Source organism: Billgrantia antri, from assembly GCF_017868935.1.
In the GTDB taxonomy this organism is placed as follows: Bacteria; Pseudomonadota; Gammaproteobacteria; order Pseudomonadales; family Halomonadaceae; genus Halomonas; species Halomonas antri.
On sequence record NZ_CP053383.1, the window covers coordinates 4,036,446 to 4,092,370 of the forward strand.

The 55,925-nt window shown below is 65.5% G+C and carries 51 protein-coding genes, 2 tRNA genes and 2 rRNA genes (2 of these 55 cut by a window edge); 23 read left to right on the forward strand and 32 right to left on the reverse strand.

Going from position 1 to position 55,925, the window contains the following annotated elements; all coding sequences use genetic code 11:
* From HNO53_RS18755 to ilvC, 6 genes are all read right to left on the reverse strand, one after another.
* A 23S ribosomal RNA gene (locus HNO53_RS18755) occupies nt 1-629 on the reverse strand; it reaches 2,261 nt to the left of the window's first position.
* 316 nt (nt 630-945) lie between these two features.
* Nucleotides 946-1,021, reverse strand: a tRNA-Ala gene (locus HNO53_RS18760).
* Between the two features lie 109 nt (nt 1,022-1,130).
* Nucleotides 1,131-1,207: transfer RNA gene (locus HNO53_RS18765), tRNA-Ile, on the reverse strand.
* A gap of 108 nt (nt 1,208-1,315) precedes the next feature.
* A 16S ribosomal RNA gene (locus HNO53_RS18770) occupies nt 1,316-2,855 on the reverse strand.
* The 16S and 23S rRNA genes sit together here with 2 tRNA genes alongside, the layout of an rRNA operon.
* Nucleotides 2,856-3,573: 718 nt before the next feature.
* Nucleotides 3,574-4,452, reverse strand: a complete 879-nt coding sequence (pssA, locus tag HNO53_RS18775) for a CDP-diacylglycerol--serine O-phosphatidyltransferase (protein WP_209474221.1) — start codon at nt 4,450-4,452, stop codon at nt 3,574-3,576.
* Between the two features lie 152 nt (nt 4,453-4,604).
* The gene (gene ilvC / locus HNO53_RS18780) at nt 4,605-5,621 is read right to left on the reverse strand and encodes a ketol-acid reductoisomerase (RefSeq protein WP_209474223.1); all 1,017 of its coding nucleotides are present in this window, start codon (nt 5,619-5,621) and stop codon (nt 4,605-4,607) included.
* 179 nt (nt 5,622-5,800) lie between these two features.
* Here ilvC and ilvY point away from each other — a divergent pair, with 179 nt between their 5' ends.
* A complete protein-coding gene (gene ilvY, locus HNO53_RS18785; protein WP_209474225.1) occupies nt 5,801-6,688 on the forward strand; it encodes an HTH-type transcriptional activator IlvY in 888 nt (295 codons plus the stop codon).
* A 61-nt stretch (nt 6,689-6,749) separates the two neighbouring features.
* On the opposite strand, the gene ilvN is transcribed toward ilvY, so the two are convergent.
* The 5 genes from ilvN to rluD all read right to left on the reverse strand — a co-directional run bounded on the left by ilvN (nt 6,750) and on the right by rluD (nt 13,896).
* Entirely contained in the window at nt 6,750-7,241 is a 492-nt protein-coding gene (ilvN, locus tag HNO53_RS18790; RefSeq protein ID WP_111415356.1) for an acetolactate synthase small subunit, read from the reverse strand.
* Nucleotides 7,241-8,965 (reverse strand): acetolactate synthase 3 large subunit, encoded by a 1,725-nt coding sequence (locus HNO53_RS18795; protein WP_209474227.1) that lies wholly within the window; start codon nt 8,963-8,965, stop codon nt 7,241-7,243. Before HNO53_RS18795 ends, ilvN begins: the two co-directional genes overlap by 1 nt.
* A gap of 468 nt (nt 8,966-9,433) precedes the next feature.
* Entirely contained in the window at nt 9,434-12,016 is a 2,583-nt protein-coding gene (clpB, locus tag HNO53_RS18800) for an ATP-dependent chaperone ClpB (protein WP_209474228.1), read from the reverse strand.
* A 155-nt stretch (nt 12,017-12,171) separates the two neighbouring features.
* On the reverse strand, nt 12,172-12,927 hold the full coding sequence (gene pgeF, locus HNO53_RS18805; RefSeq protein WP_209474230.1) for a peptidoglycan editing factor PgeF: 756 nt from the start codon (nt 12,925-12,927) through the stop codon (nt 12,172-12,174).
* A 9-nt stretch (nt 12,928-12,936) separates the two neighbouring features.
* Nucleotides 12,937-13,896 (reverse strand): 23S rRNA pseudouridine(1911/1915/1917) synthase RluD, encoded by a 960-nt coding sequence (gene rluD / locus HNO53_RS18810; protein ID WP_209474232.1) that lies wholly within the window; start codon nt 13,894-13,896, stop codon nt 12,937-12,939.
* 117 nt (nt 13,897-14,013) lie between these two features.
* Here rluD and HNO53_RS18815 point away from each other — a divergent pair, with 117 nt between their 5' ends.
* Entirely contained in the window at nt 14,014-14,838 is an 825-nt protein-coding gene (locus tag HNO53_RS18815; RefSeq protein WP_209474234.1) for an outer membrane protein assembly factor BamD, read from the forward strand.
* A 96-nt stretch (nt 14,839-14,934) separates the two neighbouring features.
* Here the strand turns inward: HNO53_RS18815 and HNO53_RS18820 are convergent, their stop codons facing one another.
* Complete coding sequence (locus tag HNO53_RS18820) at nt 14,935-16,566, reverse strand: NAD+ synthase (protein ID WP_209474236.1); 1,632 nt, start codon at nt 16,564-16,566, stop codon at nt 14,935-14,937.
* A 98-nt stretch (nt 16,567-16,664) separates the two neighbouring features.
* On the opposite strand from HNO53_RS18820, the gene HNO53_RS18825 reads away from it, so the two are divergent.
* The 3 genes from HNO53_RS18825 (at nt 16,665) to HNO53_RS18835 (ending at nt 17,804) form a co-directional block, all read left to right on the forward strand.
* A complete protein-coding gene (locus HNO53_RS18825; RefSeq protein WP_209474238.1) occupies nt 16,665-16,928 on the forward strand; it encodes a PP0621 family protein in 264 nt (87 codons plus the stop codon).
* Nucleotides 16,929-17,042: 114 nt separating this feature from the next.
* Nucleotides 17,043-17,570 carry a GspH/FimT family pseudopilin gene (locus HNO53_RS18830; protein ID WP_209474240.1) on the forward strand — a complete coding sequence of 176 codons (528 nt, stop codon included), beginning with the start codon at nt 17,043-17,045 and terminating at the stop codon, nt 17,568-17,570.
* A gap of 27 nt (nt 17,571-17,597) precedes the next feature.
* Nucleotides 17,598-17,804 carry a DUF3565 domain-containing protein gene (locus HNO53_RS18835; protein ID WP_209474242.1) on the forward strand — a complete coding sequence of 69 codons (207 nt, stop codon included), beginning with the start codon at nt 17,598-17,600 and terminating at the stop codon, nt 17,802-17,804.
* 19 nt (nt 17,805-17,823) lie between these two features.
* Here the strand turns inward: HNO53_RS18835 and HNO53_RS18840 are convergent, their stop codons facing one another.
* The 6 genes from HNO53_RS18840 to HNO53_RS18865 form a co-directional block, all read right to left on the reverse strand.
* Complete coding sequence (locus HNO53_RS18840) at nt 17,824-18,003, reverse strand: PLDc N-terminal domain-containing protein (protein ID WP_209474243.1); 180 nt, start codon at nt 18,001-18,003, stop codon at nt 17,824-17,826.
* Nucleotides 18,004-18,093: 90 nt separating this feature from the next.
* The gene (locus tag HNO53_RS18845) at nt 18,094-20,418 is read right to left on the reverse strand and encodes an ATP-dependent DNA helicase (RefSeq protein ID WP_209474245.1); all 2,325 of its coding nucleotides are present in this window, start codon (nt 20,416-20,418) and stop codon (nt 18,094-18,096) included.
* Nucleotides 20,415-22,145 (reverse strand): VRR-NUC domain-containing protein, encoded by a 1,731-nt coding sequence (locus HNO53_RS18850; protein ID WP_209474247.1) that lies wholly within the window; start codon nt 22,143-22,145, stop codon nt 20,415-20,417. Before HNO53_RS18850 ends, HNO53_RS18845 begins: the two co-directional genes overlap by 4 nt.
* A gap of 43 nt (nt 22,146-22,188) precedes the next feature.
* Entirely contained in the window at nt 22,189-23,229 is a 1,041-nt protein-coding gene (locus HNO53_RS18855) for an NAD(P)H-dependent flavin oxidoreductase (protein WP_209474249.1), read from the reverse strand.
* Entirely contained in the window at nt 23,226-24,209 is a 984-nt protein-coding gene (locus HNO53_RS18860) for a YihY/virulence factor BrkB family protein (RefSeq protein WP_209474251.1), read from the reverse strand. Before HNO53_RS18860 ends, HNO53_RS18855 begins: the two co-directional genes overlap by 4 nt.
* Complete coding sequence (locus HNO53_RS18865) at nt 24,206-24,745, reverse strand: retropepsin-like aspartic protease family protein (RefSeq protein ID WP_209474253.1); 540 nt, start codon at nt 24,743-24,745, stop codon at nt 24,206-24,208. The genes HNO53_RS18860 and HNO53_RS18865 overlap by 4 nt, the downstream gene beginning before the upstream one ends.
* A 153-nt stretch (nt 24,746-24,898) precedes the next feature.
* Between HNO53_RS18865 and HNO53_RS18870 the strand changes: the two genes are divergently transcribed.
* On the forward strand, nt 24,899-26,134 hold the full coding sequence (locus tag HNO53_RS18870) for an E22 family MetX-like putative esterase (RefSeq protein WP_209474254.1): 1,236 nt from the start codon (nt 24,899-24,901) through the stop codon (nt 26,132-26,134).
* 46 nt (nt 26,135-26,180) lie between these two features.
* Here the strand turns inward: HNO53_RS18870 and HNO53_RS18875 are convergent, their stop codons facing one another.
* Nucleotides 26,181-27,566: an MFS transporter gene (locus tag HNO53_RS18875; RefSeq protein ID WP_209474256.1), complete on the reverse strand. Its 1,386-nt coding sequence runs from the start codon at nt 27,564-27,566 to the stop codon at nt 26,181-26,183.
* Nucleotides 27,567-27,690: 124 nt separating this feature from the next.
* Between HNO53_RS18875 and HNO53_RS18880 the strand changes: the two genes are divergently transcribed.
* The 4 genes from HNO53_RS18880 (at nt 27,691) to HNO53_RS18895 (ending at nt 32,107) form a co-directional block, all read left to right on the forward strand.
* A complete protein-coding gene (locus HNO53_RS18880; RefSeq protein ID WP_209474258.1) occupies nt 27,691-28,824 on the forward strand; it encodes a PQQ-dependent sugar dehydrogenase in 1,134 nt (377 codons plus the stop codon).
* Nucleotides 28,825-29,060: 236 nt separating this feature from the next.
* A complete protein-coding gene (locus HNO53_RS21525; RefSeq protein ID WP_242597471.1) occupies nt 29,061-30,422 on the forward strand; it encodes a substrate-binding periplasmic protein in 1,362 nt (453 codons plus the stop codon).
* Nucleotides 30,419-31,687: a GGDEF domain-containing protein gene (locus HNO53_RS18890; RefSeq protein ID WP_242597472.1), complete on the forward strand. Its 1,269-nt coding sequence runs from the start codon at nt 30,419-30,421 to the stop codon at nt 31,685-31,687. Before HNO53_RS21525 ends, HNO53_RS18890 begins: the two co-directional genes overlap by 4 nt.
* Before the next feature lie 72 nt (nt 31,688-31,759).
* Nucleotides 31,760-32,107 (forward strand): sll1863 family stress response protein, encoded by a 348-nt coding sequence (locus HNO53_RS18895; protein ID WP_209474260.1) that lies wholly within the window; start codon nt 31,760-31,762, stop codon nt 32,105-32,107.
* Here the strand turns inward: HNO53_RS18895 and HNO53_RS18900 are convergent.
* The 5 genes from HNO53_RS18900 to HNO53_RS18920 form a co-directional block, all read right to left on the reverse strand.
* Complete coding sequence (locus HNO53_RS18900; RefSeq protein ID WP_209474262.1) at nt 32,104-33,339, reverse strand: toxic anion resistance protein; 1,236 nt, start codon at nt 33,337-33,339, stop codon at nt 32,104-32,106. The genes HNO53_RS18895 and HNO53_RS18900 overlap by 4 nt on opposite strands.
* Before the next feature lie 80 nt (nt 33,340-33,419).
* Nucleotides 33,420-34,367 carry a cobyrinic acid a,c-diamide synthase gene (locus HNO53_RS18905; protein WP_209474264.1) on the reverse strand — a complete coding sequence of 316 codons (948 nt, stop codon included), beginning with the start codon at nt 34,365-34,367 and terminating at the stop codon, nt 33,420-33,422.
* Nucleotides 34,368-34,439: 72 nt separating this feature from the next.
* On the reverse strand, nt 34,440-35,138 hold the full coding sequence (locus tag HNO53_RS18910) for an extensin-like domain-containing protein (protein WP_209474266.1): 699 nt from the start codon (nt 35,136-35,138) through the stop codon (nt 34,440-34,442).
* Between the two features lie 12 nt (nt 35,139-35,150).
* Nucleotides 35,151-35,327, reverse strand: coding sequence for a hypothetical protein (locus HNO53_RS18915; RefSeq protein ID WP_209474268.1), 177 nt, complete (start codon nt 35,325-35,327; stop codon nt 35,151-35,153).
* Between the two features lie 123 nt (nt 35,328-35,450).
* Nucleotides 35,451-37,085, reverse strand: coding sequence for a BCCT family transporter (locus HNO53_RS18920; protein ID WP_209474270.1), 1,635 nt, complete (start codon nt 37,083-37,085; stop codon nt 35,451-35,453).
* 171 nt (nt 37,086-37,256) lie between these two features.
* Between HNO53_RS18920 and HNO53_RS18925 the strand changes: the two genes are divergently transcribed.
* The 6 genes from HNO53_RS18925 to HNO53_RS18950 all read left to right on the forward strand — a co-directional run bounded on the left by HNO53_RS18925 (nt 37,257) and on the right by HNO53_RS18950 (nt 40,722).
* Nucleotides 37,257-38,252 carry an LLM class flavin-dependent oxidoreductase gene (locus HNO53_RS18925; protein WP_209474272.1) on the forward strand — a complete coding sequence of 332 codons (996 nt, stop codon included), beginning with the start codon at nt 37,257-37,259 and terminating at the stop codon, nt 38,250-38,252.
* Nucleotides 38,249-38,974, forward strand: a complete 726-nt coding sequence (locus HNO53_RS18930; RefSeq protein ID WP_209474274.1) for an AzlC family ABC transporter permease — start codon at nt 38,249-38,251, stop codon at nt 38,972-38,974. The genes HNO53_RS18925 and HNO53_RS18930 overlap by 4 nt, the downstream gene beginning before the upstream one ends.
* Nucleotides 38,971-39,282: an AzlD family protein gene (locus HNO53_RS18935; protein ID WP_209474276.1), complete on the forward strand. Its 312-nt coding sequence runs from the start codon at nt 38,971-38,973 to the stop codon at nt 39,280-39,282. The genes HNO53_RS18930 and HNO53_RS18935 overlap by 4 nt, the downstream gene beginning before the upstream one ends.
* 80 nt (nt 39,283-39,362) lie before the next feature.
* Nucleotides 39,363-39,731: a hypothetical protein gene (locus HNO53_RS18940; protein ID WP_209474278.1), complete on the forward strand. Its 369-nt coding sequence runs from the start codon at nt 39,363-39,365 to the stop codon at nt 39,729-39,731.
* Between the two features lie 236 nt (nt 39,732-39,967).
* Entirely contained in the window at nt 39,968-40,330 is a 363-nt protein-coding gene (locus HNO53_RS18945; protein WP_209474280.1) for a hypothetical protein, read from the forward strand.
* On the forward strand, nt 40,330-40,722 hold the full coding sequence (locus tag HNO53_RS18950; protein WP_209474282.1) for a c-type cytochrome: 393 nt from the start codon (nt 40,330-40,332) through the stop codon (nt 40,720-40,722). The genes HNO53_RS18945 and HNO53_RS18950 overlap by 1 nt, the downstream gene beginning before the upstream one ends.
* A gap of 3 nt (nt 40,723-40,725) precedes the next feature.
* Here HNO53_RS18950 and HNO53_RS18955 read toward each other — a convergent pair whose 3' ends face one another.
* The 8 genes from HNO53_RS18955 to HNO53_RS18990 all read right to left on the reverse strand — a co-directional run bounded on the left by HNO53_RS18955 (nt 40,726) and on the right by HNO53_RS18990 (nt 48,535).
* Entirely contained in the window at nt 40,726-41,535 is an 810-nt protein-coding gene (locus HNO53_RS18955; protein ID WP_338034795.1) for an ABC transporter permease, read from the reverse strand.
* Complete coding sequence (locus tag HNO53_RS18960; protein WP_242597473.1) at nt 41,526-42,299, reverse strand: ABC transporter ATP-binding protein; 774 nt, start codon at nt 42,297-42,299, stop codon at nt 41,526-41,528. Before HNO53_RS18960 ends, HNO53_RS18955 begins: the two co-directional genes overlap by 10 nt.
* The gene (locus HNO53_RS18965; protein WP_242597474.1) at nt 42,296-43,270 is read right to left on the reverse strand and encodes a PQQ-dependent catabolism-associated beta-propeller protein; all 975 of its coding nucleotides are present in this window, start codon (nt 43,268-43,270) and stop codon (nt 42,296-42,298) included. Before HNO53_RS18965 ends, HNO53_RS18960 begins: the two co-directional genes overlap by 4 nt.
* 11 nt (nt 43,271-43,281) lie before the next feature.
* Nucleotides 43,282-44,493: an ABC transporter substrate-binding protein gene (locus HNO53_RS18970; protein WP_209474286.1), complete on the reverse strand. Its 1,212-nt coding sequence runs from the start codon at nt 44,491-44,493 to the stop codon at nt 43,282-43,284.
* 63 nt (nt 44,494-44,556) lie between these two features.
* Nucleotides 44,557-45,207, reverse strand: coding sequence for a hypothetical protein (locus HNO53_RS18975; protein ID WP_209474288.1), 651 nt, complete (start codon nt 45,205-45,207; stop codon nt 44,557-44,559).
* Nucleotides 45,204-46,046 carry a substrate-binding domain-containing protein gene (locus tag HNO53_RS18980; protein ID WP_209474290.1) on the reverse strand — a complete coding sequence of 281 codons (843 nt, stop codon included), beginning with the start codon at nt 46,044-46,046 and terminating at the stop codon, nt 45,204-45,206. The genes HNO53_RS18975 and HNO53_RS18980 overlap by 4 nt, the downstream gene beginning before the upstream one ends.
* A 43-nt stretch (nt 46,047-46,089) precedes the next feature.
* The gene (locus tag HNO53_RS18985) at nt 46,090-46,608 is read right to left on the reverse strand and encodes a c-type cytochrome (protein WP_209474292.1); all 519 of its coding nucleotides are present in this window, start codon (nt 46,606-46,608) and stop codon (nt 46,090-46,092) included.
* Nucleotides 46,609-46,711: 103 nt separating this feature from the next.
* Nucleotides 46,712-48,535: a methanol/ethanol family PQQ-dependent dehydrogenase gene (locus HNO53_RS18990; protein ID WP_209474294.1), complete on the reverse strand. Its 1,824-nt coding sequence runs from the start codon at nt 48,533-48,535 to the stop codon at nt 46,712-46,714.
* Nucleotides 48,536-48,870: 335 nt separating this feature from the next.
* Here HNO53_RS18990 and pqqA point away from each other — a divergent pair, with 335 nt between their 5' ends.
* From pqqA to HNO53_RS19025, 7 genes are all read left to right on the forward strand, one after another.
* On the forward strand, nt 48,871-48,942 hold the full coding sequence (gene pqqA / locus HNO53_RS18995) for a pyrroloquinoline quinone precursor peptide PqqA (RefSeq protein WP_081786101.1): 72 nt from the start codon (nt 48,871-48,873) through the stop codon (nt 48,940-48,942).
* An 80-nt stretch (nt 48,943-49,022) separates the two neighbouring features.
* On the forward strand, nt 49,023-49,949 hold the full coding sequence (gene pqqB, locus HNO53_RS19000) for a pyrroloquinoline quinone biosynthesis protein PqqB (RefSeq protein ID WP_209474296.1): 927 nt from the start codon (nt 49,023-49,025) through the stop codon (nt 49,947-49,949).
* Nucleotides 49,950-50,017: 68 nt separating this feature from the next.
* Entirely contained in the window at nt 50,018-50,806 is a 789-nt protein-coding gene (gene pqqC / locus HNO53_RS19005) for a pyrroloquinoline-quinone synthase PqqC (RefSeq protein ID WP_242597475.1), read from the forward strand.
* Nucleotides 50,807-50,811: 5 nt separating this feature from the next.
* Nucleotides 50,812-51,090: a pyrroloquinoline quinone biosynthesis peptide chaperone PqqD gene (gene pqqD, locus HNO53_RS19010; protein WP_420827844.1), complete on the forward strand. Its 279-nt coding sequence runs from the start codon at nt 50,812-50,814 to the stop codon at nt 51,088-51,090.
* Nucleotides 51,083-52,234, forward strand: coding sequence for a pyrroloquinoline quinone biosynthesis protein PqqE (gene pqqE / locus HNO53_RS19015; protein WP_209474300.1), 1,152 nt, complete (start codon nt 51,083-51,085; stop codon nt 52,232-52,234). Before pqqD ends, pqqE begins: the two co-directional genes overlap by 8 nt.
* The gene (locus HNO53_RS19020; RefSeq protein WP_209474302.1) at nt 52,231-54,702 is read left to right on the forward strand and encodes an insulinase family protein; all 2,472 of its coding nucleotides are present in this window, start codon (nt 52,231-52,233) and stop codon (nt 54,700-54,702) included. Before pqqE ends, HNO53_RS19020 begins: the two co-directional genes overlap by 4 nt.
* Before the next feature lie 169 nt (nt 54,703-54,871).
* Nucleotides 54,872-55,925, forward strand: the 5' portion of a protein-coding gene (locus tag HNO53_RS19025) for an S-(hydroxymethyl)glutathione dehydrogenase/class III alcohol dehydrogenase (RefSeq protein ID WP_209474304.1). 56 nt of this gene lie beyond the right edge of the window; only the first 1,054 of its 1,110 coding nucleotides appear in the window; it begins with the start codon at nt 54,872-54,874; the stop codon falls past the right edge of the window.

Genomic DNA, 55,925 nt, shown 5'->3' on the forward strand with positions numbered 1-55,925 from the left:
ACTCGGTTTCCCTACGCCTCCCCTATTCGGTTAAGCTCGCCACTGAAAATAAGTCGCTGACCCATTATACAAAAGGTACGCGGTCACAGAACGAGTCTGCTCCCACTGCTTGTACGCATACGGTTTCAGGATCTATTTCACTCCCCTCTCCGGGGTTCTTTTCGCCTTTCCCTCACGGTACTGGTTCACTATCGGTCAGCCAGGAGTATTTAGCCTTGGAGGATGGTCCCCCCATGTTCAGTCAAGGTTTCACGTGCCCCGACCTACTCGATTTCACATGTTCAGGCTTTCGGCTACGGGACTATCACCCCCTATGGTCGAGCTTCCCAGCTCGTTCGCCTAACCAGTCACATGCTTAAGGGCTACTCCCCGTTCGCTCGCCGCTACTGGGGGAATCTCGGTTGATTTCTTTTCCTCGGGGTACTTAGATGTTTCAGTTCCCCCGGTTCGCCTCCCAACACCTATGGATTCAGTGTGGGATACCCAGCTTGTGCTGGGTGGGTTTCCCCATTCGGAAATGCCCGGGTCACAGGTTGTTTGCCACCTCACCGAGCCTTATCGCAGGCTACAACGTCCTTCATCGCCTCTGGCTGCCAAGGCATCCACCGTATGCGCTTAATCGCTTGACCATATAACCCGAAGGGGTCTGGTCTGCGATCACGTACGACAATTGCCGGATACGCTTGAGACGTATCACTTTCGCTTTCTCCTTGCGGAGAAAACTTGTCAGCATGATTCACATTGTTAAAGAGCAGACTGTCAATCGACAGTCATAAACCCGACATCGCGATACGCGACGATGGCTTATGACTGCAGATCCGATCAGGTAAGACTGTGGGAAGCGGGTGGCGAGAAGTGGCGAAGCCAAACGATCCGAGGCTAGGCGAAAGGTGACGACGCATAGTTCGCTATGCGAGGAGCCTTTCAACGACGCATCGGGAAGTTTGGTGGAGCCAAGCGGGATCGAACCGCTGACCTCCTGCGTGCAAGGCAGGCGCTCTCCCAGCTGAGCTATGGCCCCACTGATCACCGCGTTGCGACTTGCGATGAATTTCGTCGGAGACAAGGCGCTTTGGGCCGACGCATAGCTCGCTATGCGAGGTTCAAAGCAACGCCGTATCCGGCGAAATTGGTGGGTCTGGGCAGATTTGAACTGCCGACCTCACCCTTATCAGGGGTGCGCTCTAACCAACTGAGCTACAGACCCGGCTTACTACCGATGCATCAGTGATCGCTCACTGATCCAAACAGTCTTTGCTCTGGCCGATCAGGTAATTCATTGTGGGCACTTGCCGCGAGGCGGCGATACGTCGTTTAAGGAGGTGATCCAGCCGCAGGTTCCCCTACGGCTACCTTGTTACGACTTCACCCCAGTCATGAACCACACCGTGGTGATCGCCCTCCCGAAGGTTAGGCTAACCACTTCTGGTGCAGTCCACTCCCATGGTGTGACGGGCGGTGTGTACAAGGCCCGGGAACGTATTCACCGTGACATTCTGATTCACGATTACTAGCGATTCCGACTTCACGGAGTCGAGTTGCAGACTCCGATCCGGACTGAGATCGGCTTTCTGGGATTGGCTTGCCCTCGCGAGCTCGCAACCCTTTGTACCGACCATTGTAGCACGTGTGTAGCCCTACCCGTAAGGGCCATGATGACTTGACGTCGTCCCCACCTTCCTCCGGTTTGTCACCGGCAGTCTCCCTAGAGTTCCCGACCGAATCGCTGGCAAATAGGGACAAGGGTTGCGCTCGTTACGGGACTTAACCCAACATTTCACAACACGAGCTGACGACAGCCATGCAGCACCTGTCTCTGCGTTCCCGAAGGCACCCCTTCGTCTCCGAAGGGTTCGCAGGATGTCAAGGGTAGGTAAGGTTCTTCGCGTTGCATCGAATTAAACCACATGCTCCACCGCTTGTGCGGGCCCCCGTCAATTCATTTGAGTTTTAACCTTGCGGCCGTACTCCCCAGGCGGTCGACTTATCGCGTTAACTGCGCCACAAAGTCCGCGAAGGACCCAACGGCTAGTCGACATCGTTTACGGCGTGGACTACCAGGGTATCTAATCCTGTTTGCTACCCACGCTTTCGCACCTCAGCGTCAGTGTCAGTCCAGAAGGCCGCCTTCGCCACTGGTATTCCTCCCGATCTCTACGCATTTCACCGCTACACCGGGAATTCTACCTTCCTCTCCTGCACTCTAGCCTGACAGTTCCGGATGCCGTTCCCAGGTTGAGCCCGGGGCTTTCACAACCGGCTTATCAAGCCGCCTACGCGCGCTTTACGCCCAGTAATTCCGATTAACGCTCGCACCCTCCGTATTACCGCGGCTGCTGGCACGGAGTTAGCCGGTGCTTCTTCTGTGGGTGATGTCTTCCCTGACGGGTATTAACCGTCAGGCGTTCTTCCCCACTGAAAGTGCTTTACAACCCGAGGGCCTTCTTCACACACGCGGCATGGCTGGATCAGGGTTGCCCCCATTGTCCAATATTCCCCACTGCTGCCTCCCGTAGGAGTTCGGGCCGTGTCTCAGTCCCGATGTGGCTGATCATCCTCTCAGACCAGCTACGGATCGTCGCCTTGGTGAGCCATTACCTCACCAACCAGCTAATCCGACATAGGCTCATCCGATAGCGCAAGGTCCGAAGAGCCCCTGCTTTCTCCCGTAGGACGTATGCGGTATTAGCCTGGGTTTCCCCAGGTTATCCCCCACTACCGGGCAGATTCCTATGCATTACTCACCCGTCCGCCGCTCGCCACCAGGGAGCAAGCTCCCCGTGCTGCCGCTCGACTTGCATGTGTTAGGCCTGCCGCCAGCGTTCAATCTGAGCCATGATCAAACTCTTCAGTTTAAAATCATCGAGTCCTTGCTCGTCCGAAGACGAAAGCGGACCAATCTCGGCTCAAGGTCAAAGCTTCTCAAAAGACCCGAAGGTCTCGACGAGTCGCTTGCCTTGAAATGGTGTGACTTCTCACCACCTCATCGACAAGCGCCCACATGAATTACCTGATCGATTGTTAAAGAGCGGCTCCGGGCTCTTGAAGAGAGCGGAGCGTCTCGCTTGCTGTCGTGGCCGTCGATCCAGTGATCGAGAGGCCTCGCCAGCGCCCTGCGAGGAAGGCGTATTCTACTGAAGCGCCGGAGCTTGTCAACTCTCTTCGAGGCCGCCACCGAAATGACCCTGGCATCGAAGACCGGCCTAGGCCGGCGACCGCAAGCCCGCTTGAGGACTTGCTTTCGAGTGAGGCGCATTCTACCGAATCCGCCGTGGGCGTCAAGTGCGAATTTTACGAAGCGAATCGAAAAACCCAAAGCAAGACAGCCACTTACCACTCTTCCACCGCCTGCAACGTTGCCCGTCGCGGCAGCGGATGCGTACTTTACGGCTTTCCCCTGGCCCCTGCAAGGGGCGCCTGTAAAAAAATTTCAAACGCGTGGCGATGCGATGTCAGAACGCAGGCGGCGAGCTATCCACAGGCGCTGGCAGACGAGGGGCTGTGGATGGTTTCGGTGCGGGACGAAGACGACAACGCCCGCGCGAGGCGGGCGTCGACTTGCTGGCGGTCGGTTCAGCTCTCGGGTGGAGAATGTTTCATCTTTCGCATGAGAGCCAGCACCGGTCCCGATGCCACGTAGGCACCGAACAGCAGCAGCAGCATGACGGAAGGTTCAACCGAGATCACCACGAAGCCGAGCACGATCGCCAGCAGCGCCACAAAGGGAACTGGCCCCTTGAGATCGATCTCCTTGAAGCTGTAGTAACGGATGTTGCTGACCATGAGCACGCCCGCAGCTGCCACGACGATCATCATCAGCAGCTTGTAGCCGAAGGCCTCGGCATCGAAGCTATGAAAGGTCCAGACGCTGGCCGCGACGAAGGCCGCTGCTGAAGGACTGGGCAGGCCGATGAACCATTTTTTATCGACGCTACCGATTTGCACGTTGAAGCGCGCCAGGCGCAGTGCCGCACAGGCGACGTAGAGAAAGGCCACCACCCAGCCGGTCTTGCCGATGTCCTGGAGTATCCAGGTGAACGCCACCAGCGCCGGCGCCACGCCGAAAGAGAGCATATCGGAAAGGCTGTCATACTCGGCCCCGAAGGCGCTCTGGGTATTGGTCAGGCGTGCCACGCGCCCGTCCAGCCCGTCGAGCAGCATGGCAATGAAGATCGCCACCGCCGCCGCTGTAAAGTCGCCATTGATACCGGCCACCACTGAGAAGAAGCCGGCAAAGAGAGCCGACGTGGTGAAGAGGTTTGGCAGCAGGTAGATCCCCCTGCGCCTGACCTTCTTACCGTCCTCGATCGACTCCTCGATCACCTCCGTCTCGCGCACGAAGGCAGCCGCCAGATCCTCCTCGTCCGACCGCTCGTCCTTGCCAGCGGCAGGACCTGTCTGGGCGCCATCACGATGGATGTCGTGTTCGGTATTGCGGGAATCCTGACTCATTCGTCTCATCCGTTGCCAGAATGGGGCCACTCGAAGGTGCTGCCTTCATTCTACACGGTGATGCCGAGGCGAAAAGCGCAGTAGCTATGAGCCAGATACGACCAGGGCGCGGAAATCCGCGCCCTGGCCTTCAACGGAGCGAGTCCAACGACTCAGTTCTTGCTCTTGTCGACCAGTTGGTTGGCGGCGATCCACGGCATCATACCGCGCAGCTTGGCACCGACCTGCTCGATCTCGTGCTCGGCATTCAAGCGGCGGCGAGCGGTCATGGAAGGATAATTGGTGTTGCCTTCCTGGATGAACATCTTGGCGTACTCGCCGGTCTGGATGCGCTTGAGGGCATTGCGCATGGCCTGGCGCGACTGTTCGTTGATGACCTCGGGACCGGTCACGTACTCGCCATACTCCGCATTGTTGGAGATGGAGTAGTTCATGTTGGCGATACCGCCCTCGTACATCAGGTCGACGATCAGCTTGAGTTCGTGCAGACACTCGAAATAGGCCATCTCGGGGGCATAGCCCGCCTCGGTCAGCGTCTCGAAGCCGGCCTTGACCAGCTCCACGGCACCGCCGCACAGCACGGCCTGCTCACCAAACAGGTCGGTCTCGGTCTCGTCCTTGAAGGTGGTCTCGATGATCCCGCTGCGACCGCCGCCGATGGCCGCGGCATAGGAGAGCGCCAGCTCCTTGGCCTTGCCGGAGGCGTCCTGATGGATGGCGATCAGGTCGGGAATGCCGCCACCCTTGACGAACTCAGAGCGCACGGTGTGCCCCGGCGCCTTGGGAGCGACCATGATCACATCGAGGTCGCGGCGCGGTTCGATCTGGTTGTAGTGGATGTTGAAGCCGTGAGCGAAGGCCAGGGTAGCACCCTGCTTGAGGTTCGGCTCGACCTGGCTCTCGTAGATCGCCTTCTGGTTCTCGTCCGGCGCCAGGATCATGACGACGTCGGCAGACTGGCAAGCTTCCTCGACTGTAGCGACCTTGAGGCCAGCCGCTTCGGCCTTGGCCGCAGAAGAGGAGCCCGAACGCAGAGCGACGGTGACGTCGACGCCTGACTCCTTGAGATTGTTGGCATGGGCATGGCCTTGAGAGCCGTAGCCCACGATGGTGACCTTCTTGCCCTGAATGAGGGAGAGGTCGCAATCCTTGTCGTAATAGACGCGCATGCTGGTGCTCCTGGAAAGGAAAGTCGATGAAGTTTCGTGTCAGCGTTGATGGCCACCCGCGCCGTCTATCGCGGCGCTGGGAGTCGGCTCAATCGATGGCTCTACCTTAGCGCCAAGGGAACGTTGCGTAAAACGCGATATTTGCAACACCACATGCCGTTTCATGCAATAATCCAGACATGGACATGCGCCCCCTCAAGCAATTCCTTGCCCTGGCTGACACGCTGCACTTCGGTCGTGCCAGCGAGCTTTGTCACGTCAGCCCCTCGACGCTCTCGCGCACCATCCGCCAGCTTGAAGAGACCCTTGATGCGCCGCTGTTCGTGCGTGACAACCGCCATGTCAGCCTGACGCGCCAGGGCCTGGCCTTTCAAGCCTATGCCCGCGAGACGCTGGCACAGTGGGAAATGCTGCGCCATACCCTGAGCAGCCAGGCCGGTGAGCTGGCCGGCGAAATCAGCATCTACTGCTCGGTCACGGCCAGCTACAGCTTTCTCTACGACCTGTTAAGCGATTTCCGCCTTCGTCATCCACGCATCGAACTCAAGCTGCACACCGGCGATCCGGCGGAGGCGATGAACCGTGTGCTCGCCGGCGAAGAGGACATGGCGATCACGCCGCGGCCCCGCAGCGCGCCGGGAGGCCTGGCCTTCAAGTCGCTGACCCGCTCTCCCCTGGTATTCATCGCCCCGGTAAAGCAGGCAAGCTGGATGCCCGCCACCCCCGCCTCGCCCTCGGCCACCCAGTGGCGAGCCGTGCCGATGATACTCTCCGAAGCTGGGCTGTCACGCGACTATGCCGATACGTGGTTCAAGGCGCTCGGTGTGGCACCGATGATCTATGCCCAGGTGGCCGGCCACGAGGCGATCGTCAGCATGGTGGGGTTGGGCTTCGGTATCGGCGTGGTGCCGAAGATCGTACTCGACAACAGCCCCCTCGCCGAGCGGGTCCGCGTGCTTCCGGTGAAGCCAGAGCTACCGCACTATGACGTCGGCCTGTGCGTGCTCCATCGCCAGCTCAAGAGTCCGCTGATCCAGGCGCTGTGGGACGAGGTCGAAGAGCGCTAGGCGGCCATCCACGAAAAAGCCGCCTCGAAAGGCGGCTCATCGATACGGCTGACAGCGGAAATCAGAGGCTGAGCACTTTGTCGCCACGGGCTATACCCGACACTCCAGTCCGCGCCACCTCGAGTACCCCTACCGGCCCCATGGCCTGAAGAAAGGCGTCGAGCTTGGGCGCATCGCCGGTGATCTGCACGGTGTAGAGGCTCGGCGTGACATCGACGATCTGGGCGCGAAAGATATCGACGGTACGCTTGACCTCGTCGCGGGCCGCTCCCAGCGCCTTGACCTTGACCAGCATCAGTTCACGCTCGATGTGGTTGCCCTCGGTGAGGTCGACCAGCTTGATAACGTCGATCAGCTTGTTCAGATGCTTGGTGATCTGCTCGATCACCCGGTCGTCGCCGACGGTGGTCACGGTCAGCCGCGACAGCGACGGATCCTCGGTGGGCGCCACGTTGAGCGTCTCGATGTTGAAGTTGCGCTGCGAGAACAGTCCTACCACACGAGACAGTGCGCCCGGTTCGTTTTCCATGAGAATCGAGATGATATGGCGCATCAGGTCCGCTCCGTCTTGGAAAGCAGCATGTCACGCATGGAGCCCAGGGGCACCTGCATCGGATAAACGTGCTCGCGCGGGTCGACGATGACATCGACGAACACCAGCTCGTGCTTGTCGGCGAAGGTACGCTCCAGCGCCGGGCGCAGCTCGTCCATCGTCTCCACCCGCAGCGCGGTGAAGCCATACGCCTCGATCAGCTTGGCGAAGTCGGGCAGCGACTCCATGTAGGAGTGCGCATGTCGCGACTTGTAGTTGAGGTCCTGCCACTGGCGCACCATGCCCAGCGAGGCGTTGTTCAGGTTGATGATCTTCACCCCGCCACCGAACTGCTTACAGGTGGAGAGCTCCTGCATCATCATCTGGAAGCTGCCCTCGCCGGTGACGCAGATCACCTGATCGTCGGGAAAGTTCTGCTTGATGCCCATGGCGGCAGGAAAACCGAAGCCCATGGTGCCGAGTCCGCCCGATGTGATGAAGCGGTTGGGCTTGTCGAACTTGTAGTACTGGGCAGCGAACATCTGATGCTGGCCGACGTCGGTGGTCACGTAGGCCTCGCCACGCGTGACCTCGCACAGCGCCTCGATCACCTCCTGCGGCTTGAGCTGCTCGCCGGGCTTCGATGGCTCGTAGAGCTTGCCACGGCGCTCCTCGCGCCAGCCGTCGATCTTGTCCCACCACTCCGCCAGGGCCTCGGGATGGGCGATTTCCTTGCCCTGCACCAGGCTGATCATCTCGTCGATGACGCTGGCCGCCGGCCCGACGATGGGCACATCGGCGCGCACCGTCTTTGACACCGAGCTGGGGTCGATGTCGACATGAATGATCTTGGCCGTGGGGCAGAACTTGGAGGTGTTATTGGTCACACGGTCATCGAAGCGCGCCCCGATGGCGATGATCAGGTCGGCGTGGTGCATGGCCATGTTGGACTCGTAGGAGCCGTGCATGCCCAGCCAGCCCAGACACTGCCGGTCGCTCTGCGGGTAGGCACCGATGCCCATCAACGTGGTGGTAATGGGGTACCCGAGCCTCTTGACCAGATCGGTCAGCCCCTCGCAGGCACGCCCGGTAATGACCCCGCCGCCAGTGTAGAAGACCGGCCGCTTGGCCTTGAGCATCATCTCCACGGCCTTCTTGATCTGGCCAGTGTGCCCCCGCGCCACCGGATTGTAGGAGCGCATCTTGACTTTCTTCGGGTAGACGTACTCGTAGCGTTCGGTGGGCGCGGTCATGTCCTTGGGAATGTCCACCACCACCGGGCCGGGACGCCCCGTCGCGGCCAGGTAGAAGGCCTTTTTCAAAACTTCGGGAATTTCGGTCGGGTGCTTGATCGAAAAGCTGTGCTTCACAATCGGGCGGGTCACGCCGATGATGTCGGTTTCCTGGAAAGCATCATCGCCGATCAGGTGGCTCATCACCTGGCCGCACAGCACCACCATGGGAATCGAATCCATGTAGGCGGTAGCGATGCCGGTGACGGCGTTGGTGGCGCCGGGACCGGAGGTGACCAGCACCACGCCGGGCTTGCCGGAGGCCCGGGCGTAGCCGTCGGCAGCGTGGGTGGCCGCCTGCTCGTGGCGAACCAGAATGTGCTTGACCTTGTCCTGACGGAACAGTGCATCGTAGATGTGCAGCGCCGCGCCGCCCGGATAGCCATAGATGTATTCGACGCCTTCATCCTGGAGGAATCTGGCGATCATATCCGCGCCGGAAAGCAGTTCCACTTGTGTCTCTCCCCTGGAGGTCTCGAGTGCGATCCGCACCCACTGGCGGGCACGGGTTCGAGTGCGGCGGTATGCCGCTGTCGGCGAGGCCGACACCTGATGCCAAACCCTGGCATTAGGCCCGTTTGGGGCCTGCACTCTCAGCACGGCGGATTGCCGCGTCGGGGCATTGGCCGGTTCCGGCGGTTGGCCGGCTCCGGAATCCTTCGGCGGGTAGAGGCCACAAGGCCCACCCTTCGCACGGGAATGGGGGATCGCCCGCTGGTGTCCGTGCCCGCAAATCAGGAACGCTCAAGATTCCAACAGCCTAGCGACAGTGTCAACCGTGGCGCGACCACGAACTTGCCGACAGCGTAAAAAAGCCCGCCGGCAATGTGCGGGCGGGCAAGGGGGGTTACAGGACGCAACCTATAAGACAGTGTAGTCGCTCGCCGGGCTCTGCACCGGGGAACGCGTTATGACTGTGTATCAGGCACGAAACACGAGTTTGTCGTCTTCCACCTCCACGTGAATGACATCGCCGGAGGCGAACCGACCGCCCAGCAGATCCTGGGCCAGCGGATTTTCGATGCGACTCTGGATCGCCCGCTTCAGCGGCCGCGCACCGAACACCGGATCGAAGCCTGCCAGCGCCAGCTGGGCCATGGCCGTGTCGCTGACCTCGAGCTGCATGCCATGCTCGGCCAGACGGGCGCGCAGGCGGTCGAGCTGAATGCCGGCGATCGCTTCGATCTGCTCCTGGCGCAAAGCGTGGAACACCACCACCTCGTCGATACGGTTGATCAGCTCGGGGCGGAAATGCATGCCTACCACGTCCATGACGGCACGCTTCATCGCCTCGTACTGCTCGTCGGCGCCCCCCATGCGCTGGATGATCTCCGAGCCCATGTTCGAGGTCATCACGATGACGGTGTTGCGGAAGTCCACGGTGCGCCCCTGGCCATCGGTGAGACGCCCGTCCTCCAGCACTTGGAGCAGGATGTTGAACACGTCCGGGTGGGCCTTCTCCACCTCGTCAAGCAACAGCACCGAGTAGGGCTTGCGTCGCACCGCCTCGGTCAGGTAGCCGCCCTCCTCGTAGCCAACGTAGCCGGGCGGGGCACCGATCAGGCGGGCCACGGAGTGCTTCTCCATGAACTCCGACATGTCGATGCGTACCATCGCCTCCTCGGTATCGAAGAGGAAGTTGGCCAGCGCCTTGCACAGCTCCGTCTTGCCCACCCCGGTCGGGCCGAGGAACAGGAACGAGCCGTTGGGCCGGTTGGGGTCGGCGAGCCCGGCACGCGAGCGGCGCACGGCGTTGGCCACGGCGGTGACCGCCTCCTCCTGGCCGATCACGCGCTGGTGCAGTGCCTCCTCCATGCGCAGCAGCTTGTCGCGCTCGCCCTCGAGCATCTTGGCGACCGGAATGCCGGTCCAGCGCGACACCACCTCGGCGATCTCCTCCTCGGTGACGCTGGAGCGCAGCAGCTTATGCTTCGAGGTGTCGGCCTCGGCCTCGCTCGACTCGGCGATCTTCTTCTCCAGCTCGGGGATCACGCCGTACTGCAGCTCCGACATGCGGCCGAGATCGCCCTGGCGACGCGCCTGCTCCAGCTCGATCTTGGCGCGCTCGAGCTCCTCCTTGAATTGGCCTGCCCCTTGGATGCTGGCCTTCTCGGCCTTCCAGATCTCGTCGAGATCGGCGTACTCCCGCTCGAGGTCGTCGATCTGCTCCTGCAGGCTCTCGAGACGCTTCTTCGACGCCTCGTCAGTCTCCTTCTTGAGGTGCTCGCGCTCCATCTTGAGCTGAATCAGGCGACGATCTAGGCGGTCCATCTCTTCGGGCTTGGAGTCGAGCTCCATACGGATGCGCGAGGAGGCCTCGTCGATCAGGTCGATGGCCTTGTCGGGCAGCTGGCGGTCGGTGATGTAGCGGGTCGACAGCTTGGCCGCGGCGATGATGGCGCCGTCGGTGATGTCGACGTTATGGTGCACCTCGTAACGCTCCTTGAGGCCGCGCAGGATCGCCACGGTGTCCTCCTCGGAGGGCTCGTCGACCAGCACCTTCTGGAAGCGTCGCTCGAGAGCGGCATCCTTTTCGATGTACTTGCGGTACTCGTCGAGGGTGGTGGCCCCTACGCAGTGCAGCTCGCCGCGGGCCAGCGCCGGCTTGAGCATGTTACCGGCGTCCATGGCGCCCTCGGCCTTGCCGGCGCCGACCATGGTGTGCAGCTCATCGATGAACAGGATGACCCGACCCTCTTCCTGGGCCAGCTCCTTGAGCACCGACTTGAGTCGTTCCTCGAACTCGCCGCGGAACTTGGCGCCGGCCAGCAGCGAGCCCATGTCGAGCGACAGCACGCGCTTGTCCTTGAGCCCCTCCGGCACCTCGCCGTTGACGATGCGCTGAGCCAGCCCCTCGACGATGGCGGTCTTGCCCACGCCGGGCTCGCCGATCAGCACCGGGTTGTTCTTGGTGCGCCGCTGCAGCACCTGGATGGTACGACGGATCTCGTCGTCGCGGCCGATCACCGGGTCGAGCTTGCCGTCTGCGGCGCGCGCGGTAAGGTCGAGGGTATACTTCTCAAGCGCCTCGCGGCTCTCCTCGGCGTTGGGGTCGTCGACCCGCTCGCCGCCGCGCACGCTGTCGATGGCGCTTTCCAGCGCCTTGCGGGTCACGCCGGCCTGGGTCAGCAGCTTGGTCACTGCGTGCCCCATCTCCAGCGCGGCCAGCAGCACCAGCTCACTGGCGATGTACTGGTCGCCGCGCTTCTGCGCTTCGCGATCGGTCAGGTTGAACAGCTTGATTAGATCCCGCGATGGCTGCACCTCGCCGGTGAACTGTGAGACCTGGGGCAGATCATCGAGGTGTCCCGCCAAGGTGTCGCGCAGCCGCGCGGCGTCACCGCCGGCTTTCTGGACGAGTGCCTTGATGCCGTTATCGCGGTCATCGAACAGCGCCAGCAACAGGTGGCCGGGCTCGAGTTGATTGTGCCCGCGTCCCACGGCCAAGGACTGAGCGTCGGCCACGGCGTTTTGCAGCTTGGCGGTGAACTTGTCGAAACGCATTCGCTTTCCTCCATCGGGGTGGCGGCGCGTTCGGACGCGCCGCTTGGCCCTGTCATGTCGTATTGACAGGTTCAATGGAGTCAGCGTGGCCGGCTTTCAAGTCGCCGGCCAGGGGAAGCGTGCGTCAGCTTGACGCGGGTCAACGTTGGGGCGGCCTATCTTAGCCAGATCACGCTGGCCATGCGCCCGGTCTTGCCGTCGTCGCGACGATGGGAATAGAAACGCGATTCACAGGCCGTACAGAAGTGGCCGCCACTGATATGGGAGACCCCCAACCGTTCGAGTCGCATCCGCGCAAGCTTGTAGAGGTCGCCCATGTAGTGGCCCAGGCGGTAGGGGCTGGGATCGAAGGCGGCCACCGCTTCGGGATGCACGCCGACGAAGGCCTGTTGCACCTCCGGCCCTACCTCGAACTGGGCGTTGGAAATCGCCGGCCCCAGCCAGGCCAACAATTCCTCGGGGGGTGTCGCCAGCGCCGCCACTGTTGCCTCGAGCACTCCTCCGGCAAGCCCTCGCCACCCAGCGTGGGCCACACCTACGCGCGTGCCCTCACGGTCGCAGAAGAATACCGGCAGGCAATCGGCGGTCAGCACTACACAGGCGTGGCCCCGGTCGAAAGCCACCGACGCGTCCGCCTCCGGCACGCCGTCGGTGTAGCTCGACTGTACCCGGGCGCCATGCACCTGTCTGAGCCACAGCAGCGGCCGCTCGTCCCCGATCTCATTGCCGATCAGACGCCGGCACAGCGCCACGTGAGCGGGGTTGTCGCCCACCTGGTCGGCCGGGTTGAAGCAGGCGAACTCCGCCTGGCTGGGTCCGGTCTCGCGCGTGGTGACGAAGCCCCCGACGCTGGCAGGCGCTGGCCAGTCAGGCACGATCAGGGTCGGTTGCAGATGGGGGGCATCGCTCATCCTGGCTCCTCAGCGCATGACCGCATGGTCGTCGCGCAGGTAGTCGATCAACAGCAGCAGGTCGTCGGGTAGCGGCGCGCGGAACTCGACCGGCTCGCCGCTGCCGGGGTGCAGAAAAGCCAGTTTCCTGGCATGCAACGCCTGACGCGGAAACTCGCGCAGCAGCGTCTTGAGCGCCTCGCCGGCCCCTGCCGGCAGCTTGAGCCGACCACCGTATACCGGATCGCCGACCAGCGGAAAGCGCCGGTGCGCCAAGTGCACGCGAATCTGGTGGGTGCGTCCGGTCTCGAGCCGACAACGCACGTGGGTATGGGCACGGAAGCGCTCGACCACGCGGTAGTGCGTGACCGCCGGCTTGCCGCTGACATGCACCGCCTGGCGCTTGCGATCCTTGGGATGGCGGCCGATAGGAGCGTCCACCGTGCCACCGGAGGTCATCACCCCGACGCAGATCGCATCGTACTCGCGTGACACCGTACGCGCCTGGAGCTGCTCGACCAGTGAGGTCTGGGCGGTGAGCGTCTTGGCCACCACCATCAGGCCGGTGGTGTCCTTGTCCAGACGGTGTACGATACCGGCCCGCGGCACAGTGGCCAGACTGGGGCAGTGGTGCAGCAGGGCATTGAGCAGGGTGCCGTCCGGGTTGCCCGCGGCCGGGTGCACCACCAGTCCTGCCGGCTTGTCGATGACCAGGACATCGTCATCTTCGTGGACCACCTCGAGCGGGATCTCCTCGGGCTCGAAGCGCTTCTCCTCCTCGAGCGTGGCCGCCAGCTGCAGCCACTCGCCGCCGGCCATCTTGTCCTTGGGCTTGCCCGGACGACCGTCGACGGTCAGTGCCCCCTCCTTGATCCAGCCCTTGAGACGCTCGCGAGAATGGTCGGCGAAGAGTTCGGCGGCGGCCTGGTCGAGGCGACAGCCGGCCAAAGAGATGGGCACGCGTTGCTGAGCTTCCACGGTCTGGGGCATAGGGGAGTATCGCTGTCGGCATCCTCGGACTGCGTTTTCACGCGAGGTGCTTTATAGTGGACGGGTTACGGTCGATTCTACCACGGCCGACACGGCTTGTTAGACACGAGGATCACGATGCGCGTTTCCCCCATCGCCACACGCCTTATCGCCCTGCTCCTGGCCGCCGCCCTGGTCAGCGGCTGTGCCGGCAGGTCTGCCACGGAAGAAGAGCAAGACGAATTCGAAGGCGTCGCCGAGCAGCAGCTCTACGACGAGGCGCGCGACGCGCTCGAGGACGGACGCTACACCACAGCCATCTCGCGCCTAGAGGCCATCGATACGCGTTATCCCTTCGGCCGCCACGCCGAGCAGGCCCAGCTCGAGCTGATCTACGCCTACTACGAGACCAACGACTGGGAGGCCACCCGTGCCGCCGCGAGTCGCTTCATTCGCCTGCACCCCACCCACCCCCAGGCCGACTATGCGCTCTACATGCGCGGGCTGGCCTCATGGCAGGCGGGCCGCTTCAGTCTCGAGCGGCTGCGCCTGATCGACATCTCCAAGCGCGACCTGGGGGCCTCGCGTGACGCCTACACCGATTTCCGCGAACTGGTGTCGCGCTATCCGGCCAGCGAATACGCTCCCGACGCCGAGCAGCGCATCGTCTACCTGCGCAACGTGCTGGCCCGGCACGAGCTGCATGTCGCCGACTTCTACCTGCGCAAGGGTGCCTACCTGGCCGCAGTCGAGCGCGGTCGCTGGGTGGTCGAGAACTATCCCGAGGCCGAGGCCACCCGCGATGCGCTGGCGGTGATGGTCGAAGGCTATCTCGGGCTCGACATGCGCGACCGCGCCCGTGAAGTGCTGCAGGTCCTGATCGAGAACGATCCGAACAACGATCGCCTGCGTGGCCGCACCTTCCAGCCGCAGCACGTACCGGCGGAGTCGCTCTCCGCCTGACCGCAAGCTGCTGGCAGCGTCAGACGGCTACAGCAGAACGCCACCGCTCCTTCGGGCGGTGGCGTTCTTTTTGGCTCGGGTGCGAGGCTCTGGCGCCTACTCCCCCGGTTGCCAGCCGTTGACGATGGGGTAGCGGCGGTCGCGACCGAAGCCCCGTGGCGTCACCCGCACGCCGACCGGCGCCTGGCGCCGCTTGTACTCGTTGCGATCGACCAGCTTCACCACCTGGTAGACATCATCGCGCTCGAAGCCGGCGTCGATGATCGACTCGGCGCTCATGTCCCCCTCGATGTAGCGCGCCAGGATGGCGTCGAGAACGTCGTAGTCGGGCAACGAGTCGGTGTCCTTCTGGTCAGGGGCCAGCTCCGCGGAGGGCGGGCGCGTGATGACTCGCTCGGGAATCGCCGGCGACTGGGTGTTGCGCCAACGAGCCAGACGATAGACCCAGGTCTTGTAGACGTCCTTGAGCGCATTGAAGCCGCCCACCATGTCGCCATAGAGCGTGGCATAACCGACCGCCATCTCGCTCTTGTTGCCGGTGGTCAGTACCATCAATCCTTTCTTGTTGGAGATGGCCATCAGCAGCACGCCGCGGCAGCGAGACTGCAGGTTCTCCTCGGTGGTGTCGCGCTCGGTGCCGGCGAAGGTGTCGGCCAGGGTGGCCATGAAGGCGTCGACCATCGGCTCGATAGGCAGCACCTCGTAGTGCACGCCGAGCAGCCGTGCCTGCTCGGCCGCGTCCTCCTGGGAGATGTCGGCGGTGTAGCGATACGGCATCATCACCGCATGCACGCGCTGCGGGCCCAGCGCGTCCACGGCGATGGCAAGCGATAGCGCCGAATCGATACCGCCCGAGAGACCCAGCACCACGCCCTGGAAGCCGCTCTTGTTGACATAGTCGCGCACGCCGCTGACCAGCGCGCAGTAGAGGCTCTCCTCAGGCTCCTCGGTGGGCTCGACCTCGCCCTCCTGCGGCACCCAGCCGTCGGCCTCCTTGACGAACTGAACCGGCATCAGCCCCGCCTGCCAGTATGGCGCGACGACTCGCACTTGACCGTCAGCGGCAACACAGGCCGAACCGCCGTCGAACACCAGCTCGTCCTGGCCGCCGATGGTATTGACGTAGACCAGCGGCAGCGACACTTCGGCGGCACGCTGCTCGAGCAGGCGCAGGCGCTCGGCCGGCTTGTCCTGGTGGTAAGGCGAGGCGTTGAGCGTAATGAGGATGTCCGCCCCCGCCTCGCGGGCCGCCCGCACCGGGCCACCGTCCCAGATGTCTTCGCAGATCAGGATGCCGAGTCTGGCGCCCTTGTGCTCGATGACCAGGCTCTGCTCGCCGGTGGCGAAATAGCGACGCTCATCGAACACCTGATAGTTGGGCAGCGCCTGCTTGGCATACTCCCCGATCCACTCGCCGTTGTAGAGCAGCCCGGCCAGATTGTAGCCGAGCCCTTCGCGGCGGCCGGGATAGCCGATGATCACCAGGACGTCGCGGGACATCTTCGCCGCCATGCGGGAACGCGCCTCGCGCAGACGAGTCTCCATGGAAGGACGCAGCAACAGATCTTCGGGGGGATAGCCGCTCAGGAAGAGTTCGGGAAACACCACGATGTCGGCACCATGTTCAATGCGTGCCTCGCGAACGGCTTCGATGGCACGATCGGCGTTGCCGGGGATGTCCCCTACCAGCGGGTCCAGCTGCGCCATCACCAGCGTCAAATCTTGCATGGGCGTAGAAATCTCTTGAGAATCCGTAGTCACTCTATTGTCCCGCAAGGGCGTCCGGCTGGCAAAGCCGCTAGCCCCTACCAGGGAGACGAACAAGGATGAATCTTTTGCTCATTCGGCTGATCATCTTCGCCGTGCTGTTTCTCGCCGGCCTCAAGCTCTACCGCATGTACCGCGAATGGAAACTCGACCGCGAGGATGCCCTGAACGTCGAGTCGCAGCAGGAAGGCGGCCAGATGGTACGTTGCGCCTGGTGTCAGGTGCACGTGCCGGAGTCCGATGCCCTGCGCGACCACGGGGAGTGGTTCTGCAGCAGCGCCCATCGCGATCGCTTCCTGCAGGAGCAGCGCCCCGAAGAGTAGACCTCAGGCGATGACGGCAATCGCTTACAAATTCCATCGGCAATGGCTGATAGACTCTCTTCCAGGCTCGACTAGAGTGAACGCCTCTGACCAGGCACACTCCAGGAGAGCTTCATGGACGCGGCTCGCAACTCGCCTACTTCCGCCCGGCACCAGCACGGCCTCACCCTCATCGAACTTCTTGTCGTCATAGCCGTGGCCGGCGTGCTGCTGGGCTGGGCAGTCCCTGGACTACAGGCGATGAGTGCCCGCCAGGAAGTGGTCGCCGAAGCACATCGACTGCGCACGGCACTCTCGCTGGGACGCAACGCTGCCATTACCCGCCGCAGCACGGTCATCGTCTGCCCCAGCCCTGACCGCAGACGCTGTGACACGAGCGACTGGAGCGCCCCGCTGGCCATCGTGCTCGGTCCCTTGTCGGGCGGCACGTTCGCCGATAGCGACCTGCTGCGGGTGATCGAGGCCAACCGCGGCGTCAGGGTCAGCTATCGTCTTGATGGCAGACCGGTGCGCTATGGCGCCCTGGGACGACCGGCGGGACACAATGGTACCTTTCGAATTTGCGGCCGCCATGCACGGGGCGCCCAACTGGTGCTCAGCAATTTCGGCCGAGTACGCGCCGGCAACGCCATCGATTGTTGAGCCAGTACAACCCAACGCGGAATCATCATGCGACGAGCCATCGTGGGTTACCATCAGGACGACGAAGATCACTGGGTCGCCGAGCTCGCCTGCGGCCACTATCAGCACGTTCGCCACCAACCACCTTGGAGCGAGCGTCCTTGGGTCACGACACCGGCCGGACGCCGCTCGCGTCTCGGCCTCGAACTCGAATGCGTCAAGTGCGACCGCGGCGAGCCACCTGATGCCCCCTAGCGGCCGCCGGCCCTGGCCGTCACCCCTTGGGGCCCATCAATAGCCAGATGATCAGGCCAACCAGCGGGAAGAACAGCAACGCCAGTATCCAAAGTATCTTGGCGAAGGTTCCCGCCGTACTCTTGGCCACCTTGACGATGGCCCAGATCAGAATGATCAGCCAGATCAGGCCCAGCAGGCCGCCTACTTCGATTCCCATTCGACATCTCCTTGTCCAGCGGTAGGTGCTGCTTCAAGAACTAGCACGCAGCGGCAGGAGCAACAATCCGAAACTGTAGCGTTATGTGAATCAAGGTAGCGCGCTTCCTGCCATTCGCCACCATTCAGGTAATAGCTTGCGCACCTCAGGCTGCTGGAAGCGATCATCCATCAGCACCAGCGTACCGCTATCCTGAGGGCTGCGGATCACCCTGCCTGCCGCCTGGATCACCTTGATCAGCCCCGGAATGCGATACGCATAGGCGTCGCCACAGCCGAAGCGCGACTGCAGCCTAGCCTTGAGCGCCTCGTTGAAGGGGTCGAACGGCGGCAGGCCCAGTGTGGCGATGAAAGCGCCGATCAGCCGTTCGCCGGGCAGGTCGATGCCCTCGCCGAAAGCCCCGCCCAGCACCGCGAAGCCGATACCCTGCGCGCCCGGCCGGAAGCGCGCCAGGAAGCCATCGCGCTCGGCTTCGCTCATGCCCCGGGTCTGGCTCCAGTGCGGTAGCTCGGGATAGCGCCGTGCCAGCCGCGTCTCCACGGCCTGCAGATAGGCAAAGCTGCTGAAAAAGGCGAGATAGAGACCCGGGCGCCGGCGGAACTGGCCGGCTAACTCGTCGACGATAGGATCGAGCGAGGCCTCGCGGTCGTGCAGGCGCGTCGAGATGGCGCCTTGAATACGCACTTCGAGCTGGTCGGCGTGAAACGGCGAGGCGACCGACTGCCACACGCTCCGATCCGGCACGCCCAGCAGGTCGCGATGATAGTCCACCGGCGCCAGGGTCGCCGAGAACAGCACGCTGCTGTGCGCCTGAGCAAAGCGTGGCGCCAGGAAGTCCGCCGGCACCAGGTTGCGCAGGCCGAGGGTTGCGCGGCCTCGCCCATGCCGCGTGAGATCGCACAGCGAGTGCTCGCCGAACGACTCGCCCAGGCGAGCGAAGGCCAGTGCCTCGAACAGCCGTTCCTGCAAGGCCGGGTCGCCCACCCCCGGATGCTCCGCCAGGTAGTCGGTGAGCGCCACCGTCACCCGTTGCAGGGCGCCGACGAAGCGCTCGGGCAAGCCCTCCAGCACCCGATAGGCAGGCCGGCCCGCCTGGCCATCATCGGCCCCGCCCTGCTCCCGCACCAGGGCCTGCCATTGGCGCATCAGCCGGCCGAGGGGCTGCACCAGCGGTGCGGGGGCGCCGCGGTGCAGCTGACCGAAGGCGCGCTGGTCCAGCTCAGCGCTGTACATGCCGCGTGCCCGCTCCACCAGGTTGTGCGCCTCGTCCACCAGCAGCGCGAGCCGCCAGCCGTTGGCCTGGGCCAGACCATGCAGCAGCGCCGACGCGTCGAAGTAGTGGTTGACGTCGCCCACGCAGACATCGCTCCAGCGCGCCAGCTCCTGGCCCAGGTAATAGGGGCAGATGCCGTGCTCGAGTGCCACCTCGCGCAGCGCCTCGCGATCGAGCCAGCCGCGCTCCACGGCGTCTCTGCGGGCGGCGGGCAGGCGGTCGTAGAAGCCCGCGGCGAGCGGGCAGGCGTCGCCATGACACGCTCTGTCAGGATATTCGCAGGCCTTGCTGCGGGCGGTCAGCTCCAGTATGCGAAGAGGAAGCCGCTGTCGGCCGCCCGCCCCCTGGTCGCCAGGGTCGCCCCCCAGCCGTGCCAGGGACGCCAGCGCCAGGCGTCGACCCGGCGTCTTCATGGTCAGGAAGGCGAGCCGGTCGATCCCTTGCCGCGGCATTGCCTTAAGTGTGGGAAACAGCGTAGCCACGGTCTTGCCGATGCCGGTCGGCGCCTGCGCCAGCAGGCAGCGCCCTGTAGCGGCCGCCTTGTAGACGCTCTCGGCCAGCTCGCGCTGACCGGGGCGAAAGGCATCGTGGGGAAAGGCGACCCCGGCCAGGGCGGCATCGCGCGCCTGGCGGTGAATGCTCTCCTGCTCCGCCCACGCCAGGAAGCGCTCGCACTGCTCCTCGAAGAAGGCGGTGAGTTCGGCGGCACTGGCCTCCTCGGTCAGCAGCGTCTCCCGCTCGCTGGCAATATCCAGGTAGACCAGCGCCAGGGTCAGCGACTCGATCCCGCGCTCGGCGCACAGCAGTGCGCCGTAGACCTTGACCTGGGCCCAGTGCAGGGCGCGCTGATTGGCGGCCATTCGCGACAGGTCACCGCGGTGGGTCTTGACCTCCTCGAGCCGGTTGCGCGCCGGATCATAACCATCGGCCCGGCCGCTGACGACGAGGCCACGATAGTGCCCGCTCAGCGCGATTTCACTCTCGTATGTGTCGTCTCGTCGCCGTCTCACCAGCGCATGGCCGGCCATGCCCTCACGGGCGCTGGGCGAGGGCGTGAAGCGGTGGTCGAGATCCCCCTCGCGAGCGGTGAAGTCGCACAGTGCGCGCACGGCCACCCGGTAAATAGGCGTAGAGGCACTCATGGCGCCGCACCCGACTGCCAGGACACATGGCAAACCTCGGCGGGTATGGCATGACGCTGGAAGTAGGCCAGCCAGCGGCGCTGGTTGTCCTGCAGCCTGTCGCCTGGCCCCTTCACCTCGATCAGCCGGTAGCGAGGCTGCCCCTCCGGGTCGGGCGGCAGGAACTGGATCAGGTCGGGCAAACCGGCTCGATTGGTCTTGGGATCGGCCAGCAGACGCTCGAAGCAGGCGCGCAGATGCATGGCGGGGATACAGGTCAGCGCCTGCTCGAGCAGCGTCTCGTCGAGACCGTCCCAGTGCACGAAAGGCGACGCCAATCCGCGCTTCGCGTGCCAGGTGCGCCGGATCGCCTCGCCGTGGCTGCCATCGTCGAGCCGCGCCAGGCAGGCCTCGAAGCGCTCGCGGCGGCGGGCGACGAAGTCGTCTCGGTGGAGATCCGCCGGACCGCTGTGGAAAGGATGAAAGAAGGCGCCGGGCAGCGGCGCGAACAATGCCGGCCAGCAGAGCAGGCCGAACAGGCCGGTCACGAGGGCGTTCTCAACGTAGTAGACCGGGGCCTCGGGACGGCTCAGGTGTTCAGCCACGGCCTGCTCGACGCTCGTTGCACCAGCACGCGGCAGGCACAGGTCCAGGCGTTGCGGCCTCGCTTCCGGCTCACCCGCCGGCGGCGCCAGCCCCAGCCGGCGACACAGCCGGGGCAGCAGCCGCGCCAACGCCTGCGTCTCCTGCTCGCAGGTGGCCGCTTGCCATGCCTGGCTAGCCAGAGCATGGGCCTGGCGGTGCTCGCCGAGCCGCTCCAGCAGTCGCAACCGCCTGATACGCGCCTCTACCTGACCGTCTGGCCCTTCGCCGCTCGCCGCATACAGCCGCAGCGCCAGCTCCTCCTGCCCTTTGCGTTCAGCGGAGTGGCCCAGGCGCAACAGCAGCTTGCCGCGTCGCTGCGTCAGCCAGGCGTTGCCCTCTGGCACCTCGGGAACCTCGGCTTCGAGCTCCTCGGATGGCTCGCCGTTATCGAGTCGCTCGCGCAGCGCATGCAGGGCCAGATAGGTGTTCACTTCCTCACGCCGATCAAAGGCGCGCGAGCCGGGCGTCAACTCGACCCGCTCGAAGCGCTGCAGGCCTAGTTCGGTGAGCACGAATTCGGCCCAGTCCTGGTGCAGGTTGCCGAAGAACATCAGCCGCAACCGATCGCACCACGGCATTACGCGCAAGCGCACGATGCGCTCGCTTCCCAGCATTTCACCGGCGGCGGGCCACCACTCGGCCAACCGCTGCACCTGACTCAGGCGCGGTTGTAGCGTTTCCCACAGGACTGCCTTGCTCGCCTTGGGCGAGAGCGCCACGGCGGCCATCTCCTCCGCCAGCGCCCGACGCAGCTCGGCCAGGCGCAGCAGGTGAAAGAGATCGGCCAGACTCAGCGAGGGATTCACCTCGACCCAGCCGGCCTCGATCAAGGGCACGAGAGCCCTATCGATGTCGCCGATCTCGGCGTAAGCGAGCTTACCGGTACGGAAATACTCGCCCTTGCGCATCACCATGCGTACCAGCAGCGCCTGGGACGGCTGCGGCAAGGCCTCGAAATCGGTGACGAAGGCACGCTCCTCCACGCTCAGCAGGTCGCCGTGGCGTTCAAACACCCAGCCGAGAACGAAGCGGAAATTCGCCAGATAGTAGAGCGGATCGTCGAGCGAGGCAGTGACCGGTACAGCGTCTGAAATACTGTTCATGCATCCATGATATCAGCCCCGCACGGACTCGCCAGCCCTGCCGTCAGCGCAAGCCTGCGGCGAGTGCGCGCACCACCTCTGCCGCCGGCACCTCACGGCAGGCGCTGGCGTTCTGCCCGGCCCACAGCGGCGAGAAATCGGCACTGCCGGCCGCCTCGGCGGCGGTGCGCAGCGGGGCGATGGCGGCAGTGGCCAGGGGAAAGGCCGGCGCCACGTTGCTGAGCGGGCCGAGTTCGCGCATCAGTCGGGTGACGATGCCGCGAGCCGGTCGGCCGGTATAGAGATTGGTCAGGGCGGTATGCTGTGCCGCTTCGCTCATGAGCGCCCGGCGGTGCAGCGCCGAGGTGGTGGTCTCATGGCAGCACAGAAACGCGGTACCGATCTGGACGGCCGAAGCCCCCAGCGCCAGGGCGGCCGCCACGCCGCGTGCATCGGCGATACCGCCGGCAGCGATCACCGGTACCGTCACGGCCGCCACGACCTGCGGCAGCAGGGCAAAAGTGCCGAGCTGAGTGGTCACGTCCTCGCTGAGGAACATGCCGCGGTGGCCTCCCGCCTCCATACCCTGGGCGATCACCGCATCGACACCGCGCGCCTCGAGCCAGCGCGCCTCCTCGACCGTGGTGGCAGACGCCAGCACCTTGGCCCCCCAGCCCTTGACGCGTTCGATCAGCGCCGGTTCGGGCAGGCCGAAGTGAAAGCTGACCACCTCGGGGCAGAAGGGCGCGAGGGCATCGCAGGCCGCATGATCGAACGGGCGCCGCCCCGCCCCTGCCGGCACGCTGTCGATGTCGAGACCGTATTCGGCGTAGTACGGCACCAGCGCCTGATGCCAGCGCACCTGCCGCGACTCGTCCGATGCCGGCGGCGTGTGGCAGAAGAAATTGACGTTGATCGGTCGCGTCGTCGCGGCGCGGATGCAGTGCAGCTCCTCCGCCATCGCCTCGGGTGAAAGCATGGCGCAGGGCAAGGCGCCGAGCCCGCCCGCCACGCTGACGGCCACCGCCAGGTCACCGGCCTGGACGCCGGCCATGGGCGCCTGAAGAATGGGCAACTCGATACCGAGCTGGCGAGTCAAGCTCATAGGTCCTCTCCCTGCTGTCGTGTGCGCCGCCAAGGTCGCTTCGGGCCCAGTGTATCGGCAGCGTAAGCGCCCCGCTCCCCCATGGGGCGCGGTTCACCCACCGTGGTGTCGTGCCGGGTCTGGCGCTCCATTTCAGCGTTGATCTCGGCCCCCAGCAATACGACGTAGGCAGAGAGCCAGAACCACAGCATGAGCACCACCACGGCCCCCAACGAACCGTAGAGTTCGTCCATGTCGGCAACCTGCCCGACATAGAGCGACAACGCCGCGGAGCCCAGCAGCCACAGCAGCGTTGCTGTCACGGTACCCAAGCCGACCCACTCCCAGCGCGGCGAGCGACGATAGGGACCATAGCGGTAAAGCACGGCAATGACCAACATCATCAACGGCAACAACGCCGGCCAGCGCAGCCACTTGACCAGCGTGACGAGGGGATCGTCGAGGAGAAGCCAAGCAACGGCCATGGGGTAGAGGGCCACGAACACGGTGGCCACCAGCGAGACCACGATCAGCCCGAAGGTCAGCGCAGCCGTCACCAGCATGCGTTGCACCATGCCACGTCGGTCCACCTCGCCGTAGACCACGTTGAGCCCTACCATCAACCCACCTACCCCCCTGGAGGCCAGGAACATGGCCACCAACAGCCCGGCGAGGGCGGCCAAGCTGAGTCCCGTATCGGTATTCTCGCTGACCGCCTGGGCTTGCTCATGGATCAGTCGAGCTCCTCCCGCGGGCATGAAACGACTCAGCTCACCGATCTGACGCGCCATCTCGGCCGGGTCGAAGGCCAGCGCCCAGAGCGAAACGACTGCCCCAATGGCAGGAAACAGCGACAGCAGCGCATAGAAGGCAATGCCGGCCGCCAGCATGCTGACCCGATCTTCCGACAGCTGCGCCTTGACTCGCCATACGACGTCCAGCCATCCCGGGGCGGGTATCTGGTTCGGATGTTCCGCGTGCCTGCCTCGCCAGCGTCTCATTCGCCTCCTTGGGGCTGCTGCGCCGGGCGCAGAACCATGCGGGCGTCTCGTATCTCGATGTCGAAACGGTTGAGGAAGCTCATCCCCAGCAGGGCCACGTCGCCCTCGAGCCCCGGACTGATGGAGCCGCGCACGTCGGAGGCGGCGAAGCCCCCCAGGCTGACCTCCTCCAGCCAAGTCAGATCGCCACGCACACGCCCGTTGGCAGTGTTGAACCAGGCCGAGCCCGCTCGTTCCAGCGCCAGCCGCTCGGCCAATCCGGCCGACACGGCGACATAGGTGGCGCCGGTATCGAGCAGGAACTCGACCGGCTCGCCGTTGATGCGCCCGGTGGCCAGGAAGTGCCCCGCACGGTTGCGCTCGAGCACGATCGGCCCCGCCGTGCCGGCCACGGCATTGACCAAATGGGCATTGGGATTTCGCTGGGTCTCCAGGTAACCGTGAAACCACCAGCTACCGAGGCCGATGAACGCCACCCAGAACAGCAACATCATGCCCATGCCGGCGCGCCGGATCGAACCGCTCTCTCGCTGCATCGACTCACCTCCGAGGATAAGCGCGGCCAGCCGCGTTGACACCCGTGTATCCACTGCCTGTACTGAGGAGCGCCAAGGTTCCCTTTGGTGCCTATGCCGCGGCGCGCGCCGAAGGCATGGCTGACAAGCCGCCACAAGAACAAGGATAGCCTCATGCATGACAGCATCGAATCTTCGACCCCGTTGACTCCTGGTCATTCCCACCGCGCGTGCCGTCTGGCCGGCGCCGGCCTGGCAGCGTGCCTGCTGCTCTTCAGCACCACGACGGCGGCCTGGGACGGGCGAGCCGAGAAGCAGGTCTTCGAGATGGAGGAATACACTACCGTCGGCGGTGAAACCATCGCCCCGGTGCGCATTGGCTGGGAGGCCTACGGGGAACTGAACGAAGCGAAGGACATCGCCATCCTGATCACCCATTTCTTCTCCGGCACCAGCCATGCCGCCGGCCGTTACGCCGAGGATGATGCCGCACCCGGCTACTGGGATGCCATCATCGGTCCCGGCAAGCCGCTGGACACCGACGAGTACTACGTCATCGCCTCGGACACGCTGGTCAATCTCAATGCCCATGACCCCAACGTGGCCACCACCGGGCCGGCCACCACCAACCCCGAGACCGGAGCTCCCTGGGGCACCGACTTCCCGCTGGTCACCATCCGCGACTTCGTCGAGGTGCAGAAGGCGCTGCTCGAGAGCCAGGGTATCGAACGTCTGCATGCGGTCATGGGCGCTTCGATGGGCGCGCTACAGGCCTACGAGTGGGCCAGCGCCTACCCCGATCAAGTCGAGCGGCTGATACCGGTAATCGGCGGCGGCGAGACCGACCCCTGGCTGCTCGCCACCCTGAGCGCCTGGGGCGCCCCCATTCGCCTGGATCCCAACTGGAACGAAGGCGACTACTACGCTGGCGAGCCACCGCTGGACGGCCTACGCGAATCGCTCAAGCTGGTCACGCTCGACGCCAATCACTGGCAGTGGGCCAACGCCACATTCGACCGCAGCTGGGCCGACGAGGACGCCGACCCGACCCGCGAGCTCGAGGCGCGCTACGCCATCGAGCAGACCCTCGACGACATCGCCGCTTCGCGCGCCGAACTCGCCGACGCCAACCACCTGCTCTACCTGGTGAAAGCCAACCAGGCCTTCATCACCGGCCATGGCGAAAGCCTGGCGGAGGGGTTGGCCCGCATCGAGGCACCCACCCTGATCCTGTACAGCGAGGACGACCTGGTCTTCGCCCCGCCAGGCATTCGCAGGACCGCCGAGCTGATCGAGGCCGACGGCACCGAGGTCGAGCTGGTCGCACTGGAAGGCAATCGCGGCCATCTCGACGGCGTAGTTGCGATCGACCAGGCGGGCGATCGCATTCGCGCTTTTCTGGCTGAGTGAGGCAGCCGCTCCCTGGAGGGCCCGACCGGTCAGGGAGCGGCCAGTGTCAGGGCCCGGCGCTCTGCGCGACAGGCTGACCGTTGCGTGCCTCCCACTCGGCCGCGGCCCGCTCCCCACGAGCCTGATCGACCGCCAGGCAGATCAGCATGGCGACGATGAACAGCGCCGCACACAGCAGGATCGAGGCCTGCAGTCCCACCACCGACTGCAGCAGCCCCAGGCCGATGATACCGATGACCCCGGCCAGCTTGTTGGCCAAGCCCCAGAAGCCGAAGAACTCGGCGGCCTTGCGCGTCGGCGAGAACAGTCCCACCAGGGCACGGCTGGCCGACTGGCTCGAGCCCAGCGAGAGCCCGGCCAGGCAGCCCACGAACAGGAACAGGTGCTGGGCCTCCCACGCCAGCCCCAGGCTGGCGTTGAGCCAGGCGGTGACTTCGGGCGTGGCCCAGATGGCGAGTATCGCCGCCACCCACAGCAGCAGGGTCAATTGGTAGGTGATCTTGGTGCCGATGCGATCCTGGATGAAACCGAACCCCAGCGCACCGGCCGCGGCGGTGATCTGCACGATAATGAACATCACGTTGCGGATCGATTCGTCCCAGCCGATCACCTGGGCGCCGTAGATGAAGGCGAAGGCGATGATGATATAGACCCCCGCCATGGAGAACAGCAGCGACACCAGGAAGATCCCCAGGTCGCGAAAACGCCTTAGCTCGTGCAGGGTGGTGGAGACGCGCTCCCAGGCGATCTCGCGGTAGGTCTTGGCATGTGGCTGCGGCGTGCCGCGCTCCTTCACCCAGAGGAAGGTGGGAATGGCAGTGATCAGGAAGAACACCGCAGCGAAGGGGCCAACCCAGCGGATACGCTCGAAGTTCTCGGCGGTAGCCTCGCCCAGTGCCACCAGGGTGAACCCGGCGGCAAAGAGACCGCCCACGTAACCCAGCGCCCAGCCGAACCCGGAGATCTTGCCCAGGTCCTGGGGTGGCCCGAGGTCGGGCAGAAAGGCGGCAATGAAGGACTCGCCCATGGAGTAGGCGTAGTTGGACACCACGATCAACAGCAGCCCCAGCATGACGTAGCCCGGCGCCACGAAGTAGAGCAGCGCCGTGGCCACCACGGTGGCGATGTAGCTGACGAACAGGAAACGCTTCTTGGCCGCCCGGTAGTCCATCACGGCACCGCACAGCGGGCCGGTGACCACCACCAGCAGGTAGCTGACGGCCAGTGCCAGACTCCATAGCAGATTGGCCAGACGAAAGCCGTCGTCGCGATCGCCGACGATGACGGTGGTGAACAGTTCGCCGAATACCACGGTGATGATTAACAGGGTATAGGCCTGGTTGGCGAAGTCGAACATCGCCCAACCGAAGATCTCCCGCTTAGACGCCCGCTGCCTGGGTAGCGTACCGTCAACGGCCGGTATCACACTCATCTGCGCCTGCCCTCCTCTCCCTGCGCCTGATCGCCAGCGCCTAGACTACCAGCTTATCGGGTCGGCATGACGACTGGGCGGCTTTCACTACACTGGGTACTACATTCAGGACAGGAGTCAGGCAATGGAACGCTTGTATGTCATCCCCCTGCTGACGCTGACGGTAGCCGTGGCAACAGCACACGCTGAGGAGACGACCCTGGACACCGCGCATCAGGACCTGCGGCTGGTGCCGGTGGCGGAAAACCTGGAACAGCCGTGGGGCGTGGCGATACTGCCCGGCGAACTCTTCGTTCTCAGCGAGCGTACCGGGCAGATCCAGACCTTCTACAACGGCGAGCGTCAGCGGGTCGAAGGCCTGCCCGGCCTTCACGTCGAGGGCCAGGGTGGCCTGCTCGACATCGCCGCTTCGCCGGACTATCCCGATACCGGCTGGCTCTACTTCACCTACTCCAGCGGGAGTGCCGACTCGACTGCCACGGCGCTGGCCCGGGGCCGCCTGGCCGGCGATCGCCTCGTCGAGGTGGAAGAGCTTTTCGAGCAGAACCGGCGCTCGGAGCCTGGTCCCCAGGCGGGCTCGCGCCTGGCCTGGATGGAGGACGACACCCTGCTGATGTCCATCGGCGACCGCGGCACGCCCGGCCGGGCCCAGAATACCATGGACCACGCCGGATCGATCCTGCGCCTCGACCCACAAGGCCTGGCGCCCCTGGACAATCCACTGCTGGAGGAGGCTGGCTACTTGCCCAGGATCTACTCCTGGGGGCACCGCCACGTGCTCGGCCTGGCGGTGGATCAGGAGCGCGGCCACGTCTGGGCCGTCGAGGCCCGCCCCAACGGCGACGACGAACTCATTCGCGTACGACCCGGTGCCAACCATGGCTGGCCGGAACTCACCCTGGGTGAGGATGCGACCACGGGCGGCCTGCTCGAGGACATTACCAAGGGCACCATCTTCATCGAGGATGACGTGATCCCGCCCGTCCACCGCTTCGAGGAGAATGTCTCACCGTCAGGATTGGCCGTGGTCAATGGCGAGCACTACCCACATTGGCAAGGCAACCTGCTCGTCGGCGGTCTGGAAAGCGAGCAGCTCTATCGCTTCGAGGTCAACGACGGCGAGGTCGTGGAGATGGAGGAGCTGCTGGACGAGCCGCTAGGGCCGGTTCGTGAGGTGCGCCAAGGGCCGGATGGCTACCTTTATGTACTCATCGGTAATGAAAACGGCACTCTCTATCGGCTCGAACCCGAGGCATGACGCTACCGGCCAATAACGCCGTACGCACAGCGTGGAGAGGGCAGTCCTTCACTTAACGGCCTGTCAAGGGCATTATTCTGGTTAACCTGAGTTAAGCCGCTTTGTCGCGGCTCTAAGGCCTATGTCACGGCTTGCTTGCTCGGGCGTCATTCGGGCAAGCAAGCGCAGACAGCCAGCGCGTCGCTGCGGCTGGCGCCGGCACGCGAAGGCAAGAAAAACAAGCAGGGGCTGGTTGCATGAAAAAATGGCTGATGCTGTTGTGGGTACTCTTCTCTTCTTCGGCAGCAGGCGGCCTGGAGGAGTTGACCTACATCACCGAGGAATACCCGCCCTACAACTACCAGCAGGACAACCGTCTCGAAGGCATCTCCATCGAGCTTCTCGAGCGAATCTTTGCCGAAACCGATACCCCGCTCTCCCGCGAGGACGTGCTCTACTACCCTTGGGCCCGCGGCTACGACACCGCCCTCTCCGAACCGGACACGGTGCTCTTCTCCACCACGCGTACCGCTCAGCGCGAGGCGTTGTTCCAGTGGGTGGGTCCCATTGCGACCGACAGGGTCACGCTAATTGCCCGGCGCGATAGCGGCATCCAGTTGAGCGGCATGCAAGACGTGATCGACGGCGACTATCGCATCGCCGTCATCCGCGAGGATATCGGTGCCCAACGGCTGCAGGAAGCCGGCGTACCCGAGAGCCAGATCCATGCGGCCATGTCCAACGTCAGCGCCCTGCGCATGCTCGAGCACGGCCGGGTCGACCTGTGGGCATATGGCGAGGACGTGGCCTTCTGGCTGATGCAGAAGGAGGGGGTGCCCACCACCGACTTCGCTCCCACGCTGACCATCAGCGAATCGGACCTCTACTACGCGCTGCACCGCGATACCGACCCTCGCTTGGTCGAGCGCATGCAGGCGGCACTGGACCAACTGCGCGAACAGGGCATTGTCAGCGAGATCCTCGGCGGCACCATCGCCTTCAATACCGAGGAGTATCCACCCTACAACTACCAGGACGAAGGCGGCAGGATCACCGGCAGCGCCACCGAACTGCTGCGAGAGGCGCTGAATGACGCCGAACTCGACGCCGATTTCCGTCTGCTGCCTTGGGCGCGCGCCCTGACCGAGGCCCAACTTCGCGATCGACACTGCGTCTATTCCACGACCCGCACGCCCGAGCGCGAGTCGCTGTTCACCTGGGTGGGACCGCTGGTGTCGAGCACCTGGGCCGCCTTTGCCCTCGAGGAGGCCGACATCGAGGCCGACTCGCTCGACGACCTGAGCGGGCTCCGTGTAGGCAGCTTTCGCGAGGATGCCGTGGGGCAGTATGCCGCCAGTCAAGGGGTTCCCATCGTCGTGGCCAGCGCCGAACGCGAGAACATCGGTCGCCTGCAGGCCGGTCTGATCGATGCCTGGGTCACCGGCGAGCAGACCGCCAGCTTTCTCGCCGAGGAGGCCGGTCTGGCGCTGCGCCGACTGTTCGTCTTCAACGAGGTCGATCTCTACCTGGCCTGCCACCCCTCGGTTCCCGATCAGTTCATCGCTCGGCTGCAGGCCGCCCTCGACCGGGCACGGTCCCGCAAGGAGACGCCTCAGTGACGCCTCCTCCTGGCATGGATCGCCAACCCCGCAGGCGCAGCCTGACCGCCAAGCAAGCCGGACTCACCCTGGCCATCGCCCTGCTGCTCAGCATTCTGGCCGGCCTAGTAGAGCTCGCTCTCGATGCCCGCGCAATGCGCCAGGAAATCGTCAGCAGCACCCGCTACCGTCTCAACCTGGTCCACGGCACCGCGGCGGCGGCGGCCTTCCAGCTCAACCCAGACCTGGCGGGTCAGGTCATCGATGGCCTGTTCAACGGCGGTCGCGTCGCCAGTGCCACCATAATGGACGACTTCGACCGCACCATGGCCACGCGTCAGCGCGAGTCGGCCCGCGCCTCCAGTTGGGTTGTCCATGCCCTGTTCGACGACATACTCCATTACCGGCAGACGCTGCACTACCAGGCCGGCCCGGGCAGCACACCCCAGCCGGTCGGCGAACTCGAACTGACGCTGGCGCTCGATCATCTGGCACGCGACTTCACCCATCGCAGTCTGCAGATCTTCTCGCTGAGCGTCGCCAAGGCCCTGGCCATTGCCGGGCTGCTCGCCCTGGCGTTCCACTGGTTCGTGACCCGTCCCCTGCTGCGTGTACACGCGGCCATCGCCGACACCGACCCGCGCCAGCCGGGCAGCTGGCCCAAGCCTGCCATGGGACGCCATGGCAGTGACGAGCTGGGACACCTGGTGGAGAGCGTCGACCAATTGCTCCAGGCCTTCCAGCGTGGCCTAGACCAGCGCGACCAGCTCCATCAGATCTCGACCCTGGACGGGCTGACCGGTATCGCCAATCGCCGCCACTTCGACACTTTCATCGCCAGCGAATGGCAGCGTGCCAAGCGCAATCGCCATGCCCTCTCGGTGATATTCATCGATATCGATCACTTCAAGGAGTTCAACGACCATTATGGGCATGTCGCCGGGGACGACGCCCTGAGGGCCGTGGCCCAGGCGCTTACCCGGGTGGTGCATCGCGCCTCGGACCTGGTCGCTCGCTACGGCGGCGAGGAGTTCGTCTGCGTGCTGCCCGATACCGACCTGGAGGGTGCCCTGCAAGTGGCCGGTAGGATACATGCCACGATCCGCGCCCTCGACATCGCGCATGCCTACTCGACCCGCGCCGGGCGGGTCACCGCCAGCCTCGGGGTCGCCAGCAGCACGCCGGCGCATGACGGCACCAGCGTCGACGAGCTGATGGCCCAGGCCGACCGTCAGCTCTATCGCGCCAAGCGCCAGGGCCGCGACCGGGTGGCCGCGCAGACCTGAACGCCTCGGGGGAACCCCGCCCCGAGGCGAAGAATCGATAGGAGTAGCATCAGCCAGAGGCGGAGAAGCCACATGAACAGACGCGATGAGTTCGTCGAGCAGATGAAGGCCCGGCTGGACGAATGGAATGCCGAGATCGAGGCGCTGGCCGCACGGGCACGCAGGGCGGGGGCCGAGGCTCAGACCCGCTATCACGACGACATCGAGCGGCTGCGGCGGCGTCGTGACGAGACCCGCCGTCGGCTCGAGGAGCTGCAGTATGCCAGCGAGGCGGCCTGGGATTCGCTGCAGCAGGGGCTCGACGATGCCTGGGAGCTGATGCGCAAGGCGCTGCGTGACGCCCAGCGGCACGAGCCGCCGCCCAGAGATGTCGACGACGAGGATCGGGGCGGCCCCTGCTCGCCGGGGGGCTCGCCCTAGGAGGGGCGCTCGTTGCGCCCTTCGCCGGGCGTCGATTCCGCTCCAGCCGCGTCGGACGACTGGACGTCACTGCCGCGCTGCAGCTTGTCGATCGCATTGCCGCCCCGGCGTGCCAGCTGCGCCAGGCGATCGATCTGGGCATCGAGCTGCGGCAGCGCTTCCTGACGATAGCGGGACAGGTCGTCGATGGCGCCGAGCACATCGTCGAAGGCCTGTTCCAGGGCCTGCATGTCGAGCTGGGCCGAGGCAGCGCGGGTCTGGATCTCCACCCCTTGCTGGCGCAGCGTCCTCGCCGTGCCGGCGATCATCTCCGACGTCGTGATGTTGAGCGATTCGACGCGGTCGAGCACCAGGCGCTGGTTGGCCAGCGCCAGCGCCACCGCCACCGCTACCGTCAATGCCGACACGGTCACGTGGATCGCCCGGTCGACGCCGCGCATCAGCTCGCGATTGTTGCGAATGATCACCTCCAGCGCCAGCACGCCCTGCTGGCTGACGGCCTGCTGCTGCTGGAGGTCGACGATGCGTTGGCGCAGCGGGAACAGCAACTCCTCCTCGATGAACCCACGCTGCGGATGCGTATCGCCGAGCCGCTCCAGCGCCTGCACCAGGCGACGATCGATCAACCGGCCCAGGTCGACCTGGCGCTGGAGCCGCCCCAGCAGCTGGCGCAAACTCTCCTGATCGTCGCTGAGCGTGATGTTGTCACGCCGCAGCATGTCGCGCCCCGCTTCCAGGTCGGCAATGATGGCATCGAGCGCCTGCTGGGCATTTTCGAATTTGCGAAAATAACGCTGCACACGATTGCCGGCACCGGGGATACGGGACAGCAGACGATCGAACGGCCCCGATGCCAGGCGATGCTGGTGCGGGTCGAGGTCCTGCATGTGTCCGCGCAGATCGATCAGCGCCTTGGCCACTGGCCCGCCCTCGTCACCCTGATGGGCCAGCTTGCGCAGCGGCGCCTGCAGCATCTCGCTGTGATGCGCCGCCTGCTGCTGCAGCTCCAGCCCCATCTCATCCACCGCGCGGCGCTGGCGATCGAGGGCGGCACCTTCTTCGCTGTCCAGCACATCGTCGACGAACGACTCCGCCATCTGCTCGAGCTCGGGGTCGTCGATCACGATCTCCTCGCTATCCTTCGGCTCCGGGGCGATTTCCTCGAGCTCGCTGGCGATCTGCTCCACCGGCGGCAGCGAGAGCGGCGAGCCACGTTCGGACGACTGGTTCATAAGCGCTTCCCCATTCAGGCTCTTTCCCACACCTTAGCAAGCAAGACCGGCGCATGGCTCAACGCCAGCCGGCGAGTGGCTCAACGACGCTCCTGGCGACTGTAGCGATCCGCCCCCTCGATGAAACGCCGCAGCTCCTCCAGTGCCCGATCGGTGGCAAGCGCGGCCTGCGGCCGTCCCGTCTCGATCCGGGCCAGCGCCACGGCCGTATCGTCCAGCAGGGTGAGTGCCGATTCGTTGCGCGCGACCAGGCGTCGCAGGCGACGGTCAGTCTCCTCGATCAGCTCGAGGCGACGCTTGAGCGCGATGCGCTCCTCGACGGACAACCGACTCCCCTCCTGCTCCAGGCGCCGGCGTACGTAGTCGACATCCAGCCCCATCACGCCACGCGCCTGGGCCGCCATGGAGGTGAAGGTATCCACCGCCCCAAGGCAGACATCGGCGATCAGGCTACGCGAACGCTCGAAGGCCAGCTCGCTGCGATCGAAGCGGGCGGCCAGCAACTCCATCACATGGGCGTAGCGGGTGTAGAAACGATCGACCTGCCCCGCCAGGTCGGCACGCTTGACCTCGAGCAGTTGCGCCTTGGCCCGGCACAGCGCCAAAACCAGGTCATCGGCGTCGACCGGCGGACGGGACGGGTCCAGCTCGGCCACGCCGGATTCCCGCGCGGCACGCTCCTGCTCGGCACGCCGTCGCTCACTCTCGGCCGCCAGCCGCTCCTGGAGTCGGCGCTGGTGGCGCCGCGCACGCCAGCGCCGCCAACCACGCTCCAGCGGCAGCGATACGCCCACCGCCACCAGGCCAGCGAGCCATCCGCCCAGGCTCGGCCCGAAGCCGCCCCACAGCGACGTCAGCCACAACACCATGCTGATGAACGGCACCAACAGGCAGTAGCGGAACAGCACCTGCAAGCGGTTAGGGTTGTCGCTGGCGAGCGCCAGCCGCGGGTTGGCCAGCCCGACCAGGCACCACGGCAGGCAGGTGACGAACAGCCCATAGGAGAAACCCTGCAGAAATCCCAGCATAAGCCTCTTGCGCCAGCGGGTTGATGCCTCTGAGTGTACGGGGGCCGTCGACGCCGTGCGAGCCTGACGGCCTCAGCGGCACAGGCGGAAGCCGCGCATGCCGAAATGGAAGTGGTCGGCATGGGCCTGATTGTACTCCGGGCCCAGCACGTTGCCGAACAGGTCGCAGGCGCCATCGCGCACTTCGTGCAGGAAGGCCCCGCGTGCCCCCGGGTCGCCCCAGTGCTCTAGCAGCGTGATCCGGCGCCCATCCTCGAGGCGGAAGGCCGCCACATCGAGCGCCTCGGCCGTGGCATGCTCGCTGCGCCGCCCCTCCTCGCGACCATAGACGTTGCGACAGGCGTAGCTGCCATAGTGTTCGACGCGGGCCACGCGACTGCCCAAGTGGGCCACGGCCGCGGGCTGAAGACGCTGACGCTCGAACATGACCCAGGCCAGCGCCAGCGGACAACGCGCGACGAAACTGGCGTTGAACTCGACATCGCTGCCGTGGAGACGCACCACATTGCTCAGCGGACAGCCGGGGGCAGGTTCGTGGTCGTCCAACGGGGTCATCCGCAGCGACGTCTCGGATGCCGTGCCTAGCACCGCCAGGCACGCCTCGCGGTCATCGCTCAGGCGTTGCAGCTTCCAGCGAGTGACAGGGGTCAAGGGATCGCCGACGCTCAGCGGCTTCCACGGGTGCCAGTGGGAGGGAAGACGCGCCTCGAACTGCCACCAGGCCGCCGCCGCGACGACCATCAGCACGACCAGTATCAGCAGTGAACGCATCTCGCCTCGACGCTATAGCAACAGATGCAGTACCAACGCCACCGTACCCACTGCCAGCGCCGTGAGCACGGCAACGTCCACCGCGCGGTCGAGCCAGCGATCGAAATGGTTCTGACGCCCGCGACTCGGTTGATGCCGGCGGGTGGCGCCTCGTGGAAGCGCACGACGGCGTGAGCCGATGAGAGACATGGTTGACGTCCGGTTCCCCTACCTCTCAGAGCTTACGACCTGCGCTCTTCGCTGGCTACCGGCAATCGCCCACGACGCTCTCAGGGCAGGCGCCGTGAGCTCGCGAGATCGCTCATGGTCGACCTAGCCGCCCTCACGCCGGTTGATGCGCCGATTGACCACGTTGGGCGCGCGACGCAGCCGCTCCTGTTCACCCAGCGCCTCGGCCTCGAAGGCGTCGGCCCCCACCGGCGTTTCGCCATGGCGACGATAGAGCTGGGTAAGCATGGACTGGCGGTCGGCGCGCAGTTCGCGGACCAGCACCAAGATCATGCCATAGAGGATGAAGGTAAAGGGCAGCGCCGAGAGCACCGCGGCCGACTGCAGCCCGGTCAGGCCCCCGGCGACGATCAAGGTGAGACAGATGGCGGCAATCAGCACGCCCCAGATCACGCGCTTGAACAGCGGCGGGTTGATCGAGCCGTTGTCGGTCATCTGCGCCACGATGTAGGAAGCCGAGTCGGCCGAGGTCACCAGGAAGACGAAGATCAGCAGCATGGCGATCACCGAGAGCGCCCCGGAGAAGGGCATGAGCTCGAACATCTCGAACAGCGCGACGGTGATGTTGTTCTCGGTGGCGCTGGCCAGGCCGACATCGCCGGCCAGCTCCATGTGCAGCGCGGCACCGCCGAAAACCCCGATCCACAGGCAGGCCAGCAACGGTGGCACGATCAGCACGCCGAAGACGTACTCCTGGATGGTGCGCCCGCGCGACACCCGGGCCACGAAGGTACCGACGAACGGCGACCAGGCGATGACCCAGGCCCAGTAGAAAATGGTCCAGTTGGCTGCCCAGGTGTTATCGGAAAACGGCGAGATACGCAGACTCATGCCGACGAAGTTCTGCAGGTAATCGCCTATGCCCAGGGTGATGGTCTCGAGGATCATCACCGTGGGGCCGGTCACCAGCACGTAGAGCATCAGGCCGATGCACAGGATCATGTTGAGGTTGGAAAGCCGGCGGATGCCCTTGTCCAGCCCCGACCAGGTCGAGGCCATGTAGGCCAGGAACATCACGAACAGGATGACGAACTGCCACAGCCCGCTCTCGGGCAGGCCGAACACGGCGTTGAAGCCACCATTGAGCTGCAGCACGCCCAGCCCCAGCGAGGTGGCCACCCCCATAACCGTGGCCACCACCGCGAACACATCCAGGGTCGGCGCGTAGGGGCGCACCCGGGGATACTTGGCGGCGATGGACGACAGTACCGAGGAGACCAGCCCGGCCTGCCCCTTGCGGAACTGGAAGTAGGCGATGATCAGTCCCACCACCGAAAAGGCCGCCCATTGGTGAATGCCCCAGTTGAAGTAGCTGTACTGGATGGCATATCGCGCCGCCTCGGAGCTCTCGGCTGCCACGTCGCCATAAGGCGGTTCGATGTAGTGGAGCATGGGCTCTGCCATGCCGTAGAACACCAGGCCCACGCCGAAGCCGGCCGCCAGCAGCATGCTGACCCAGGAGAAAAAGCTGAAACTCGGCGTGCTGTCCTGGGGCCCCAACCGGACCTTGCCGTACTTGCTGAAGGCAAGCGCCAGCAGGAAGATCACGAAGCCGAAGACCGAAAACAGATAGAACCAGCCGAACAGTTGGGTGACGGCGTCCAGCGCGGCGGCGGCGGCGGCCCCGAACGCGTCGGGGTAGCCGGCGCCGGCGGCCACCAGCGCCAGGATGATCAGGGCCGATGCGGCAAAGACCCGCTGCCCTCCATGGTTGGCCATAAGGCGCACCTCGTTTCGTCCATGAACGCCAACATGCTAGCAGGCCAACCCTTACGCCACACAAGTCACTGGCATCGGCCTGCTCCCGGAACAGAAAAACCATTGCATCGCGGCGCCGACACGACGATTCTGGAGAAACCAAGCAGGCTAAGGTTTTTGACGAGTCTTAACATGTCCCGACTTTCCGACACCCCGCTATCCGTGCTCGACCTGGCGCCGATCCGCCAGGGGGGGACCATCGCCGACAGCTTCGCGGAGAGCGTGGCGCTGGCCCGACTGACCGAGCGCCTCGGCTTCTCCCGCTACTGGCTGGCCGAGCATCACAGCCTCGACGGCATTGCCAGTGCCGCCACCGCGGTACTGATCGGCCATATCGCCGGCGCCACCTCACGCCTTCGCGTGGGCAGCGGCGGCATCATGCTGCCCAACCAGGCGCCCCTGGTGATCGCCGAGCAGTTCGGCACCCTGGAAACCCTCTACCCGGGCCGCATCGACCTGGGCCTGGGGCGCGCGCCCGGCTCCGACGCCGCCACCATGGCTGCGCTGCGCCGCGACCCTTATGCAGGAGCCGAGAATTTCCCCGAGCTGCTCGCCGAGCTGCAGGGCTACCTCGACGACGAGCAGCCCGGCCAGCGCGTACGCGCCGTGCCCGGCCAGGGCACTCGGGTGCCGCTGTGGCTGCTCGGCTCCAGCGGCTACAGCGCCCAGCTTGCCGCCCGCGAGGGGCTGCCCTTCGCCTTCGCCGCCCAGTTCGCACCGGGCTACCTGCACGAAGCATTGCGCCTGTATCGCGACAATTTCCGCCCCTCGGCGCTGCTCGAGCACCCCTATGCGATGGTCGGGCTGCCGGTCATCGCCGCCGAGAGCGACGAGCGCGCCGAGTTTCTCGCCTCCACCACCCGCCAGAAATTCCTCGGCATGGTGCGCGGCCGCCGCACTCGCTCGCTGCCGCCGATCGAGACCCTCGACTGGACGCCCATGGAGCGTGTCCAGGTGGAGCAGTTCCTCGGCGCGGCGGTGATCGGCGGGCCGGATACCGTGCGCGAGGGACTCGAACGCTTCCTCGAACAGACCGGGGCCGACGAGCTGATGCTCAACACCGACACCTATGCCAGCGAGGACCGCCTGCTCAGCTACGAAATCGTGGCCGAGGTGTGGCGCCGATGAGCCAGACCAGCCCGGGTGCCCGGCTCGATCTGGCCGGCGTCCTCACTGGCGTGCGTCGCATGGCGCCGCTGTCGCTGTTCGTGGTGGTCTTCGGCCTGGCCTTCGGTGTGGCCGCGCTGTCCCGCGGCCTCTCGGGGATCGAGGCGATGATGATGAGCGCGCTGGTCTTCGCCGGCGCCTCGCAGTTCGCCGCCCTCGAGCTGTGGGGGCCCGAGATTCCGCTGCTGCCGTTGATCGCCACCACCTTCGCCATCAATGCCCGCCACTTGCTGATGGGCGCCGCCATTCAGCCTTGGCTGGCGCACCTTCCCCCGAAGCAGCGCTATGCCAGCCTGGTGGTGATGAGCGACTCCAACTGGGCCATGGCCGTGGCCGATCGCCAGCGCGGCGAAACCAATGTCGGTATGCTGGTGGGAGGCGGCATCGCGCTGTGGCTGACCTGGCTTACCGGCACGTTGCTCGGCGTGCTCTTCGGCAGCGGCATCGCCGAACCCGAACGCTTCGGCCTCGACGTGATCATGGGCTGCTTCCTGCTGGCCATGCTGGTGGGCGGTCGGCGTGACCTGTCGATGCTGGTGCCCTGGGGGGCCGCGGCGCTGGCCGCGCTGGCCGCCATGGCCTGGCTACCGCCCCACTCCCACGTCATCGTCGGCGCCCTGGCCGGCGGGCTGGCCGGCCTACTGGTGTGGCCCGATCGTAAAAAACGGGAGGCCATCGCATGAGCCTGCCCTCGACGTTGGCGGGATCGGCCGTCGCCATCCTGCTGATGGCACTGGTTACCTATCTGACTCGTGCCGGCGGCGTGTTCGTGATGTCGCGCCTCCCCATCGGCCCCAGAGTGGAGCGCTTCATCAACGCCATGGCGGGCTCGGTACTGGTCGCGGTGATCACGCCCATGGCGATACAGGGCGACTGGGGGGCGCGCCTGGCGCTGCTGGCCACTCTCACCGTGATGCTGGCCAGCCACAAGACGCTAGCGGCGATCAGCGCCGGTATCGCCACCGCCGCCCTGTGGCGACTGGTCGCATAGGGGAACGATCCTCGGCCCACAGCCTCAAAGGGACAGCCATTCCGTACGCCGCGTCGCGGCGTCCTTGACCGGAGACGCTCATGTTCGACAACGACCCCCGCCGCAACGCCGCTTGGCAGGCCGCCCAACAGTGGCGCGCTCGGGCGCATCAGACGCCTCGCGGCCCCTTGGGCGGGCTCAAGCTCATCGTTACCTGGCTGCTGTTCGGCCTGCTGCTGATCGTGGGCACCGTACTCGGTCTGTTCTTCCTGCTACTCGGCTGGGCCATGCTACCGATCGTGCGCTACCGCATGAAGAAGCGCCTCGAGCAAATCCGCGCCGAGCAGGCCAAGGATGCCGGCGGAGGCTTTCACTATCGTGAAGCGCGCTATCAGGAGCGCCGCTACTCCAGCGAGCACGAATTGCTCGAGGGCGACTACGAAGTACGCGACGACGAGCGCAAGGGCTGACCTGCTCTGCCCACGCGCCGTGGAGGAAAAAAGCCCGCCGAGAGGCGGGCCGCAAATGTCATGCAGGGGATGCAGACAATCGGCTCAGGCCGATCGCAACATGTTACCGTCGCGCTTCCGCCAGGCCCAATAGGCACTCGCCATCATGCCGATAGGCACGCCTCGGTAGTGGCAGAATCCGTACGACTGCCATACCTTGAAGCCATACAGCCTTGATGCTTCCGGAGACAACAACAATGCCTCGACTTCGGACGACAGCAACCGGCGTGCTGTGCCAGACGGCGCTCGCCTGCTTGCTGCTCTCTCTTGCCACGACGAGCCTGGCCAACGACTACCCCACTGAGGCACGCGTCGACTACGTGCTGGGCTGCATGGCCTCCAACGGCAATGACTACCTGACCATGCAGAAGTGCGCCTGCAGTATCGACGTGATCGCCGAGCACCTCAGCTACGACACTTACGAGCAGGTCGAGACGGTGCTGGGCATGCAGGATCAGCGCGGCGAACTCGGCGTACTGTTCCGCACCGAGCGCGGCATGCAGGACCAGGTCGACGCCCTGCGCCAGGCCCAGGCCGACGCCAACCTGCGCTGTTTCTGATGCCCCGCTACCGCTACAGCAGCCACCTTATCGCCTGCCTGGTGCTCGCCACCCTCCTGCTCGCTCCGCTGACGGTCCTGGCTGACGAATTCGCCGAGGGCGAGCGGTCGTTCCGCGCTCAGTGCGTCGGCTGTCACAGCATCGACCCCGGCCGGCACCTGGCCGGCCCCAGCCTGCATGGCCTGTTCGGTCGGCCGGCCGGCAGCCTCGAGGACTTCGACTACTCACCGGTCCTGGAACAAGCCGACCTGTCATGGAATCGCAAGAACCTCGACGCCTTCCTCGCCGGCCCTCAGGATTTTCTGCCCGGGACCCGCATGGTGCTGTGGGGCCTGGACGAGCGCACGCGCAGGCATATCATTGACTACCTGGAAAGCCTCGCCGCGCCCTGAGGTTTAGTCGCCACCCCCGCCCTTGCGGGCCATCATGCCCCGGGAAGGGTTATAGCCCAGGATCGCCAGCGCCAGCAGCAGCGCCGCCACCGCCACGCTGATCGCTACCGCCTCGATGTTGAAACGCTGGTACATGGCGAAACGGATCATCTCCACGGCATGGGTGAAGGGGTTGAGCGCGGCGATCTGATAGACCAGGTAGCTGCCCTCGCGGATGCGCCACAGCGGGTAGAGCGCCGAGGAGAGGAAGAACATTGGGAAGATGACGAAGTTCATCACCCCGGCGAAGTTCTCCAGCTGACGAATGAACGAGGAGAGCAGCAGCCCCAGCGCTCCGACCATGCAGCCGGTCACCAGCAGTGTCGGCAGCACGTAAAGATAGCCCAACGGGGGCGCCTGGATACCGTAGGCCCAGGCGATGGCCAGGAACACGTAGACCTGCACCACCGAGACCAGGGTACTGGCCAACAGCTTGCACACCAGCAGGTACCAGCGCGGGAAGGGGCTGACGAGCAGTACCCGCATGCTGCCCATCTCGCGGTCATAGACCATCGACAGCGAGCTCTGCATGCCGTTGAACAGCTGGATCATGCCCACCAGACCCGGGACAATGTAGACCTCGTAAAGAATGTAGGTCTGGTAGGGCTCGGTCATGGCCACCCCCAGCGCCATGCGAAAACCAGTGGCGAAGACGAACAGCCACACCAAGGGTCGCACCAGGGCGGCAAGAAACCGGCTGCGCTGGTGCAAGAAGCGCAGCAGCTCGCGTCCCACTACGCCACGCAGGCAGTGCAACCAGGGCATCACTCGCATGCGGCCTCCTGCGTTCCGACCAGGAGATCGAAGGCTTCGCCCAGCGTGTCGACGCCGAGTCGGGCGATGAGCGTCTCGGCACGCTCGTCGGCCAGCAGTTGACCGCGGTGCAACACCAGAACCCGGTCAGCGGCGCGCACCTCGTCGATCAGGTGAGTCGCCCACAGCACCGCCACGTCCTCCTCGGCGCATAGCCGGTGGGCGTGTTCGACCAGCTCGCGGCGCGAGGCGATATCGAGCCCTACGGTGGGCTCGTCGAGCAGCAGCAGGCGCGGCGAGTGCATCAAGCCACGGGCGATTTCTACCCGCCGCCGCTGGCCACCGGAGAGGCGCCGTACCCGCGTACGCCGCTGATCGGAGAGCCCCACGCGCTCGAGCTGCACCAGAGCCCGACTCTTCGCCTCGCGCCACCCCATACCATGCAGGGCGCCGTGATAGGCGAGGTTCTGCGTCACGCTGAGATCGAGATCCAGAGTCGGCTGCTGGAACACCACGCCGATGCGGGCATGGGCCTGCACCGCCTGGCGACGCACGTCGTAGCCGCCGATACGAATCTCGCCTCGCCGGCGATCGTGCAGCCGGGTGACCAGCGAGAGCAGCGTGGTCTTGCCGGCACCGTTGGGGCCGAGCAGCACGGCGAACTCCCCCGCCGCCACGCTCAGCGACACGTCGTCGAGCACCGGCCGGCCCACATAGGCAAAGCTCAGCTGGCGGATCTCCAGGGCAAGTGCCTGCCCCACGCGGTTGGCGCTCGTCTCACTCACGGCTGGACGATCACGCCCCAGGGAAAGCGCCCCACCGGGATCGACTTGATCGCCTTCAGGCCGTCGATCTCGATCACGGTGACGTCGCCGCTGACCCCGTTGGTGGTGTAGAGCCGGCTCTCGTCGCCGTTGAGCGCCAGGTGCCAGACCCGCTGGCCGACCAGGATGTAGTCGAGCACCTCGTAGCTCTGCTGGTCGATCACCGCCACCCGGTTCGAAGGGCCCAGGGCGACGAAGCCGTAGCGCCCGTCGGAGGTCAGGGCGACACCGACCGCCTGCACGGTCTCTCGTGGCACGCCGGGTACGTCGAAGCGGATCACGTGCTCGACGTCGAAGCTTTCCATCATGTCGAGAATCGACACTACGCCCGCAATTTCCGACGAGACCCAGGCCTTGCGGCCGTCATGGGTGAATTCGGCATGCCGTGGCCGCGCGCCCACCAGGCGATGGTAGACCGCCTCCCTGGTCTCGAGGTCGATGATGTGGGCCATGTTCGAGGTCTCGGTGGTCGAGATCAGCCAGCGCCCGTCGGGGCTGATGCCGAGCCCCTCCGGCTCGACCCCCACCGGGATCTCGTCGACCAGGGTGCGCCGCTCGTAATCGATCACCGAGACGATGTTGTCGTCCTCGTTGGAGATGTACACATACGGCCGGTTGGGGTCGACGCGAATCACCTCCGGGTCGTCGCCCGCGGACTGGCTGCGCACCACCTTGAGCGTCCCCAGCTCGATCATGTCGATGGACTCGTCGTCGCCCACTGCCACGAACAGCTCGCTGCCGTCGCTGCTGAAGGCCATCGCCCGGGGGCGCCGACCAACCTCGATGGTCTCCACTACCTCGAGGCTCGTGCCGTCGATCACCGACACGGTGTTGTCCTTCTCGTTGGAGACGAAGACTCGCTCGGCCTGGGCAGCCAGCGGCAGCGTACCCAGCACCAGCACCAGCACGGCGCGCTTGAGGGTCGCGGTCATGTTTCTCTGGCTCAGAAACGGCATGTCGATTCCCCCTCGTCGACGCCCAGCGAGTCGAGCGGCGTGCGTGGATGCAGATAGCCCTCCTGCGGCGATACCGAAGCCACCATGCGTGGCCCGGTAACCAGGATCGGCTGGCGCAGCTGGTGATTCCAGGCGCGATAGCTGACCGGCAGGCCGAGGTAGCCGGCAAGCTCGAACTCCTCGCTCAGCATGTAGTCGAGAATCGCCTCGCGCTCGACGGCACCGGTACGCGCCGCCGCCTCGCCCAGCGAACGCAGCGCCAGCCAGGCGGCGAAATCCCGCGGCGTCATCCAGCGCTCGGCCAGCTCTTCGAAGCGCCGCTGCAGCTGCACCGCTCCCCAGGATTCATGCGCACGGTGCCAGGGCGTGGCGATCAGCCCCTGGGTGCCGACCACCGGGCGCGGCGCCCAGGTCTGATAGGGGAAGTATTCGCCGAAGTAGTCGGTCTCGTCGGCGATCACCAGCACGTCATGTTCGGGCAGGTCCTGGACGAAAACCGGAATTTCGCGCTGAATGGCATGAAAGCCACCTTCGGCGCGGCGTGCCATGGGATCGTGAGGCCACTGTTTGTCGCCCACGATACGATGGCCGTAGCGCTCGGCCGCGGCGCGAAGTGCATCGGCCAGGATGCGATCCTCCTCGGTGTTGCCGTAGACCAGCGCCCAGCGGTTCCACTGCTTGAAGCCGAGGAACTGGGCCAGGGCATCGGCCAGCATGCGCCGGCTGGGTGTGGTGTGGTACAGCTGGGAATGGCACGCCTCGCTGCGCAGGGGATCGTCCGGCGCCCGTGCGTTGAACACGATTCGTGCACCCAGGTCGGGATTCGCCATGACCTCCAGCAGCGCGTCTGCGGGCAGGTCGCTGACGATCCACTCCACGCCCTGCTCGACCAGCCCCTCCAGCGCCTCGTCAATTTCGCCCCCCTCAGCCACCGTCGCTTCGTGGAGCACGAACTCCTGGCCGAGGAATTGCGCCGAGGCGTTGTTGTCGTTGATGCCCAGGCGGGCACCCTGCACCCCTTCGTCATCGAGTACCGGGTCGAGCACCGAGAGCGGCTCCCGGTCATCGGGTCGCTCCATGCCCAGATAACCCACGACAATGGGCTCCAGCGTCTCGGCCGGCAGCAGCGCCGACCACCCCAGGCCAAGAGCCAGCCCGCCCGTCGCCAGCCAGCGAAGGGGACCCCGTCGCGCTTTCATGCGTGCTCCTCAGGCAGCCTGTGCCACCGCTGTTGTCGTTATGGCTCTTTCACTACAGCCAGCTCACGGCATGCGCGCCATGATGACCCGTACCATACGTGCCAGCTCCTCTTCCAACAGGTAGGGCTGGTCGCACATGGCCGGCAGCGTCTGCTGGCGATGCTGGAAGGTACGCTGCTCCCAGAACAGCGCCTCGGAGAGCCGCTCGATCTCGGCCTCGTTCGTTGCCTCGTCGTCGGCGCGCCGTTCCTCCAGCTCATCGACCATGGCGGAAATCGTCTCCAGGCGTGTCAATTGGGCGCGAGAGGCTTGGCGAATTCTCTCGATGGTGCGCTTGCGTTCGCGGTCGGTGAGCTCGAACAAGCCGGAAAAGAGCAGGGTCAGCCGTTGCTCGGCGTCTTCCTCGTCCACCGACTCGACGAACGCTCTCACCCGCTCCAGCGCCTGCTCCTTGGGGGTCGTACGCGAGGTGGCGAAGCGCACCACCCGACCGACCTCCTCGTCCTCCCACCAGGCCTGTTTCAGCTCGTCCAGCGGTGGCCCTGTCCAGATGGTGCCCCAGGCCAGTTCGGGGATCAGGCGTTGCACGCAGGGCCAGTCAGGCGGCCCCGCTGCGGCGCGCTGGGCCTCGACCTGGGCCACGCCGGCCAGCGTCAGCCCCGTCAACAATCCCAGCAAGAGCATGCGCCCAGGAAGTCGGCTCGCTCGGCTCATGAGTCGCCTCCCTCGCTCGTTCCCAGTAGTTGGCCGTGCCGGTCAAGCAGCGGCACGTCGTAATCGGCCAGGATCGCGTCGATCTCCTCCTGGCGACGGTCGATGAAGTCGTTGATCCAGTCCTTCCAGTGGGGCTCGCCGTGGCGCACTCCCATGGTGATGCGGTAATCGAGCTGAGCCCCGGTGTCATCATTCACTAGCGGTACGACTTTCAGCGGGGGTTCCTGGCGTGCCGCGTAATAACCGGCCAATGGCCCCCACAGCACGGCCCCCTCCGTGTTGCCGGCGGCCACGTCCTCGATGGCGTCACGCACCGGCGCACGCACCCGGGTGTCGACCATCAGCGGATAGCCCTCTATGCGGGCCCCGCTGCGGCGCAGCGGCACAATTGGCGGGGTTTCCGCTACCACACCGATGCGCCTGCCGGAGAACGCAGGATCGCTTAGACGGGTGGCATCGAGAGCGGAACCCTCGGGCACTACCAGGGCATAGACCGAACGATAGTAGGCGTTGGTGTTCTGTACGAAATCGTAGCCGGCCACGGTACCGATTATCACGTCGCAGACACGCAGCTCCAGGGTGTTGCGTACGAACCCCATCACCTGGGGCGCCCACACGTAGGTCAGCGGCACGCCCAGGTCTTCTGCCATCAGCTCGGCGATACGGTTCTCGAAGCCTTCGCCGGCCTGGTTGCTGAAAGGAAGATTGTTGCCATCGGCGCAGACCCGCAGGGCCTCGCGCTCCTGGCGCTCGGGGAGTTCGGCAAATGCACCACAGGCGACGACCAGGCCCAGGGCCAGAGTCACGGCTCGTACTATCTGACGACAGGCTGCTCTCATGCATCCTCCGCTGGCGGAAACGACATGGCGAACGCTGCCACGTTTACTCGGCGCTCGCTTCCTCGGCGGCCTCGTCTTTCTCCTCGTCCTGCTCGCCTTGTTCTGCGTCCGGCTCCTGCATCGACTCGATGATCTTCGGGCGACCGCGCCCCAGGCCACCTTCGCCGCGCGCACGCAGATAGCTGAATATCTTGGGTATGTTGCCCATGACGTAGGGATCGTCGGCAAAGGAAGGCATCACCTGGCCAGGCTGGACCTCGCGCCCGGAAGCGATGGTGCCGGCGAAATTCTCCCAGCCACGCCGCTCCACGGCGCGGATCAGATTGGGCGCGAAAGAGGAGCCCAGGCCATCCGGCCCATGGCAGGCCATGCAGGAGCGGGTATAGACGATGTATCCGTCATAGGTGTCGGGATCGACCTTGCCGTCTTCGACGACGAAGGCACCAATGCCCTCGCCGGTGATGCGATGCTCGTCGGCCAGACCGACCTGGCCCAGCCCCAGAGGCAGCAGGGTGACGAGCGTGGAGAGCATACCGCGGCAGAAACGTGCAAGTACCGTCATGCAGGACTTCCTTCTACAGCTCGGGCGCGTCGTAGACGACGCCACCGGAAAGACAAGGATGGGCGGGTACGGCATCGCCATACCCGCCCGATCATGAACCGGCTCAATCCGGCAGAGCGAACACTGTCAGCACACCGCCGAGCTTGGTGTAGTCCCCCAGGGCAGAAAAGGCACTCACCGCACCCAGCCCGTCCTCGGGATTTTCCAGGCCGGCCGCGAGGCCGATGCCGGCCCAGCCGCCGACGCCGGAGAGCACGGCCACGTACTGCTTGCCTTCGTGCATGAAGGTGTTGACGTTACCGATGATCCCGGAGGGCGTCTTGAAGCGCCACAGCTCCTCGCCGGTTTCGATATCGACCGCCTTCACGTGCCCTTCCAGCGTGCCGTAGAAGGCCAGGTCACCGGCCGTGGCCAGCGCCCCGCTCCACACCGCGAAGCGTTCGTCGATCTCCCACACGGTTTCGCCAGCCACGGGATCCCAGGCGATGAAGCTGCCCATGCGACCTTCCATGCTGCCGTTCTGCGTCGGTGCCGGCATCATGGTCAGGGTGGCGCCGACGTAGGGCTGGCCGGCCACGTACTCGGCTTCGAAGGGCTCGTAGTTCATGCAGATCCGGTTGATGCCGGCATAGATCAGCCCGGTGCGCGGCGAGTAGGCAGTCGGCTGCATGTTCTTGGCGCCCATGGCGGTGGGGCAGATGTCGGTGGTGTTGACGCCCACCCCCTGCCGGTAGGTGCTGTACTGCTCGTTGACGTTGGGCCGTCCGGTCTCCATGTCGTAGCTGTCGGCCCAGTTGGTCTCGGGGGCGAACTTTTCGGCCACCAGCAGCTCACCGGTTTCGCGATCGAGCAGGAAGCCGAAGCCGGTACGGTCGATGATCGCCAGGCCCTTGCGCTGCTCGCCCTCGTATTCGATGTCGATCAGCTGGTTCTCGTTGACCCCGTCGTAGTCCCACTCGTCGAAGGGCACCTTCTGATAGACCCACTTGACCGTCCCATCGTTGGGATCGCGGGCAAATACCGTGATGGCCCACTTGTTGTCGGCGGGCTCGCCGTCCTTGGTGCGCTGCTCGGGGTTCCAGGTGCCGGGGTTGCCGGTGCCGTAGTAGACCAGGTCGAGCTCGGGGTCGTAGGTGACCCAGCCCCATGGGGCACCACCGCCACGCTCCCATTCGCCCTCTGGCCAGGTAGAGACGCCGAGATCGGACTCGCCGATCGGCTCTCCCAGCATGGTGGTCGTCTCGGGATCGATCAGCACTTCGTCGTCGGGGCCGGTGGAGTAACCGCGCCACACCTGTTCGCCGGTCTCGACGTCGTAGGCGGTCATGTGGCCACGAATGCCGTACTCGCCGCCGCTGACACCGATCAAAACCTTGTCGTGAACCACCAGCGGCGACATGGTGTTGGTCTCGCCAACGGTATGGTCGCCGTTGCTGACCTCCCACAGCAGCTCGCCCGTTTCTGCATCCAGCGCGATCAGGGTATTGTCGGCCTGGCCGAGGAACAGGCGGCCGTCGGCGTAGGCCAGCCCGCGATTGACCGTGTCACAGCACATTACCGGTATGACACGGGAGTCCTGGTCCGGCTCGTAGCTCCAGACCACGCGACCCTCGTCTTCCAGGTCGAGGGCAAAAACCTTGTTGGGGAAGGGAGTGTGAATGTACAGACGACCATCACCGACATAGAGGGGGCCGCCTTCGTGACCACGCAGTACGCCGGTGGAGAACTGCCACACAGCGCGCAGCTCATCCACATTATCGCGATTGATCTGGTCCAGCTCGCTGAAGCGGTTACCCTGGTAGTTACCCAGCTGGGTCGCCCAGTATTCCGGATTTTGTTGAAGCTCGAGTTGATTTTGATTGGCATGAGCCGCCGTTGTGGCCATCAACCCAATGGCCATGACCGCGTAACCTGTCTCCCTAAGCATGGCGTTGTCTCCGTCTCACTGAAGGTGTGCCTGGGGAAACGGCACATCTTGTATCGTTGTGTTTCAGCTATTGACATTGAGAAGGTCTAGCACAACTTTTCCTAGCCACAGGTCGGAAGGCATGATTTAGGCATCGCTTTAAGGTCAAAAGTCTATTGCCCCTTGGCAACAATCTTTTCAAATACTTCATCGAGCCGCATCACGGCGGCGTTTCAACGCGTTACGCTCGTGCTTGCTTTTGAGGCATGCGACTTAGGTCGAAAGGCAGTCACGCCGTTCGCTGCTTTACTGGTTGAGTGCATGCAACGAAATCCACCCAATGTGGAGGGCCTCCTATGTGGACCAAGCCTGCGTATACCGACCTGCGTCTCGGCTTCGAAGTGACGCTATACATATCCAACCGCTGATCCTTTCTTGGGCAGCATTGACCGGCTGACGCTCTTCCTGGGCGTCAGCCGTTTTTATCCATGTTCGTACGGAGCCTCGCATGCATGTACTGGTACTGGGCGCTGCAGCAGGCGGCGGCTTTCCTCAGTGGAACTGCAACTGCTCGCTGTGCCGCAGCCTACGTGAGGGCAGCATCGAGGCAACCCCTCGCACGCAGTCGTCGATCGCCATCAGCAGCGACGGCGAGCGCTGGCTGTTGTGCAACGCCTCGCCCGACATCCGCACCCAGTTGGCCGCCAACCCCGAACTTCACCCGCGACGGATCCCGCGCGACAGCGGCATCGTCGGCGTGCTGCTGGTAGATGCCCAGATCGATCACGCCACCGGCCTGCTGTCGCTGCGCGAGGGATGTCCCTTCGATGTCTGGTGCACGCCCAATGTGCATCAGGACCTGAGCAGCGGCTTCCCTCTGTTTACCATGCTGGAGCACTGGGGCGGCTTGCACTGGCGTCCAATCGCCATCGATGAAGCCCACCACGAAGCCGAGTTCGAGGTCCCGGCCTGTCCCGGCCTGACCTTCACCGCCGTGGCGCTGACCAGCAACGCACCGCCCTATTCGCCGCGTCGCGGCGCACCCACCCCGGGCGATAACATCGGCCTGCTGATCGAGGACCGCAAACGCGGCACGCGGCTGTTCTATGCGCCGGGACTCGGCCGGCTCGACGAACGAGTACGTGGTTTTTTGAGCCAGGCGGACTGCGTGCTCGTCGATGGCACCCTGTGGCATGACGACGAGCTGATCCGCGCCGGCATGGGCAAGGCAACCGGCACCGATATGGGCCACCTGGCACTGGCGGGCAGAGGTGGGTTGCTGGAGGAGCTGGAGGCTCTGCCGCGCGCCACCCGCCGGGTGCTGATCCACATCAACAATACCAACCCGATCCTCGATGAGCGCTCGCCCGAGCGAGCCACGCTGAGTGACGCCGGCATCGAGGTCGCCTTCGACGGCATGCGCCTGGAGATCTGAACCCGACTACCGCGGTTGACGTCACAACAATAGCCATCACTACGCCATGCAAGGGAAGGAAGCGCCTCATGAGTTCCATCGCATCGCCTTTTGCTGCCTCCATGGCCGAGGCCGACGCACCGGCCCTGTCTCCGCAGGCCTTTCGCGAAGCCCTGCTGGCCAAGGGTGACTACTACCATATCCATCATCCCTATCAGATCGACATGGCCGAGGGGCGCGCCACGCCGGAGCAGATCCGCGGCTGGGTGGCCAACCGCTTCTATTATCAGGTAATGATTCCGCAGAAGGATGCCGCGCTGCTGGCCAACTGCCCCGATGCCGCCACGCGCCGCCGCTGGATCCAGCGCCTGCTCGACCACGACGGCCATGACGACGACGGGGGCGGCATCGAGGCGTGGCTGACCCTCGGCGAGGCGGTGGGGCTGACCCGCGACGAACTGTGGGCCCAGGAGCACGTGCTGCCCGGCGTGCGCTTCGCCGTCGACGCCTATGTCAACTTCGTGCGTCGGGCGAGCTGGCAGGAGGCGGCGATTTCCTCGTTGACCGAACTGTTCGCCCCCCAGGCGCACAGGAGCCGGCTCGACACCTGGCCGACCCACTATCCCTGGATCGACGAGGCCGGCTACGGCTACTTCCGCAAGCGCCTGAAGGAAGCGCGGCGCGACGTCGACCATGGCCTCGAGGTGGCATTGGCGGTATGCACTACCGCCGCCGCCCAGCAGCGCGCCCTGGAGATCCTGCAGTTCAAGCTCGACGTATTGTGGAGCATGCTCGACGCCATGACCCTGGCCTACCAGCTCGAGCGCCCGCCCTACCACAGCATCACCGACCAGCGCGTTTACCACCGGGGGCTTTGATGGCTATGATCGAGTCAACCAGCGTCTATCGCCTGCGCCCGGGCTGGCGCCTGCAGTGGGAGGAAGCCCAGGGCCGCCACGTGCTGCTCTACCCCGAGGGCATGGTGCAGCTCAACGACAGTGCCGGGGCCATCCTCGGCCAGCTCGACGGCCAGCGCGACGTGACAGACGTAGTGGCGAACCTGCAGGCCCGGTTTGCCGATGCCCCCGCCGCGGAGATCGAACGGGACGTGCATGAATTCCTGCTCGACGCCGCACGACAAGGGTGGATCCAGCATGACTGACCGTACCCACACCACTGCCGTCAACGGCGCTACCGGCGCCCCGCTGTGGCTGCTCGCCGAGCTGACCTACCGCTGCCCGCTGCAGTGCGCCTACTGCTCCAATCCGCTCGACTTCGCCGCGGTGAAGGAGGAGCTCTCCACCGAGGAGTGGATCGATGTCCTGACCCAGGCCCGCGCCATGGGCGCCGTGCAGATGGGCTTTTCCGGCGGCGAGCCGCTGGTGCGGCGCGACCTCGAGACGCTGGTGGCCGAGGCGCGCCGCCTGGGCTTCTATACCAATTTGATCACCTCCGGGCTGGGGCTCGACGAGGCGCGCATCGAGGCGCTCCACGCGGCCGGGCTCGACCATATCCAGATCAGCCTGCAGGCCTCCGATCCCGACGTCGCCGCGGCGGTGGCCGGCTCGCCCAAGGCCCATGCCAAGAAATTGGCCATGGCCCGATCGGTCAAGGCGGCCGGCTATCCCATGGTGCTCAACGTGGTGCTGCACCGCCACAACATCGACCGCCTCGACGAGATCATCGCCCTGTGCGACGAGCTGGGCGCCGACGCGGTGGAGCTGGCCAACTGCCAGATGTACGGCTGGGCCCACCTCAACCGCGAGGGCTTGCTGCCCAGCCGCGAGCAGCTCGAAACGGCCGAGGCCACCACCGCACGCTGGCGCGAGCGTCTCGCCGAACGTGGCCGCGACATGCGCTTGCTGTTCGTGGTGCCCGACTACTACGCCGAGCGGCCCAAGGCGTGCATGGGCGGCTGGGGCGCGATCTTCATGACCGTGGCGCCCGACGGTGCGGTGCTGCCCTGCCATAGCGCGCGCATGCTGCCGATGAGTTTTCCCAACGTGCGCGACCGGGGCCTCCGGGAGATCTGGTACGACAGCGAGGCGTTCAATCGTTACCGCGGCGACGGCTGGATGCGCGAACCCTGCCGCAGCTGCGACGAGCGCCACCAGGACGTCGGCGGCTGCCGCTGCCAGGCCTACCTGCTCACCGGCGACGCCACCGCCACCGACCCGGTCTGCTCGCTGTCGCCGGACCACCACCTGGTCGAGGCCGCCCGCCGCGAGGCCGGTGCCGCCGCCGCGCCAATGAAAGCGCTGACCCTGCGCAACGTGCACGAATCGCGGGTATTCTGCCGTACATGAACCACGCATCCGCAGTTTCCGACGACGAGCTTGCCCGGCGCGCGGGGCTACCGCCGGGCAGCCGGCTGCGTGAAGCCCTCCTGGCCAACGGCCTGACCGTTTCCGCCGCCGAAGTGCCCAACGCTCGCTGGCAGCGTCTGGTCGGCGCCGCAGGCGTGGGCTACCTGGACGAACCCGACGACTGCCGCGGGCTGGCCCATCTGCTCGAGCATGTCCTGTTCCTGGGCTCGGCGGACTTTCCCGGGGCAGGCGAGCTGGCCGGCTGGGTCGGCCAGCGGGGCGGACGCTACAACGCTCGCACCGACGAAACCACGACCGAGGTGCACCTGCAGCTGCCTCCCGCCGCTACCGACGAGGGCCTGGTCCGGCTGGTGGACATGCTGGCACGACCCCGCTTCGACCCCGGCCTCGTCGCCCGCGAGGTGGAGGTCCTCGAGGCGGAGTTCCATGCCCGGCTGGCCGACCCGGCGCTGCATCGGCTGATGGCACTCGGCCGGCTCTGCCGCGAAGGGCATCCCGCCCGGCACTGCCATGCCGGCAACCGCGCCACCCTGGGCAACGAGGGCTCCCATCTAGCCGCACGACTCGCCGACTTCCATGGCCATCATTACCGAGCCGGGCGCATGGCCCTGGTGTCGCTGGGCCCTCTGCCGCTCGAGGCACAGCTCGAGCTGCTCATGCGCCATGGCATGGCGCTGCCGGCTGGCGACGTGCCGCCGCGGCGGGCCTGGCGCTGGGCTCAGCCCGGCGGCGTGGCATGGCACCCGCCCATGCCCCAAACCGGCGCCTCTTCGCTCGAACTCTTCTGGCCCCTGCCCGACGAGCAGGCCATTGCCCATGGCGACTGGCTCATGGCCGTGGCGGCCCGGCTTGCCGATGGGCGCCTCGCGGCTACCCTGCAGGCCGCCATCGAGCTCGACCGGCTCGAGGTGACTCTCGACCCCGTTGGCCTGGGAGCGGCGCTGGCTCTGAGCCTGGCGCCAGCGCCGGACGAGGAGACGGTGCAGGCAATACTGGCTACCTGCTGCTCGGCACTCGAACGGGCCAGCGTCGCAGCGCTGTCCGCCCCACCCGTACCGGTGGCGGATCTCGACGCCTGGCCCCGGCGCCACGCCAGGCAGCTGGCCGGCTCGGCGGAGCATGCACCATGCGGCGAAGCCTTGGCGGAAGCCGCCCTCTTGCCCTGGCTGGCCCCCGAGCAGTGCCGGCTGCTCTGGCATGCCCCCGCTGCCAGCGGGCTTTGGAAGACGCTGGGCGAGACCGGGACCCGCTGGCGCCCCCAGCCACTGCCGACGGAGCGGGTGCCGCTGCCCTGGCGGGCTCCCCCTGTTCTCGCCGAGCACCGGCCCCAAGCGAGCGCTGAGGACCCGACGCCACGCCTGCTGTACCGGGATGAACGCGTTACGCTCTGGCACGGTGAGCCGCTACGGCTGACCGCCCCCCCGGCGGCCAGCCTCTGCCTGGGCTGGCCCGCCCCGGCCTCAACGCAGAGTGCACGTCTTTTCCAGTGGCGGCAGAACCTGCTGCCATTGCGCCAGTCTGCCCTCGCCCAGGGGCTGCAGCTTGTCTGTGGCGGTGACGCCCGCGGCGACTGGCTGATCGCCAGCGGAGCGGCCAAGCGACTCGGCTCCCTGGCGGAGTTGGCGTTGGCATGCTGGCCACCGCTGCCCCTCCCATGCCCATCTGACCCGCCGGCGGGGCTGCTGGCCCAGCGTCTGCTGGCTCGGCTCGAAACCTCGACGCTCGGGGTCGGGCGAGCCGGGGCTTTGCCGATGCTGGGCTGGGTAAGCAGCGATGCACTCGGTGAGGCGGCCCAGACAATGCTGGACAGCCTCGCCGAACGCTGCTCTACCCACCAGACCGGCGAAACCTGTCACGAGGCCAACGACGACGGCAACGATACCCTCTGGTTGCCGCCCCAGGGCGACGACCACGTCGCGATGCTGGAAGTCGCCGGCCCCGATGACTCGCCGCGCAGCCGCTGGCTGCTGCGCCTGCTGGCCCAGTGCCACGACGCCGCCTTCCAGCAAGAGATGCGCCAGCGACGCGGCCTGGGCTACGTGGCGGTGGTGCGCTATCGTGAAGCGTCTGGCGTGCCCCGCCTGGGCTACGTGGTGCAATCCCCTCACACCGAGGCTGGCGAGCTGCGCCAGGCCATTGGCGACTTCCTGGCTCAGCAGGGCGAAGCGCTGACGCACCTCACCGCAGCGGAGATGGAGCGTCGCAAGCGTGGCCTGCTCGCCCATGCCGGCTCCCCCGAGACCCAGGCCGAGGCCATCGACCAGCTGTGGCAAGCGCTGCGTCGCCAGGCCTCCCTGAGTCCTCCTCCTCTGCCCTGGCAGCCGCTGCCCTGGGAGGCCGAGTCGCAGGCGCTGGCCACACTGCATGCCGACTCGCTGCTCGAGCTGGCAAAGGATCTCGCCGCGGGCCGTCTGTCACAGCGCTGGTGGCTGCACCAGCCGCGCTGAAGCCCGCCGCTTTTTCCTCGCCCTCCTCTCTAGCGAATGTTGCCAATAGGCAACTCAGTTGTGTCGCTGCGTCACAATCCGTTTGCCCCGCCTCACCTAGACTGATCATCAGCGTCGCCCCTTGACACGGCCTCACGCGGCCCTACGACAACAACCTGGGAGACCCGCCATGAAATCACGCGCCGCCGTCGCCATGGCTGCGGGCCAGCCGCTCGAACTCACCGAGATCGACGTCGAGGATCCCAAGGCCGGGGAGGTGCTGGTGCGCATCGCCGCGACCAGCGTCTGCCACACCGACGCCTTCACGCTTTCCGGAGCCGACCCCGAGGGCCTGTTCCCCTCGGTGCTGGGCCACGAAGGGGCCGGCATCGTCGAGGCGGTGGGCGAAGGCGTCACCAGCCTCGAGCCCGGCGATCATGTCATCCCGCTCTACACCGCCGAGTGTGGCAAGTGCAAGTTCTGCCGCTCGGGCAAGACCAACCTGTGCCAGGCGGTGCGCGCCACCCAGGGCCAGGGGCTGATGCCCGACGGCACCTCGCGCTTCTCGCTCGACGGCAAGATGCTGCACCACTACATGGGCTGCTCCACCTTCAGCGAGTACACCGTGCTGCCCGAGGTGTCGCTGGCCAAGGTGTCCAAGGAGGCGCCGCTGGACAAGATCTGCCTGCTCGGCTGCGGCGTGACCACCGGTATCGGCGCGGTGCTCAACACGGCCAAGGTCGAGCCGGGCTCCACCGTGGCCGTGTTCGGCCTCGGCGCCATCGGCCTGGCGGTGATCCAGGGCGCGCAGATGGCCAAGGCCAGCCGCATCATCGCCATCGACGTCAACCCGGACAAGTTCGCGCTGGCCAAGCAGTTCGGCGCCACCGACTTCGTCAATCCCAAGGAATACTCGGATCCGATCCAGCAGGTGATCGTCGACCTGACCGACGGCGGGGTCGACTACTCCTTCGAGTGCATCGGCAACGTCAACGTGATGCGCTCGGCGCTGGAGTGCTGCCACAAGGGCTGGGGCGAGTCGGTGATCATCGGCGTGGCCGGGGCCGGCGAGGAGATCTCGACGCGGCCGTTCCAACTGGTCACGGGCCGGGTGTGGCGCGGCTCGGCATTCGGCGGGGTGAAGGGGCGCAGCGAGCTGCCCGGCTACGTGCAGCGCTACATGGACGGCGAGATCAAGATCGACGAGTTCATCACCCACGACATGCCGTTCGAGCAGATCAACG

What these genes read in the sequence shown, in the direction of transcription:
- pssA (WP_209474221.1), bottom strand. Translation starts at nt 4,452, where the DNA reads ATGAGTCAGGATTCCCGCAATACCGAACACGACATCCATCGTGATGGC.
- ilvC (WP_209474223.1), bottom strand. Translation starts at nt 5,621, where the DNA reads ATGCGCGTCTATTACGACAAGGATTGCGACCTCTCCCTCATTCAGGGC.
- ilvY (WP_209474225.1), top strand. Translation starts at nt 5,801, where the DNA reads ATGGACATGCGCCCCCTCAAGCAATTCCTTGCCCTGGCTGACACGCTG.
- ilvN (WP_111415356.1), bottom strand. Translation starts at nt 7,241, where the DNA reads ATGCGCCATATCATCTCGATTCTCATGGAAAACGAACCGGGCGCACTG.
- clpB (WP_209474228.1), bottom strand. Translation starts at nt 12,016, where the DNA reads ATGCGTTTCGACAAGTTCACCGCCAAGCTGCAAAACGCCGTGGCCGAC.
- pgeF (WP_209474230.1), bottom strand. Translation starts at nt 12,927, where the DNA reads ATGAGCGATGCCCCCCATCTGCAACCGACCCTGATCGTGCCTGACTGG.
- rluD (WP_209474232.1), bottom strand. Translation starts at nt 13,896, where the DNA reads ATGCCCCAGACCGTGGAAGCTCAGCAACGCGTGCCCATCTCTTTGGCC.
- HNO53_RS18815 (WP_209474234.1), top strand. Translation starts at nt 14,014, where the DNA reads ATGCGCGTTTCCCCCATCGCCACACGCCTTATCGCCCTGCTCCTGGCC.
- HNO53_RS18820 (WP_209474236.1), bottom strand. Translation starts at nt 16,566, where the DNA reads ATGCAAGATTTGACGCTGGTGATGGCGCAGCTGGACCCGCTGGTAGGG.
- HNO53_RS18825 (WP_209474238.1), top strand. Translation starts at nt 16,665, where the DNA reads ATGAATCTTTTGCTCATTCGGCTGATCATCTTCGCCGTGCTGTTTCTC.
- HNO53_RS18830 (WP_209474240.1), top strand. Translation starts at nt 17,043, where the DNA reads ATGGACGCGGCTCGCAACTCGCCTACTTCCGCCCGGCACCAGCACGGC.
- HNO53_RS18835 (WP_209474242.1), top strand. Translation starts at nt 17,598, where the DNA reads ATGCGACGAGCCATCGTGGGTTACCATCAGGACGACGAAGATCACTGG.
- HNO53_RS18840 (WP_209474243.1), bottom strand. Translation starts at nt 18,003, where the DNA reads ATGGGAATCGAAGTAGGCGGCCTGCTGGGCCTGATCTGGCTGATCATT.
- HNO53_RS18845 (WP_209474245.1), bottom strand. Translation starts at nt 20,418, where the DNA reads ATGAGTGCCTCTACGCCTATTTACCGGGTGGCCGTGCGCGCACTGTGC.
- HNO53_RS18850 (WP_209474247.1), bottom strand. Translation starts at nt 22,145, where the DNA reads ATGAACAGTATTTCAGACGCTGTACCGGTCACTGCCTCGCTCGACGAT.
- HNO53_RS18855 (WP_209474249.1), bottom strand. Translation starts at nt 23,229, where the DNA reads ATGAGCTTGACTCGCCAGCTCGGTATCGAGTTGCCCATTCTTCAGGCG.
- HNO53_RS18860 (WP_209474251.1), bottom strand. Translation starts at nt 24,209, where the DNA reads ATGAGACGCTGGCGAGGCAGGCACGCGGAACATCCGAACCAGATACCC.
- HNO53_RS18865 (WP_209474253.1), bottom strand. Translation starts at nt 24,745, where the DNA reads ATGCAGCGAGAGAGCGGTTCGATCCGGCGCGCCGGCATGGGCATGATG.
- HNO53_RS18870 (WP_209474254.1), top strand. Translation starts at nt 24,899, where the DNA reads ATGCATGACAGCATCGAATCTTCGACCCCGTTGACTCCTGGTCATTCC.
- HNO53_RS18875 (WP_209474256.1), bottom strand. Translation starts at nt 27,566, where the DNA reads ATGAGTGTGATACCGGCCGTTGACGGTACGCTACCCAGGCAGCGGGCG.
- HNO53_RS18880 (WP_209474258.1), top strand. Translation starts at nt 27,691, where the DNA reads ATGGAACGCTTGTATGTCATCCCCCTGCTGACGCTGACGGTAGCCGTG.
- HNO53_RS21525 (WP_242597471.1), top strand. Translation starts at nt 29,061, where the DNA reads ATGAAAAAATGGCTGATGCTGTTGTGGGTACTCTTCTCTTCTTCGGCA.
- HNO53_RS18895 (WP_209474260.1), top strand. Translation starts at nt 31,760, where the DNA reads ATGAACAGACGCGATGAGTTCGTCGAGCAGATGAAGGCCCGGCTGGAC.
- HNO53_RS18900 (WP_209474262.1), bottom strand. Translation starts at nt 33,339, where the DNA reads ATGAACCAGTCGTCCGAACGTGGCTCGCCGCTCTCGCTGCCGCCGGTG.
- HNO53_RS18905 (WP_209474264.1), bottom strand. Translation starts at nt 34,367, where the DNA reads ATGCTGGGATTTCTGCAGGGTTTCTCCTATGGGCTGTTCGTCACCTGC.
- HNO53_RS18910 (WP_209474266.1), bottom strand. Translation starts at nt 35,138, where the DNA reads ATGCGTTCACTGCTGATACTGGTCGTGCTGATGGTCGTCGCGGCGGCG.
- HNO53_RS18915 (WP_209474268.1), bottom strand. Translation starts at nt 35,327, where the DNA reads ATGTCTCTCATCGGCTCACGCCGTCGTGCGCTTCCACGAGGCGCCACC.
- HNO53_RS18920 (WP_209474270.1), bottom strand. Translation starts at nt 37,085, where the DNA reads ATGGCCAACCATGGAGGGCAGCGGGTCTTTGCCGCATCGGCCCTGATC.
- HNO53_RS18925 (WP_209474272.1), top strand. Translation starts at nt 37,257, where the DNA reads ATGTCCCGACTTTCCGACACCCCGCTATCCGTGCTCGACCTGGCGCCG.
- HNO53_RS18930 (WP_209474274.1), top strand. Translation starts at nt 38,249, where the DNA reads ATGAGCCAGACCAGCCCGGGTGCCCGGCTCGATCTGGCCGGCGTCCTC.
- HNO53_RS18935 (WP_209474276.1), top strand. Translation starts at nt 38,971, where the DNA reads ATGAGCCTGCCCTCGACGTTGGCGGGATCGGCCGTCGCCATCCTGCTG.
- HNO53_RS18940 (WP_209474278.1), top strand. Translation starts at nt 39,363, where the DNA reads ATGTTCGACAACGACCCCCGCCGCAACGCCGCTTGGCAGGCCGCCCAA.
- HNO53_RS18945 (WP_209474280.1), top strand. Translation starts at nt 39,968, where the DNA reads ATGCCTCGACTTCGGACGACAGCAACCGGCGTGCTGTGCCAGACGGCG.
- HNO53_RS18950 (WP_209474282.1), top strand. Translation starts at nt 40,330, where the DNA reads ATGCCCCGCTACCGCTACAGCAGCCACCTTATCGCCTGCCTGGTGCTC.
- HNO53_RS18955 (WP_338034795.1), bottom strand. Translation starts at nt 41,535, where the DNA reads ATGCGAGTGATGCCCTGGTTGCACTGCCTGCGTGGCGTAGTGGGACGC.
- HNO53_RS18965 (WP_242597474.1), bottom strand. Translation starts at nt 43,270, where the DNA reads ATGACCGCGACCCTCAAGCGCGCCGTGCTGGTGCTGGTGCTGGGTACG.
- HNO53_RS18970 (WP_209474286.1), bottom strand. Translation starts at nt 44,493, where the DNA reads ATGAAAGCGCGACGGGGTCCCCTTCGCTGGCTGGCGACGGGCGGGCTG.
- HNO53_RS18975 (WP_209474288.1), bottom strand. Translation starts at nt 45,207, where the DNA reads ATGAGCCGAGCGAGCCGACTTCCTGGGCGCATGCTCTTGCTGGGATTG.
- HNO53_RS18980 (WP_209474290.1), bottom strand. Translation starts at nt 46,046, where the DNA reads ATGAGAGCAGCCTGTCGTCAGATAGTACGAGCCGTGACTCTGGCCCTG.
- HNO53_RS18985 (WP_209474292.1), bottom strand. Translation starts at nt 46,608, where the DNA reads ATGACGGTACTTGCACGTTTCTGCCGCGGTATGCTCTCCACGCTCGTC.
- HNO53_RS18990 (WP_209474294.1), bottom strand. Translation starts at nt 48,535, where the DNA reads ATGCTTAGGGAGACAGGTTACGCGGTCATGGCCATTGGGTTGATGGCC.
- pqqB (WP_209474296.1), top strand. Translation starts at nt 49,023, where the DNA reads ATGCATGTACTGGTACTGGGCGCTGCAGCAGGCGGCGGCTTTCCTCAG.
- pqqC (WP_242597475.1), top strand. Translation starts at nt 50,018, where the DNA reads ATGAGTTCCATCGCATCGCCTTTTGCTGCCTCCATGGCCGAGGCCGAC.
- pqqD (WP_420827844.1), top strand. Translation starts at nt 50,812, where the DNA reads ATGATCGAGTCAACCAGCGTCTATCGCCTGCGCCCGGGCTGGCGCCTG.
- pqqE (WP_209474300.1), top strand. Translation starts at nt 51,083, where the DNA reads ATGACTGACCGTACCCACACCACTGCCGTCAACGGCGCTACCGGCGCC.
- HNO53_RS19020 (WP_209474302.1), top strand. Translation starts at nt 52,231, where the DNA reads ATGAACCACGCATCCGCAGTTTCCGACGACGAGCTTGCCCGGCGCGCG.